This is a genomic window from Allorhizobium paknamense, from assembly GCF_030815125.1.
In the GTDB taxonomy this organism is placed as follows: Bacteria; Pseudomonadota; Alphaproteobacteria; order Rhizobiales; family Rhizobiaceae; genus Allorhizobium; species Allorhizobium paknamense.
Map to the genome: position 1 here is coordinate 115344 of NZ_JAUSWH010000007.1, position 56021 is coordinate 171364.

The window sequence follows — 56021 nt, forward strand, 5'->3', positions numbered from 1 at the left end:
GCCAGACGCTGATCGAACGCCGCCCGGACGAGGGGGACCGGCGGGTAAACCGCATCTTCCTCACCCCCTCCGGCCTTGCCGTGGTCAAGGATATTCACGCCCGTGTCCTGCCGGTTGAAGAGGCCTTGCTGTCCGGGTGCAAGCCGGATGACCTGCAGATCGCGCTGAAGGTGTTCGAGCAGATTCAGGGCAGGTTGAAGGAAGGCGTCGACCTGCCGTCATCGGCGAAGTGATCGATCTCGAAATATGTTGGCTTGCTGCATAATGTCATTCTGAAGTGCTACCGGTTTCTGGCCAAGCCGGTTAGAGAGGGGTGACGGTATCAATAAGCCTCCTGCTCCGATCGTATTTGCCCCATGAAATCCACGCCGCTCGGTTACCTCTTCGCCATTATCGCCTATACCGTGTTTTCCTGTCAGGATGGCATTTCCAAGCATCTGGGCGATAGCTATTCGCCGGTGGTGGTCGCGACCATTCGCTACTGGGCCTTTGCGGGATTTGCGCTCGTTCTGGCCTCCCGTGCCCCCGGCGGCCTGCGCGCGGCGGTAAGAAGCCAAAGGCCTGTGCTACAGGTGCTGCGGGGCGTGCTTCTGGGTGCTCAGATCGTGGTGTCCATCTGGGCCTTTCGCTATGTCGGGCTGGCCCAGTCCCAGGCGGTCTTTGCATCCGGGCCGATTTTTGTGGCGCTGCTTTCCGTACCGCTGTTGGGCGAAAAGGTGGGCTGGCGGCGCTGGAGCGCCATTTCCGTCGGTCTGGTGGGCGTACTGCTCATTCTGTCGCCAAAAGCCGATGGGTTCACGCCGCTGGTGGTGCTGCCGCTGGCCTGCGCGCTGTGTGGCGCGCTTTACGGCATCCTGACCCGTCTTGTCAGCCGGGTGGATCTGCCGGAAACCAGCTTTTTCTATATGTGCATGGTCGGTTTTGCCGGGTCCAACCTCATCGCCCCTTTCGTCTTCGAGGGAATAGCCCAGAAGGACTGGTTCTGGATGCTGGCGTTGTGCTGCACCGGGATTGTCGGCCATTTCTGCCTGATCAAGGCCTATGACAATCTCAGCGCCGTGCAAGTGCAGCCCATTGCCTATTGGCAACTGGTTCTGGCCTCGCTGATTGCCGTGGTGGTTTTTGGTGAAAGCCTGAAGGTGAATATGGTGCTCGGATCGCTGATCGTCGTCGCGGCCGGACTGTTTACAGTCTGGCGGGAGCATGTCGTGGCGGCGCGGAATGCCAAATTGGTAAGCTCACAATGAAATTATTCACCCGCCGTTAACCGTGCGGACGAAACCAGCCCTCTCCCCCTGTCCGGTAAGCCTCACATTAAATATTCCGCAACAAGCCAGCCCTAAAATACAAGGGATAAGTGTGGTGTGGGTGCTGCATCGGGGTGTGACGGGCTTGTCCGGTCGCCCAGGTGCATCAGAGTGATATATGCGTTTCCGAAGGAAGGCCTGTCCCGGCGTTCCGGAACCGCTCCGGTGCGGGGAGCCTGTTGAGATGAAGGGACTTTTGGGCAAGTTCCAGCCTTCCCGCAAGATTCTGCTGATCTTCGGAGGCGTGATCGTGCTGTGTGGCGCCACGGGTTCAGCGGCGGTCTTTATCGGCCGCGATACGCTGATCGGTCCCTCCTATGCCAGCATCAACGGCCTTGCCTGCACGGACGTTCAAACCGTGAAGACACAGCGCAAGAATCATGTCTGGCTGCGCAAATATATCGTCACTGAACCTGCCGACGGCATGGCGCGCATCAAGACGGCGCTGCGCGTGGCAAAGGCGGTTCAGGAAAGCAGCAAGGCCGATCTGGTGCAGGTGGTGGTTCTGGACAAGAACGGCCCGAAAGACCGCGCCGATATCCGAGGCCGTGTCGTCGGGGCCGATGTCATCTATGTGCCGAACCCGGCCATCATGACCGACGAGACAGATCTTGCGCCGTTGACGGCCCGCTATGTCGAGCGTCCCGCCAGCGCCGATGGCGAGTTTTATGGCGAGCGCATCGATATGCCCATGGCAGATGCCTCCGCCCTGATGGCCAGCCTCACCGACAAGGCCGATTGTCTGGCTCCGGTTGTGCCCGAGGCCGAGCATGGCAGCGGCAAGAAGGAATCAGGTGGAAAATCCAAAGGCGGCGGTCATGGAGACGCCAAGGCCAAGGGCGGCGATGCGCACGGTAGCGATGCCCATGGTGGGGATGCTCAGGGCGGGGATGCCCATGGGGGTGAGGCAAAAAGCGGCGAGGGCGAGGCCAAGCCTGCGGATGGTCATGAGGCTGAGAAGCCTGCCGGTGATGAAAAGCCCGGTCTGATTGCATCGCTGACCGGAAAGGTGAAAGGCCTGATCTTCGGGGCAGAGAAGCCTGCCGAACATCCGGCCGAGCCCCAGGACGCCCATGCCGCAGTTGAAGCCAGCCCGCCCGGCGCTGAGGCTGCCGTCAGCGATGCCGCAAAGGACGCGCCTAAGGCTGAGACACCTGCTGCTGCACCGGGCCATGAACCTGCCGCAACCGCCGCCACGCCGGAGGTCGCAAAGACCGAGGCCGCGAAAGGTGAACCCGCCCAGGCGGCGGAGCAAGCCGGCTGGTTCTCGTCGCTGAAAGCAAAAGTTCTCGGCAATGGCGATGAAAAGCCTGCCGAGCAGAAAGCGGACGCCGCCGCCGATGCGGCAAAGCCTCTCGTTTCCAAGGAGAGCGAGGGGAGCGATAACGTCCTGCCGCGCGGTATTTCCCTGAGATGAAAAGAAAGGCCCGGTCAACGAAATTGACCGGGCCTTTGTCTTGAATGTCAGTGGAACTTGTGGCCGGAAAACCGGTCACCACTTTTCCTGGAAATGCTTTAACTCTTTGTTTTTACGCATTTCCGGACGGAAAACCGGCTACCACTTTTCCTGGAAATGCTTCAGTCCGCCTTGGCGCGCCGCGCCGGGAAGAGGATGATGTCGCGGATCGACGGGGCGTTGGTCAAAAGCATGATCAGACGGTCCACGCCGATGCCAAGGCCACCTGCGGGCGGCATGCCCTGGTCCATGGCATCCAGGAATTCGTCGTCCAGCTGCTTGTCCTTTTCGCCCCGGGCATGGGCCTGTTCCAACTGTTCCACCATGCGGCGGCGCTGTTCTTCCGGATCGTTGAGTTCCGAAAAGGCATTGCCGATTTCCCAGGCGTTGCAATAGGTCTCGAAACGCTCGACCAGACGCGGCTCGCCCGGCACCTCCTTGGCAAAAGGCGAAATATCCTTCGGGAAATGCGTGACATGGGCGGGCTGGATCAGCGTGCCTTCCACCTTTTCTTCAAAGATGAAGGCAAGGCATTCGCCCCAGGTCCAGTCTTTCTCGACGGCAAAGCCGGCGGCCTTGGCGGCGGCGCGGGCTTCCTCGTCGGTCTTGATGCTCATGAAGTCAATGCCGGTCGCTTCCTTCACGGCCTCGGGCATCGGCACGCGGCGGAACGGACCCTTGAAGGAGAGTTCCTTGTCGCCGAAGGCAAACTCGGTGGAGCCATGGATGCGGGTGGCGAGATCGGCAAACAGCCGCTCCACGAGATCCATCATGTCCTCGTAATCGGCATAGGCCCAGTAGCACTCCATCATCGTGAATTCGGGATTGTGCCGGGTGGACACGCCTTCATTGCGGAAGTTGCGGTTCACTTCGAAGATTTTGTCGGCAAGGCCGGAGACCAGCGTGCGCTTCAGGAAGAGTTCCGGCGCAATGCGCAGATACATGTCCTGCTTCAGCGTGTTGTGGTGCGTCTTGAAAGGGTCCGCCGATGCGCCGCCATAGATGGATTGCAGCATGGGCGTTTCCACTTCCATGAAGCCGTCGGCCTCCATGAAGCGGCGCACGCCGGAAATGATCTTCGAGCGCTGCAGGAAGCGCAGCTTCGATTCCTCGTTGGTCATGATGTCGAGGTGACGCTTGCGGTAGCGCACCTCGATGTCGGTCACGCCATGCCACTTTTCCGGCATGGGCAGCAGCGTCTTGGTGAGCATGGTGATCTCATGCGCATTGATGGTCAGCTCACCGCGCTTGGTGCGTCGTACCTGTCCCTTCACGCCGATAATGTCGCCCAGATCGATCATCGGCAAAAGGGCGCGCGCCTCTTCCGGCGTCGTGTCCTTGTGGGAGAAGATCTGGATCTTGCCGGTCGCGTCATGCAGGTCCATGAACATGCCGGAATTGCGCGAGGAATAGACGCGGCCGGCCACCGTCACCACATCGTCCGACTCGGTGTCGGGCTCAAGGCTGGCATATTTTTCCGAAAGCTCCGCATTGGTGATGGAGCGGTGGAAATGCGCCGGATAGACATCCCCCACCTTCTCGCGCAGCATGGCGAGTTTCTGGCGGCGCACTTCAGACGCGTCGGAGGAGAGGGCGGTTTCGGTCTTGGTCTCGGTCATTTTGTTATCCTGTCTCTCGCTCGCTCGGCCTTACTTCGCGCCCACCATGGAGGTGAGAACCTGGGTTGCTACCTTCAGGCGCTGACGCACCACGGAACGGCCCAGAAGCGCCATGGAATCAAACAGCGGCAGCGAGCGCTGGTTGCCGGACACGGCGACGAAGAGCGGCGGGGTGACAACGCGCAGCTTCTTGCCCAGCCGATCGGAAATGGCGCGCAATTCCGCTTCGATCGTCTCGACATTCCATTCCAGGATCTTTTCGAGATCGGCCTGCACGGTGGAAACGATTTCCAGTGTCTCCTCCGGGCTGGTCTTCAGCCCGGCAAAGGAGGCGGGCGTCAGGCCGACATCGGAAGCCAGCATGAAGCCTGCAAGCTGCGGCAGTTCGCCAAGCTTGGAAATGCGGCTCTGGGCGAGCTTCAGCCCTTCCGTCAGGCGGCCGTTTTCCGAGGCCCAGGTGAGGATGCGGTCGAGGAATTCTTCCGAGGTGAGCTTTTCGCGCAGCCAGCGGCCATTCAGCCAGTCCAGCTTCTGCACGTCGAAGATGGCGCCTGCCTTGGAAAGGTTTTCCGGGTCGAATTTTTCCGCCAGCTCTTCCATGGTCAGCAGTTCTTCGCCTTCGGCAATCTGGATGAAGAACAGGCCAAGGAAGTTCATCAACGCTTCCGGCAGATAGCCAAGCGCGGAGTAATAGGAGATCGAGGTTGGGTTCTTGCGCTTTGAAAGCTTGGACTTGTCGTGATTGCGCATCAGCGACAGGTGCATGAATTTCGGCGGCTCTAGGCCCAGATATTTATAGATGAGAATGTGCTTCGGCACGGAGGCCAGCCATTCCTCGCCGCGTGCGACATGGGTGATTTTCATCAGGTGGTCGTCCACCACATTTGCCATGTGGTAGGTGGGCATCCCGTCCGCCTTCAGCAGAACCTGCATGTCGACGCTTTCCCACGGGATCGAGACATCGCCATAGACGCCATCGTGGAATTCGCAGGCACCTTCAGTCGGGATCTTCATGCGCACGACATGCGGCTCACCGGCGGCAACGCGGGCTTCAACTTCCTCGGCCTTCAGATGCAGGCAAAGCCCGTCATAGCCCGGCGGCTTGCCCGCCGCGCGCTGCGCCTCGCGCATCTGCTCCAGCCGTTCCGGCGTGCAGAAACAGCGGAAGGCATTGCCTTCATTGACCATCTTGTCCACGAAGGGACGGTAGGTTTCCTTGCGTTCCGACTGGCGATAGGGGCCATAGGGGCCACCGATGTCCGGGCCTTCCGACCATTCAAGGCCGCACCATTTCAGCGCGTCCAGCACCTTCTGCTCGAATTCCGCGGTGGAGCGCGTGGCATCGGTGTCTTCGATACGCAAAATGAACTCGCCGCCATGTTTCTTGGCGAAGAGATAGTTGAACAGCGCGATATAGGCCGTGCCGACATGCGGCTCGCCGGTGGGAGAGGGGGCTATGCGGACGCGAACGCCGGAAGTGGTCATGATCTTGCTCGTGAGTGCGTGCAAAGGGCCGCTGAAAAACAGCCAGTGACATCTGGTTTCGAACTCGATGGCGATAAACCGGTTTCCCGCCATCAATTCGTTGCTGGCCTTAGGCCATATTCAACGGCAAGCGTCAAGAAAAACCCCGAGCAGAGGGCTCTTTCGACCCCGCGAAATCTTTTTTGAAAAAATGCGCGCAAAGCGGGAACCAAACATGGCGAGCACCGTTAGGCACACCAGAACAAGGGTCGTGCCAACCGGACGCGACGGAGCTGGGGAATACGGGGATTTTTCCGGTTTCTCTCCGTAGCCAACGAAATGGCAGACGAGCCCCTTACCCGTACGCTCCTTGTTCTAGCAACCCCCGTCCCCCGCCCGAAAGCCTGCGTCCCGCCGACGCAGGCTTTCTCCTTTTGGGCTTCAGGTGCCGTTATGGAGAAAGGGGGCCGACATCACCGCACCGGCCAGACCAGCATCAGCATCGGCACGGAAACCAGGATGATCAGAATGGAAAGCGGCAAGCCGAGCCTTGGGTAATCGCTGAAGCGATAACCGCCCGGGCCCATCACCAGCGTATTGCACTGGTGGCCGATGGGGGTGAGGAAGTCGGACCCCGCGCCGATGGCAACCGCCATCAGGAAGGCATCCGGCCGGTAGCCGAGATTATGGGCGAAGCTTGCAGCAATGGGCGCCATCACCAGCACCGTTGCGGCATTGTTGAGAAAGGGCGTTACCGCCATGGCGGCGATCAGGATCAGGCCCAGCGCCCCGTAGGCGGGAAGGCCGTGGGCGATGTTTCCCAGCCAGCCCGCAATGATTTCGCTGCCGCCGGTGGTGCGCAGACTGTCGCTCACCGGGATCAGTGCCGCCAGCATGACGAGGATCGGACCGTCCACGGCCCTGTAAAGATCGTTGAGCGGAATGACGCGGAAGATCACCATGGCAAGCGCCGCCGCAAAAAAGGCCACCGGCACAGGGGCAAGCCCGAGCGCCGTCGAGCCCATGGCGAGGATGAGAATGATCACCGGAACAAGGGCGTTGCGGCTGGTGCCGAGGAGAATTTCCCGCTCCGCCAGCGGCAGGCAGCCAAGATCGCGCAGCGCATCGGGCAGGGCCTGACGCTGCCCTTGCAGCACCACCACATCGCCGGTGCGCAGGCGAAGCTCCGAGAGCCGTTCGCGCAGCCGCTTTCCCTGCCGGCTGACGGCAAGAAGATTGATGCCATAGGTGTTGAAGAGCGAAATATCCCGGGCCGAGAGGCCGGTCAGTTCCGACTCCGGCCCGATCACCGCCTCGATGGCAGTCATTTCGCCGCCCTCAGCAATGTCTCCGCCCGACAGCTTCAACTCGCTCTGTGAGACCAGGCGGTCCAGCGCATCGGAAGGGCCTTCGAGCAGAACCGTGTCGCCCGCCTTCAACTGCATGTCCGGAAAGGGCGAGATCCGGCGATGGCCCCGCAGGATCGCGGTGGCGATGACCTCGCCCGAAGCCGACCGCAGCAGGTCGCTGAGGGACTTGCCCGCGAGCGCCGAGTCTTCCGGCAGGGTGGCTTCCGTCGAAAAATGCGAATTGCTCAGGGCTTCCTGCAGGCTGGCATTCTGGTTTTCCCGCTTCGGCACCAGCCAATAGAACCCCATGAGAAAAAGAACGCCGACGGCAGCCAGCGTTGCACCGACGGGGGTGAAATCGAACATGGTGAACGGTGTGCCGGTCAGTTCACCCCTGATCCGCGAAACGACGATATTGGGCGAGGTGCCGATCTGCGTCATCAGCCCGCCGAGCAGCGCGCCGAAGGCCATGGGCATCAGGAAGGCCGAGGCCGAGGTGCCGGAGCGGCGGGCAAACTGGAAGGCGACCGGCATCATGATCGCCAGGGCGCCGATATTCTTGATGAAGGCCGACATGATGGTGACGGAGGCCACCAGCAGCAGCATCTGGCCGCGCAGAGAGGAAAGATTGGGAAAGAAGCGCTTGATGGCCGCATCCACCAGGCCGGAGCGCGCCACGCCGGCGCTGACCACCAGCGCACTGCCGACAATGATGACGATATCGTCGCTGAAGCCGGAAAAGGCCTTGTCGGCCGGGACGATGCCAAGCACAACCGCCACCATCAGCGTGACGCCTGCCACGATGTCATAGCGAATGCGATCGATGATGAAGACGAGCATCATGCCGCCTATAACGGCGAAGGACAGGATCTGATCGGTAGACATGCGGCTCCCGGTAGCATGTCCGGATACATCAATCCGCTTCTCCGGACATGCTCAAAACAAATGATGACGCCAGGCGTCACTCCAGAATGCCGATGGAGCGGCGCTTGTTCCCGCCGATCAATGCCGGGTGTGCTTTTCCGCAGCCTGCCGGTCCAGCCGCTTCTTGCGCCGCGCCATCATGTTGAGCCCTTCCACCAGGGCCGAGAAAGCCATGGCGGCGTAGATATAGCCCTTGGGTACGTGGAAGCCCATGCCGTCGGCAATCAGCGTCATACCAATCATCAGCAGGAAGCCCAGCGCCAGCATGACGACGGTGGGGTTCTTCTCGATGAAACGGCCCAGCGGATTGGCCGCGAGCAGCATGACACTGACGGCAACGATGACGGCAATCACCATGATCGTCACATGCTCGGTCATGCCGACCGCGGTGATGATGCTGTCTACGGAAAAGACGAGGTCCAGCAGCAGGATCTGGCCAATGGCCGCGCCCATGGTCGTGGTGGCGGAAGAGGCGATGAAGTCACCATCCTTGTCTTCCGGATCGACGCTGTGATGGATTTCCTTGGTTGCCTTCCAGACGAGGAAGAGGCCGCCGGCGATCAGGATCATGTCCTTCCAGGAAAAACCATGGCCGAACAAGGTGAAAACGGGATTGGTGAGTTGCACGATCCAGGCGACGGTGCCAAGCAGGCCAAGCCGCATGACGAGCGCCAGCCCGATACCAATGCGGCGCGCCTTTTCCCGCTGCGATTCCGGCAGTTTGTTGGTGAGAATGGAGATGAACACCAGGTTGTCGATGCCCAGCACCACTTCCATGGCAATCAGGGTGACAAGGGCTATCCAGGCGGCTGGATCCTGGAGAAGAAGCGCGATGTCCTGCATGAAGCGACCTTATTGTTGCGTCCGGGATCGTTTCAGTGCCTGAAATTTGATCCCGGCACAAGCATCATCGGGTCTTGTCGGTGCCGTATCCAGCCAGGAAGAGGTGGATGGCGCTGTCCACCACCCGTTCCACTTCCGATTCAGGCGGGCGCGTCTTCATCTCGCCGAACAGCTTGAACTTGAAGAAATTGCCTGTAGCAAGCTCGATGAACTGGCGGGCGGCAAGCTCGGTGTCATCGATCTTCAGCGCGCCGATCCGGCATTGGTGGTCGATAAACTCCGCCAGCACCGCCCGGGCATTGGCAGGAGAATTGATCAGGAAGCTCTGACAGAGATTGGGCATGCGGTCGACCACACCGAGCGCTGCCCTCAGCGCCTGGATGAAATCCGTATCGCAGATCTGGTGAACGAAGGCGATGCCGTAATCGCGCAGAGCCTGGCGGGTGTCGGTGCGCCCGGCCATGATATGGCGCAGCGACTCGGTGAAGCGGCCCTTTTCCCGCTCGATCAGCGCCGAGAACAGATCTTCCTTATTTTGAAAATAGACATAGATCGTCCCCTTGGAGACACCCGCCTCGCGCGTTATGTCGTTCATGCTCGCGGCGTCGAAGCCATATTTCATGAAGGCGCGCTTGGCGCCGTCCAGAATCTGCTCGCGCTTGGCCGGGTCTTCGCCCGCGGCGAAGCGGCCGCCGGTTGCGCGGTCGGTTCCTTCCTTCGCGCCATCCTCGGTTGAAGGGACCTCATGCATGATTGTGCTCATGTGCGTTCCGAAAATTAACTCTCAGCAAGCCAACACCTGATTTGAGACTTGATATGCGACAAGAAAAGGCTTATGTCAAATCGAACCGAACGGTTCCGTTCGATTTCTTTCAATCGTTAGGTCTTATGGGGACTGGGAATGTCTGTCTCGTCACGCAAGGGCGCGGTGCGCGCCGTCGATACCACGGAGGATGCCGTCGTGGCCGATGATGCCAAGGTTTCTGCCGATGCCGCCCGCGCCGAAGCGCCCGAGGCACGCCGGGAGCAGGCATCGGTTGCCGCCCCGCCCTCCGAGGCACCCGCCAAGCCTGCCCGCAAGCGCCGCAGCCCTGTTCTGCCGATCCTGGGCATCGCCCTGCTCGCAGCGGGGGGCTTCTACGGTTACAACTGGTGGACGGAAGGCCGCTTCCTGGTCTCCACCGATGACGCCTATGTGCAGGGTGATATCGCTATCATCACGCCGAAGGTCAGCGGTTATGTGCAGAGCGTCGAGTTTACCGAGAACCAGCATGTGAAGGCGGGCGATGTGCTTGTGCGCCTCGATGATGGCGATTACCGCATCGCGCTCGACCAGGCCAAAAGTGAGCTGGATACTCAGAAGCTGACGGTGAGCCGCATCGAAGCCCAGATCAAGGGTGGCGAAGCCTCGCTCGAACAGGCCAAGGCGCAGAAGCTGGCCTATGACGCCACCCTGCAGACCGCGGAGATCAACTTCCGCCGCGTGACCGACCTGCAGGCCCAGTCCGTTGTCTCGAAATCGGAACTCGACACCGCCACCTCGACACTGGCCACGGCCCGCGCCAATGTGGCCGCATCGGTGGCTTCCATCGCCTATGCCCAGGCCAGCCTCGACGTGTTGAAGGGTCAGCGCGACGAGGCGGTTGCCACGGTTCGCACCGATGAACTGGCCGTGGTGAAGGCGCAGCGCGATCTCGATTTCACGGTTCTGCGCGCGCCCTATGACGGCGTGATCGGCAATCGCGGCGTGCAGGTGGGCGATTACGTCTCCAGCAGCAAGCGGCTGGCGGCCCTCGTGCCGGTATCGCAGCTCTTTATCGAAGCCAACTTCAAGGAAACGCAGCTCGCCCATATCGAGCCCGGCTCGAAGGTGCGCGTCCATGTCGATGCCTGGGATGAACACCCCTTCGAGGGTACGGTGGTGTCGCTGGCGCCGGGCTCCGGTTCGGTCTTCTCGGTGCTGCCGCCGGAAAATGCCACGGGGAACTTTACCAAGGTCATCCAGCGCGTGCCAGTTCGCATCGCCATTCCTGACGATGTGCTGGCCAAGGGTCACATGCGCGCCGGCCTGAGTGTCGTCGTCGATGTGGATACCCGCACGGCCCCGAGCGCCAACAAGTAATCGAAGATGAGTGGTGGGGCGCTTCCCGCGTCCCGCTACTCCCGCGATGACAAGACGGTCGGACACGGTCCGGATGACACGTCCTGAGCGCGGCATGTCGCTGGCAGCATCTGACACCCCACAAGCGCAACGTCGGGGCATGGTTCCCTGAACGGCGAAACGCTTTCATACACCCATCACAAGGCGGAGCAGGCACATGGCAGCAACGGCAAATCCGACCGTTTCAGCCGATTTTCCGGAGAAAGTCAGCACAGGCCGCATGATCGGCTTTCTGGCCATGGTCTTCGGCATGTTCATGGCGATCCTCGATATCCAGATCGTCTCGGCCTCGCTCTCCGAAATTCAGGCGGGTCTCGGCGCGGGCTCCGAAGAGGTGTCCTGGGTGCAGACGGCCTATCTGATCGCGGAAGTGATCATGATCCCGCTTTCGGGCATTCTGGCGCGCATCATGTCGACCCGCGTGCTGTTTGCCATGGCGGCTGCGGGTTTCACCCTCTCCAGCGCGCTTGCGGCCACGGCCACCAATATCGAGCAGATGATCATCTACCGCGCCATTCAGGGCTTTATTGGCGGCGGCATGATCCCGTCTGTGTTTGCGGCGGCCTTCACCATCTTCCCGCCTTCCCAGCGCAGTATCGTCTCACCGATCATCGGCCTTGTGGCAACGCTTGCGCCGACCATCGGCCCGACGGTGGGCGGCTATATCAGCCATGCCATGTCCTGGCACTGGCTGTTCCTGATCAACGTCATCCCCGGCATCATCGTCACGCTGGTCACCTGGAGCTTCGTGGATTTCGACAAGCCGGATCGGTCTCTGATGGCCAAGTTCGACTGGACGGGCCTGTTTGCCATGGCGCTCTTCCTGGGGGCTATGGAATATGTGCTGGAAGAGGGCAATAGCAAGGACTGGTTCAACGACGAGCGTATCGTCTGGGGTGCCATTGCCATGACCTTCGGCGGCGTTCTGTTCTTCTATCGGGCTTTTACGGCCGAGCAGCCGGTGGTGGATCTCAAGGCCTTCGCCAACCGAAACTTTGCCTTCGGCTCGCTGTTTTCCTTCACCATGGGCATGGGGCTTTATGGCCTGACCTATCTCTATCCGCTCTATCTGGCGCGGGTGCGGGGCTATGACAGTCTGATGATCGGCGAGACCATGTTCGTCTCCGGCCTGTGCATGTTCCTCACGGCGCCGATTGCCGGCATGCTGTCCGCCAAGATGGATCTGCGTCTGATGATGGCGGTGGGCTTCATCGCCTTTGGTGGCGGCACCTACATGATTTCCGGCATGACCAAGGACTGGGATTTCTACGAGCTGCTCTGGCCGCAGATCCTGCGCGGCTGCGCCCTGATGACCTGCATGGTGCCGATCAACAACATCGCCCTTGGCACCTTGCCGCCGGAGCGCATCAAGAACGCCTCGGGGCTTTATAACCTGACGCGAAATCTCGGGGGTGCTGTGGGGCTGGCGGTGATCAATACGCTTCTCACCCGGCGCACCGATTTTCATACCAGCCGCATTGCCGAAAGCGTGACCTGGAGCAATCCCGCCGCAATGAACTGGCTGGACACGATGAGTGCAAACTATTCCACCTTCGGGCTGGACGGCGATCTTGCGGCCTTGAAGCGGATGTCGAGCATGGTGAACCAGCAGGCCTGGATCATGGCTTTCATCGATGTCTTCATGGGATTGACCGTTCTCTTCGTGATCCTCGCAATCATGACCGTTCTGGTGAAAAAGCCGGAATCCGCGCCGCCGCCGGACGCCCATTAGAGCGCCGATCTGATTGAATCAGATCGGCGCTCTAACGGTTTATTTTTGAAGCATAATCTTGTCGATCCTCGTTTCACTCCGGTCGGATTATGCTCTACAGCGCCGTGCGCCATATATGGCGCACAAAGGTTCGCTGTAACGCTTTAAATCTGCTGCATAATTTTATCCTTAAATCGATTCCGATTTAAGGAATTATGCAGTAGGGCCTTTTCAAGAAAGCCGGTTTCCGCTTCTCCTGGAAGCAGACGGCGAAGACGCCCATACCCCGCCCCCTTTCCCCGGCACGACCTCCGCCGGGCGCTGGCCGCCTTCTTCGGAAGGCGGCTTTTTTGCCTTTTGTTTTTCCAGATTTCCGGACCGAACACCGCAACTCCGCTTTTCCCGGAACAATGCGCTGATCTTGAGGTACGTACATCAAATTTTGATTTACCCGGCTGGAAAGATGGTCTACAGCTTGCGCCGAAGGCTGCTGCGGGAGGTTGTGTGACGAAGCCGACGGTGCATGATATTGCCGCCCATGCCGGGGTCAGCCTGGCAACGGTGGACCGCGTGCTGAACCGCCGTCCCGGCGTTCGCTCCGAGACCCGTATCCGGGTCGAGGAGGCGATTGCGGCGCTTGGCTATGTGCGGGACGTGTTTGCCGCCAACCTTGCCAAGGGGCGGATCTATCGCTTCGTTTTTCTTTTGCCCGGCAATGACAACAGCTTCATGCGGGCGCTGCGCGGCGAAGTCGAGGCAGCCGCCCTCAGGGCCAGCGGCGACCGCATGCGCATCGAAACCGTGGAACTGCCGCCCTTCGATGCGGCTGCCCAGGCTGTAGCCCTTTACGGGCTTCTCACGGAAAAGCCGGATGGTGTGGCGTTGGTGGCGGTGGATGCGCCTGAGGTGCGGACGGCGCTCGATGCGCTGGTGGAGGCGGGCTTGCCGGTGGTGACGCTGGTTTCCGATCTGCCCGGTTCGCGCCGCGATCATTTCGCCGGGATCGACAACCACGCCGCCGGGCGCACCGCAGCCAGCCTGCTGGGCCGCTTTCTGGGTCACACTCCGGCAAAGGTGGCCATCATGGCCGGTTCCCTGCTGGTGCGTGACCATCGCGAACGGGCGGAAGGCTTTCAATCGGTGATGCAGACGGATTTTCCGCATCTGGCGCTGTTGCCGGTTCTGGAGGGGCGCGATGAACCGCAGCAGGTGGAAGCGCTGCTCGGCGCTTTGCTGGCGGAGCACCCTGATCTTGCCGGGATCTACAGTCTTGGCGCCGGCAATCGTGGCCTGATCCGGGCGCTGCGGGCGGAGAAAAGGCCTGTTGTGATTGCCCATGAACTCACCGCCACGACGCGCGATGCCCTGCGGGCCGGCCAGATCGACGCCGTGCTCAATCAGGATGCCGGGCATGAGGTGCGCAGCGCCATCCGGGTGCTGAAGGCGCTGGCCGATGGATCGAGCGTCGTGGACGCGCAGGAACGCATCCGCATCGATATCTTCTTGAAAGACAACCTGCCCTGAAGAGGCATGGAGGAGGCATAATGTATCTCGGGATTGATCTTGGCACATCCGGCGTAAAGGCCATGCTGATCGATGACGATCAGCGGGTGATCGGCTCCGCCAATGGCGCACTCACCGTGCAGCGCCCGCATTCCGGCTGGTCGGAGCAGAACCCCGCCGACTGGATTGCGGCGACCAGGGCGGCGGTGACGGGCCTGAAGGGGGAATTTTCCCGCGAGCTTGCGGCGGTCAGGGGCATCGGCCTTTCCGGCCATATGCATGGCGCGACCCTGATCGATGACCGCGATCAGGTGCTGCGGCCCTGTATTTTGTGGAACGATACCCGCTCGCATCAGGAGGCCGCCGAACTCGATGCTGATCCGCGTTTTCGGGCGCTCACCGGCAATATCGTCTTTCCGGGCTTTACCGCGCCGAAGCTGCTCTGGGTGAAGAACAATGAGCCAGAGGTGTTTTCCAGGGTTTCCAGTGTGCTGTTGCCCAAGGATTATTTGCGGCTCTGGCTGACGGGAGAATATCTCTCCGACATGTCGGATTCGGCAGGCACCTCCTGGCTGGATACCGGCAAGCGCGCCTGGTCTTCCGAACTTCTGGCCGCCACCCATCTCACCGAAAGCCAGATGCCGGGGCTGGTGGAAGGCACGGACCGGGCCGGAAAACTTCGCAAGGAGGTTGCGGCGGACTGGGGCATGGGCGATGTGGTCGTGGCCGGTGGCGCGGGTGACAATGCGGCGTCCGCCTGCGGCATGGGCACGGTGCGGGAAGGAGCCGCCTTCGTCTCGCTCGGGACATCGGGCGTGTTGTTCGCCGCCAATGCCGCCTATCTACCCAAGCCGGAAAGCGCCGTTCACGCCTTCTGCCATGCGCTGCCCGCCACCTGGCACCAGATGGGCGTGATCCTTTCGGCCACGGATGCGCTCAACTGGTATTCCGGCATTACCGGCAAGCCGGCGGGCGAACTGACGACGGAATTGGGCGATGATCTGAAGGCCCCGAGCGGTGTCACCTTCCTGCCCTATCTCTCCGGCGAACGCACGCCACATAATGACGCCGCCATTCGCGGTGCTTTCGTGGGCCTTGGCCATGACTCCAGCCGCGCGGTGCTGACCCAGGCCGTGCTGGAAGGCGTGGCCTTTGCCATCCGCGACAGTCTGGAAGCCTTGAAGGCAGCAGGCACGACGCTTTCGCGCGTCACGGCCATCGGCGGCGGTTCGCGCTCGCGGTATTGGCTGTCGGCGATTGCCACAGTGCTGGGCATTCCGGTGGATATTCCAGCCGACGGTGATTTTGGCGCGGCCTTCGGCGCTGCCCGTCTTGGCCTGATTGCCGCGACGGGAGCCGACCCGCTCTCGGTGCTGACCGCCCCGGAAACGGAGGCTGTCGTCGAGCCTGCCACCGCCCATGCGGCGGCGTATGAGGCGGCCTATCAAAAATACCGGGCGCTTTACCCCGCCATCAAATCCCTTTGAACAACAAGATCCCAAGGAGGAACCATCCCATGAGCACAGGCTTTTTCGGCAATATTTCCAAGATCAAGTATGAGGGCGCAGACAGCGACAATCCGCTCGCCTTCCGCCATTACAATCCCGATGAAGTGGTTCTCGGCAAGCGCATGGAAGATCATCTTCGCTTTGCCGTTGCCTATTGGCACACCTTTGTCTGGCCGGGCACGGACCCCTTCGGGGGCAACACCTTCGAGCGCCCGTGGTTCAAGGACAGCATGGAGGCCGCCAGGCTGAAGGCCGATGTGGCCTTTGAATTCTTCCAGCTTCTCGGCGTGCCATACTATTGCTTCCACGATGCCGATGCCCGCCCCGAAGGCAAGAGCTTTGCCGAAAACACGAAGAACCTCAACGAGATCGTCGATTACTTTGCCAGGAAGCAGGCCGAAACCGGCGTCAAGCTGCTCTGGGGTACGGCCAATCTCTTCTCGCATCGCCGCTACATGTCGGGTGCGGCCACCAATCCCGATCCGGATGTGTTTGCCTTTGCGGCGGCAACGGTAAAGACCTGCATCGACGCCACGCACAAGCTCGGCGGCGAGAACTACGTGCTCTGGGGTGGGCGCGAAGGCTATGAAACCCTGCTGAACACCGACCTGAAAAAGGAACTGGACCATATGGGCCGCTTCCTGAACATGGTGGTGGAATACAAGCACAAGATCGGCTTCAAGGGTGCGATCCTGATCGAGCCGAAGCCGCAGGAACCCTCCAAGCATCAGTATGATTACGATGTCGCCACCGTTTACGGCTTCCTGAAGAAATATGGTCTCGAAAAGGAAGTGAAGCTCAATATCGAGCAGGGCCATGCGATCCTGGCTGGCCATACCTTCGAGCATGAACTGGCGCTGGCCAATGCGCTCGGCATTTTCGGCTCTATCGACATGAACCGCAACGACTACCAGTCCGGCTGGGATACCGACCAGTTCCCCAACAATGTGCCGGAAATGGCGCTCGCCTATTATCAGGTTCTGGCAGGCGGTGGTTTCACCACCGGCGGCACCAATTTCGATGCCAAGCTGCGCCGCCAGTCGCTGGATCCGGAAGATCTGCTGATCGGCCATATCGGCGGCATGGATTGCTGCGCCCGCGGCCTGAAGGCCGCCGCCCGGATGATCGAGGACAAGGCGCTCTCCGGTCCGCTCGATGCCCGGTATGCCGGCTGGGAAAACGGCGCGGCAAAAGCCATGCTGACCGGCGAAACGCTGGAGAGCATTGCCGCCCGCGTCGAGAAGGAAAACATCAATCCGCAGCCGAAATCGGGCAAGCAGGAGTTGCTGGAAAATATCGTCAACAAATACGTTTGAATGAAATTCGGCGGCGGGGAGGTTTTCCCCGCCGTCTCTTTTTGCTAGATCAACTGCAACGTTTCAGTATCTTTTGGAGGAGATGGATATGAAGACGATCAAGGGTCCCGGCATTTTTCTGGGTCAGTTTGCGGGCGATGCCGCACCCTTCAATTCGTGGGATGGGATCACCCGCTGGGCGGCCGAAAAGGGCTATCTGGGCGTGCAGGTGCCGACCTGGGCCAGCCAGTTGATCGACCTGAAAAAGGCTGCCGAATCCAAGGATTATTGCGATGAACTGACCGGCATTGCCCGGCAGAACGGCGTTGAGATCACCGAGCTTTCCACCCATCTCCAGGGCCAGCTCGTGGCCGTGCATCCGGCCTATGACGAGGCCTTTGACGGTTTTGCGGCGCCGGAGGTGCGCGGCAATCCCAGGGCCCGGCAGGAATGGGCGGTCAGCCAGGTCAAATATGCCATCAAGGCGTCGCGCAATCTCGGCATCGATGCCCATGCCACCTTTTCCGGCGCACTGGCCTGGCCCTTCATCTATCCCTGGCCGCAGCGCCCGGCGGGCCTCATCGAAACCGCCTTTGACGAACTGGCGCGGCGCTGGCAACCCATTCTCGACTATGCGGGAGAGCATGGCGTGGACGTCTGCTATGAAATCCATCCCGGCGAAGACCTGCATGACGGCGTGACCTTCGAGATGTTCCTGGAGCGGGTGAAGAACCATCCCCGCGCCAACATGCTCTACGATCCCTCGCATTACGTGCTGCAATGCCTGGATTATCTCGATCACATCGACATCTACCGCGAGCGCATCAAGATGTTCCACGTCAAGGATGCTGAGTTCAACCCCACGGGCAGGCAGGGCGTCTACAGCGGCTATCAGAGCTGGGTGAACCGCGCGGGCCGCTTCCGCTCGCCGGGGGATGGCCAGGTGGATTTCGGCGCGATCTTCTCCAAGCTCGCGGCTTATGATTTCGAAGGCTGGGCCGTGGTCGAGTGGGAATGCGCGCTGAAAAATTCCGAGGATGGCGCCCGCGAAGGGGCGGAATTCGTCAAGGCCCATATCATCCGCGTCACCGATCACGCCTTTGACGATTTTGCCGCCAGCGGCACGGATGAGGCGGCCAACCGGCGCATGCTGGGTCTTTGAGCAAACACGAGATTTGAGGAGGATTTCCCATGGCAATTGAAGCCAGCAAGGAAGGCGCGCGCGCGGCAAAGATCCGGCTCGGCATGGTCGGCGGCGGGCAGGGCGCCTTTATCGGCGCCGTGCACCGCATGGCTGCACGGCTGGATGATCATTATGACCTGGTGGCGGGGGCACTTTCCTCGACGCCGGAGAAGTCTAAGGCGTCCGGCGTGGCGCTGGGCCTCGATCCCGGCCGCTGCTACGGCTCCTTCGAGGAGATGGCGGAAAAGGAAGCGGCCCGGCCTGACGGGATTGAAGCCGTTTCCATCGTCACGCCCAACCATGTCCACTATCCGGCAGCGAAAGCGTTTCTGGAACGCGGCATCCACGTGATCTGCGACAAGCCGCTGACCTCGAACCTCGACGATGCGAAAAAGCTGAAAGAGGCGGCGGACAAGGCCAAGGCGCTTTTCATTCTCACCCATAATTATTCCGGCTATCCCATGGTACGCCATGCGCGTGAACTGGTGGCCAGCGGCGAACTGGGCGAGATCCGGCTGGTGCAGATGGAATATCCGCAGGACTGGCTGGCCGAACCGGTAGAGCAATCCGGGGCCAAGCAGGCTGTATGGCGTACCGATCCGGCGCAATCCGGCGTCGGCGGCTCCACGGGAGATATTGGCACCCATGCCTTCCATCTCGGCAGTTTCATCTCCGGCCTCGAACTGGAAGAACTGGCGGCGGATGTGCACACCTTCGTGGAGGGACGCCGGCTGGACGACAATGCCCATGTGATGCTGCGCTTCAAGGGGGGCGCCAAGGGTCTGCTCTGGTGCAGCCAGGTGGCGACGGGTCATGAAAACGGCCTGAAGGTCCGCGTGTATGGCACCAGGGCCGGGATCGAGTGGACGCAGGCCGATCCCAATTATCTCTGGTTTACCCGGCTGGGCGAACCAAAGCAGTTGATCACCCGCGGCGGTGCAGGGGCGGGCGCTGCCGCCTCCCGTGTCACCCGTATTCCAGGGGGGCATCCGGAAGGCTATCTCGAGGCCTTTGCGACCATTTATTCGGAGGCGGCGCTTGCCATTCACGCCGCGCGTGGCGGTGTTTCGCTGGACCCCGCCGTGCTCTATCCGACCGTGGATGACGGGGTGAAGGGCGTGGCTTTCGTCACCGCCTGCATCGAATCCTCCCGGCAGAACGGGGCCTGGATAAAGCTGTGATGTTCCCGCAGGGACGAGAGAGGCGGTCCGGTGGCTCGCCTTTCTCATTTCACGCTTTTACCTGTCATGATTGTGGTTTAAGTCAGAACTGCGCTTAAATATCACGTCGCGTTCTCTTGCCGTTGGGGGAGTTTTTCATGGCCGATCCCGTTCAACTCGCAGCCCGTTTCCCGGGTGATTTCCTCTTCGGTGTCGCCACGGCTTCCTATCAGATCGAAGGGGCAACCAAGGCAGATGGCCGCAAGGCCTGCATCTGGGATGCCTTTTCCAACATGCCGGGCCGGGTGTTCGAGCGTCATAATGGCGACGTCGCCTGCGACCATTACAACCGCTGGGAAGAGGATCTCGACCTGATGAAGGAGATGGGTGTTTCCGCCTATCGCTTTTCCATTGCCTGGCCGCGCATCCTTCCCGACGGTGTAGGGCGGGTCAATGAAAAGGGGCTGGACTTCTATGACCGGCTGCTGGACGGCCTGAAAGACCGGGGTATCAAGGCTTATGCGACGCTCTATCACTGGGATCTGCCGCTGGCATTGATGGGCGATGGCGGCTGGACGGCACGCTCCACGGCCTATGCCTTCCACCGTTATGCGAAGGTGGTGATGGCGCGGCTGGCCGACCGGCTGGATGCGGTGGCGACCTTCAATGAGCCCTGGTGTTCCGTCTGGCTGTCGCATCTCTACGGCGTGCACGCGCCGGGCGAGCGTAACATGGATGCGGCTCTGCATGCCCTGCATTACACCAATCTCGCCCATGGGCTGGGCGTCGATGCCGTACGGCAGGTGGCGGCCAATGTGCCGGTGGGGCTGGTCTTGAACGCCCATTCGGTCATCCCCGGCTCCGGGAGCGAGGCGGACAAGGCCGCTGCCGAGCGGGCGCATCAGTTCCACAATGGTGTCTTCTTCGATCCGGTCTTCAAGGGCGAGTATCCCGATCAATTCCTGGCGGCCCTGGGCAACCGTATGCCGAAGGTTGAGGATGGCGATCTGGAGATCATCTCGCAAAAGCTCGACTGGTGGGGCCTCAATTACTACACGCCCATGCGCGTTGCCGATGATCCTTCCGAAAGGGGCGAATTCCCGGCCACCGTCAGCGCGCCGCCGGACTCGGACATCAAGACGGATATCGGCTGGGAGGTCTATTCTCCGGCATTGGCATCGCTGGTGAAAGATCTTTACGCCCGCTACGAGCTACCTGCGTGCTTCATCACCGAAAACGGCGCCTGCTACAATATGGAGCCGGTGTCCGGAGAGGTGGATGACCAGCCACGGCTGGATTATTACGCCGATCACCTTGGCGTGGTGGCCGATCTGGCAGCGGAAGGCCTGCCGATGAAAGGCTATTTCGCCTGGAGCCTGATGGATAATTTCGAATGGGCGGAAGGCTACCGCATGCGCTTCGGTCTCGTGCATGTGAATTACGATACCCAGATGCGGACGCTGAAAAAGAGCGGCAAGTGGTATCGTGATCTGATGTGCGCCTATTCAAGCCAATTTGCGCCGAAAGTTTAAATCTTTGGTGGCAGTTCTCGCCTATTCTGTCTTTCTTTGACAGATATCGAGGAGTGACATCTATCCATGGCGTGCAGGGATTGCCGAAACGGGCGGGGTTTGGAGTTTGGCTTTTCCATGGCCTTCCAGCCCATCGTCAACCTGCAGAGCGGCAAGGTTTTCGCCTATGAGGCGCTGGTGCGCGGTCTTGAAGGCGAGGGGGCCGCACATGTCCTCGGCAAGGTCACCTCTGACAATCGCTATGCTTTTGACCAGCAATGCCGGGTCAGGGCGCTGGAACTCGCCTCCGATCTCCGGGTCCAGGTGCCGGAGGCGCTGCTGTCGATCAACTTCATGCCCAATGCCGTTTACGAGCCGCGTGCCTGCATCAAGCTGACGCTGGCAACGGCGGCGCGGGTTGGTTTTCCGCTTGAGAATATCATCTTCGAATTCACCGAAAGCGAACAGATCGATACGGTGCATCTCCTGAACATCCTGCGTACCTACAAGGATATCGGCTTCAAGACGGCGATCGACGATTTCGGCGCCGGTCATTCCGGGCTGAACCTTCTGGCGCGTTTTCAGCCGGATATCGTCAAGCTGGACATGGATCTGATCCGGGGGATAGACCGGGACAGCGTGCGCCAGACAGTGGTGCGCCATACGGTTGCGATGTTGAAGGATCTGGGTGTTCTCTCTGTCTGCGAGGGTGTCGAGACCCTTGCTGAGATCGAAACGCTGAAGCATCTGGGCGTCGATCACGTCCAGGGCTACGCCCTCGGCCGCCCCGCCTTCGAGGCGTTCGAATTGCCATCGATCTCTCTGGCTGAATGCTGAGGCAGCAGGGTAGTTCGCGAGCAGCCGTTTTCCCTTTTCCTCGGCAGGTTCCTAGTGGAATGAATTTGACATTTGATACCCATTTGCCGCGCCCTTGAGGATCAAATGTCAAATTCATTCCACTCGCCTTTCCAGAATACCCAAAAATGGTTTCTCCGAGGCTAAATGAACGGTACTTTTCCAAATTTTCCTTTTGAAACAATGAATAACGGTTTTCGTCCTTCCGGGGGCAATCACCGGAGAAAAGAGCGTCGTTCCTGTTCTCGAAAGGGTCTCTTTCCGGCTTGTAAACATGACCCCTTTGGGGAGGTGGGGCGGCGTACGGACTGCATGCCAGGCTCAACGAGAAAAATCTTTCGTGAAAACAGAGGCTTAGTTTTGCCTGTCTCTACCTGTAGGCGGTGCTGGCTTTTTTTGCCCCAGGGCGGAATTGGGGTTGTGGTGCGCGTCGCTGCAGTCTCATGCATGCGGGTTCGATCCGAAGACCAGACGACTTCGATTAAAAATTGAAAATTAAGAATAAGCCTGTAGCAAAAGTTACAGAAATTTCAGCAAGACCTAATTACAACGTAGATATCTTAACAAACAAAGTTAACGAAATATAAATTCTCGGGGCTGGTGTCGATGTCTGGACCGCAAACGCAGAATGGAACCTCTCAAGTTGTCAGTGAGGCGCCTAATGTTGCCGTAAGCATGTTTTATCAGGCGGCTGGTCATGCTTATTCATTATCAATGCAGAATGCTGCATCCAATCAGCAGAATATAAATTCACTGGCGCCATCCGTTATTGCGAACGCCTTGGCTTTGCTGAACAAGTAATGGATGTCGTGGCGTAGCAGCCGGGGCTTTGTGCCCTGTCCATCCGAAATGAAGGATGAGGGCTCATCTGCTTGTGCTTCCTGACTGTCTCAAGGATCTGAATGTGAGATGTTCTGAAGTCAGTCATGGAAGTCGCCATTGGTGATTGTGTGCATGGATGGGCTCGTTTCTGAAGAGTTTGGGTGAAATATCATGGGGACACTCTTGAATAAGTTGAGAGATGCGTTGAGGAGCAAGGATTCAAAGGCTTCGGAAGAGGCCGCCGTCACGCCGGCGCCGTCAACTGATGAACAGCCTGTTGCCGACGATGCTGCTTCGACCTCGTCCACGGCTGCGCTGATGGATGTTGTAGACCCCACGGTGGAGAAATTCACGTCCGCCGCGCTTGGCCAGGTGGTGTCCATGCTGGGGGAAGATGCACGCACCTATCTTCAGGGGATGGAGCAGATCTATACCGCCGCCGCCGGTAAAGCGCTGGGCATGATTGCCAGCCAGGATCCCGACCAGCAAAAGGCCGGACTGTCCCTCCTGAACCACATCAGAATGTCGCAAAAGAATACAAGTGACTTCGCAAAGGATATTGCGACGGTTGCCAAGAATTTCGTCAGCATAAAGGGCTAGTTTGATGGAAAATGGTCAGATTCTCGATCTTAAGGCAAATCCTCCGGAGACGGTCGAGGATAAGCCCGATCAATCGGCTGCCACGCCCGCGGTGATTGATTCCGCATTGACGAAGGCGATCACCGACGAGGTCTTGAAGAAAATCGAACCTCTTCTGCTTGAACTGCAAAAGATTGCGGACAAGGGCAATGTGGGTGGCGCCGCGCCGCCGCCGGGTCTTGGGGCGCTGGGCGCGAAGGGGCTGACGGATACACACGTCCTTTCGGCGATGAAGAACCGCAAAATTCAGGTGGAGCAGGCTCTTGCGAAGATCAAGAGTCATATCGAAACGGTCAGTCAGCGCTGACGCGCTGTTCGAACCGAAGCATGTCATTCGTCTTCAATAGGGAAACTATCTCTGCCTTGCAGGGGCTGGTGTTCCATAAGCCATTATAACAACACAGGGGTTCGGGAGGAGGCTGTCATGATTGGAGAACAACAGGATCAGTCCATGGATGCGGCAAATGGCGGCGATCTGGGCGTCGATAACACGGTGGTTGCGCATGCTGCTGCCATGGCCACTGGCCAGAGTTTCATAACGGCTGCCCACGCCACGGCAAGGGCTTTCGAGCAGGCTGCGAATATCCACGGCCAACTCGCGACCCTGTCCCTTGCCAACATGGCCGAGGGCGTTTGCCAGGTCGATCGGATCGATACGATCTCTGACGCGGTGGCGCTTGCAACCCGGATGCTTGGTGAAACAAGGCTTTTAGGCCGAACCCGGCTCGAGCGACCGAGAGTGCACGTCAAAATCTGATCGGCACGACGGTCTCAGACAGGCCCCGGAAGTCCTTTCAGACCGCACCAATATTTCATTCATTCCGCAGCTTCAACGGTGAAGCCTGCTTCAAATCAGGTTCCTTCAAGGGCCTTCACAGTTCGTGCTGCTGCAACAGCACGGAAACCCTGGTTCATAACCAGTATCTTAACCTAACCAAGGAGATATCTAATGTCTGCACCCACGACTGTCAATTCCGTTATCACCGATGCCGTCACCCAGGCCAACGTCAAGGTTGTCGGCGAAGCACCGGCCATGGCCATGGGCTCGCTTTATCAGGCTGCTTCGCATTCGACCGGCCTGATGTTCGAAAACTCGGTGACGGCGCAGAACAACCAGAACATTCTGGCTCAGGCTGCCACCACCCAGGGCGTCATGCAGATCTACAGCGTCGATACCATTTCCGACGCCATCGCTATTGCAAAGATGCTGTCCGCCAGCTGATCGGCCTTATCGCCGGGAGGTTTCAGCCTCCCGGCGAATTCTGTCGTCCCAAATCCACAGCATGCTCCCTTCGCCCGCCATCTGCGGCATCTCATTCGCCAATGGTTGCGCCCTTTGCGGTTTCGCGACGACACCCGGTATTCCGTCCCGGCTGCCAAGGCTCGTCGCGAAAAGCCCGTGCCAGATTTTCGCGTCCATGCTCAAAGCCCTACACGCTTTCGGCTGGCATTCGGCGCGCCCTTGTTGCCTTTTCGGAAGGCAATGGATTTTTGATCTTCTCAAGCTTCCATTGCGTAAAATGGGTTTAATTCAGAAGATGAAACAGAATAATTCGCGTCACGAAAAATTTAACGGCCATGATACAGGCTCCTCCACGGACAACATCGATGTATTCATTGCCGCCTCTCCTCTTTTCAGAAAGCTTGATCTGCAAACGGCGCGGGCCATTATCAGCCGTGGGACATTCAGGGACTATGACAAGAATGAAATCGTCATAACGGAGGGAAGTGAAAAGCGGCTGGTGGGCTTTGCCGTGAAAGGTCTTTTCGTTTGCCGGAGATGCTCTCCCAACGGTCTTGTGCTGGCACTGCAAAATATTCGCCCCGGCAATGTCTTCTGCGAGATGTCGCTGATCGATGTCTCGGCCAATAATATCGAGGTGGCCTCCGGCGCCGATAAATCCTGCGCGCTGCTTTTTCCGGTCAAGGTCTTCCGGGAGTTGATGCTGCAACATCCGGCCCTGAGCGGCAGCATGATCGAGGAAATGGCGGGCCGGATCAATTCACTGGCAGAACTAAGCTTTGAACTGGCTACGATGAAGACGGATGATCGTCTGCGCCGCGCCATTTCAAAGCTGGCTCTGGAGACGGATCAACTGCATGACGGCGGCATGATCTATCCCGCGCCCACCCATGCCGAATTGGCCTCTATGCTTGGCACGACGCGGGAAGTCGTCAGCCGTTCGATCATCGCCCTTTGCCGGGAGGGACTGATCGAAACCAGCCGGCAATCGATCACCATCCGCTCCGCCCATGCCTTGATGTAATAGGCTACTGCATCATTCCTTAAATCGGAATCGATTTAAGGAGAAAATTATGCAGCAAGCTTTTGTTTTTACGCATTTCCGGGCGGAAAACCGCAGCTACCCTTTTCTCGGGGCAACGCCCTAACTTCCCAGGTGCCGCTCGCCGCGTTTCCTGGCCAGCGCAATCTGGCGCTGGCGCTGGCGGTAGCGTTCGCGGTCTTCCTCGCTGCGGCTGCCATGGCAATGCGGACAGGAAACGCCTTCCTCGTAAAGCGGGGACCTGATCTCCTCCGCCGTCAGCGGGTAGCGGCAGGCGTGGCACAGGCGATGCTCGCCTTCCTTCAATCCGTGTGTAACGGAAACGCGCTCATCGAACACGAAGCAGGCGCCGTCCCAAAGGCTTTCCTGCTCGGGCACGTGCTCCAGATATTTCAGGATACCGCCCTTGAGGTGGTACACCTCCTCGAAGCCCTGCTGCTTCATGAAGGCGGTGGCCTTTTCGCAGCGAATGCCGCCGGTGCAATACATGGCGATCTTCGGCTTGTTGTGCAGGCCGGGATTGTTCTTCACCCATTCGGGAAATTCACGGAAGGTCTTGGTATTGGGGTCCACTGCGCCGCGAAAAATGCCGATCGCCGTCTCGTAATCATTGCGGGTGTCGATGACGATAGTGTCGGGATCGGAGATCAGCGCGTTCCAGTCCTTCGGATCGACATAGGTGCCGACGATCTGGTTGGGGTCGATATCCTCGACGCCCATGGTGACGATTTCCTTTTTCAGCCGCACCTTCATGCGCAGGAACGGCATGCGCGATGCGCGGCTTTCCTTGTGCTCCAGCCCGGCAAACTCCGGCTGGGCACGCAGAAAAGCAAGGAGCGTGGCAATCGCCTCATCCGTGCCGGCCACCGTGCCGTTGATGCCTTCATGGGCGAGAAGCAGCGTGCCCTTGATGCCATTGTCCTTGCAGAGCGCGAAAAGTGGCGCACGAAAGCTTTCAAAGCGCGGAAAGGCTGCAAAATGATAGAGGGCAGCCACGCAGAACGCGCCGCCTTCTTCATGGGCCGGAATGGAGAGATCGTCTGTCATGGCTTGCGAGATAATCCCTCCGAAGCCCGGAATCAACGGCTTTTGCGCATCCGGCGATGCTTTGCCTTTCGTCAAGAAACGGATTCAATCCGTGGCGGCTCGCAACCACAAAGCCGCGATAATCGAGGCTTCCGGTTCTGGACCGTCGGCGAAAAGCGTTTCCGCCCGCGTCAGCGCGTCCTCGCGCAGCGCCTGCTGCTGCCGGATGATCAGGCCGAACAGGTGAGAGAGCGTTTCCGCATCGGCGAACAGCCCGGCCTCGGCGTCCAGCACACCGGCAAGAACCGAAAGATCATGCTCGTGGCCCAGACAATCCGCCAGTTGCTTGGCGGTTTGTCGCTTGGCCGAGAGCGCGCTCGGCCAGAGATCGCGCAGCAGCGAAAGCTGCATCCAATAGGTCTGGGTGGCCTTGCGCAGGTCATGAAAGGCTTCGGAATGCGGCGCTTCGCGGCACTGTACAAGCGCGTTTGCAGCGCGCTTCATCGTCTTTTTCCAGCCCTTGGCGATAATGCGCGCCGATTTTGCTGGTCTTTGCGGCAAATCCGCTTCCGCCTCGAAGGCGGCAAGCGCTTCGCGGCATCCCTGCGCGGCCCGTTTTGCGGCGTCGGCAAGATCCCCCGTTGCCTCGGCAATCCGTTCGCGCCGGGCGGTGAAGGCTGTCTTCGCCTCGCTCAGCGCCTGCCGTTCGCCCTCGCTTTCGGCATGGGTTTCGAGAAAGCCCAGCGTTTCCACGAGAGCTGCGGCATCGCGCACGGTGGAAAGCCTGCGGGCGATATCCCGCAATCTGGCATTTTCCTGCTGCCTGAGGTCCGGGATCGCGGCGGCGATCAACCGATAGAGGGCACGGCTGCGTTTCAGGCGCTTGCGGGCGGCGTGAATGGCGTCATGAAGACCGTTCGGCGCCGTCTCGAGAAGGTGTTCAGCCTGCTGCAACTGCTCCGCCAGGACGGACTGCACCGTATCGCGAAAATCTGCTTCAGGCTTTAAGCGATACGCCATTGCGTCGCTCCGCCGCTGCTCCGCAGGTGGCAAGCCACTGATTGGAAAATCGTTTGTCGCCGGTCACCTCGCGTCCGACCCATGGCGGCAGCGGCGGGTCGTCTTCAGGATTATCGAGTTCCACCTCGGCCACCACCAGGCCCTGATGGGCGCCGTCGAACACGTCGACCTCCCAGAGATAGCCGCCATATTCCACATTGTACCGGGTTTTGGAAATGACGCTGCCCGTTGCCTTGTCGATCATCTCGAGGCCGTCTTCGAGCGGAATGTCATATTCGAATTCATCGCGCGACAGGCCGACATGACCGATCTTGAGGGTCAGCGTGGCGCATTTCATGTCCTTGATGCGCACGCGCACGGAGCGATCCGTATCCGTGATGATATAACCTTGAAGAAATTTCGATGACTTGCAAAGATGCTGTCGCCAGGCATCGCTGCGGACGAGAAACTTGCGTTCGATTTCCTTGGCCATCTCGGCTACTCCGTCCCTACACCGCGAAAAGACAATGCGAGAATGTCGAACCTTTGGCAAGAGTTCCGGGTTGGCGCTGTGCGCATTTGTCTCGACAGACCGCCATCGGGGCGGTAATCAGGCTTTATTCAATCGTTTGAAAGGTGACCGCCTCATGGGTTCCAAAACAGATAAACTGCTCGCCGTCCTGAAGCTTCAGCCCGTCGTGCCGGTGTTGATCGTCGAGGATGCCAAGGATGCCGTGCCGCTTGCCCGGGCGCTGGTTGCCGGTGGTCTGAAGGCCATCGAAATCACCATGCGCACACCCGCCGCACTGGAAGCCGTCAAGCGCGTTGCCGGTGAGGTGGACGGTGCCGTGGCCGGCGCGGGCACCATCCTCAATCCCGCGCATTTCGAGGCCGCCGTGGCCGCCGGTTCGCAATTCATCGTCAGCCCCGGCACCACGCCGGCGCTCTTGTCCGCCGCTGCCGGTTCGGACATCCCGCTTCTGCCGGGTGCCGCCACCGCCAGCGAGGTCATGACGCTGCGCCAGGAAGGCTATGAGGTGCTGAAATTCTTCCCCGCCGAGCAGGCGGGCGGGGCGGCCTATTTGAAATCGCTGTCCTCGCCGCTGGCCGGAACGCTCTTCTGCCCCACCGGCGGCATCTCGCTGAAGAATGCCCGCGACTATCTCTCGCTTCCGAATGTCGTCTGCGTCGGCGGTTCCTGGGTGGCGCCGAAGGAACTGGTGGCGGCGGGCGATTGGGCCGGGATTACCAAGCTTGCCTCCGAGGCTTTTGAACTGAGAGCATGATCCGGACTGAGTGAAGCGAGGATCGACAGGAAAGAGTAAGATCTTTCTGATCTGCCCTTGGGCTTGTCGCTTTCAGTTCCTATCTCCCGGTGGTGACAGACCGGGAGATGACGATGTTCGATGCAAAAAAGCTGCTGGAGCAATTTCTGGGAAGCCAGGTGCCCGGCATGGGGGGCTCGATGCGGGGCCGCGGGGAAGACGCGCTCAAACTCGCCAAGGCCAACCCCTTGAAGACCGGAGCGCTGGTCTCGCTGCTGCTCGGCACCAAGAAGGGCCGGTCGCTGGCAGGCGGAGCGCTGAAGATCGGTGGATTGGCGCTGATTGCCGGGCTTGGCTACACCGCCTACCGCAATTACAAATCCGGCAAGGCTGCCGAAGAGATTCCCGCCCTCCCAGAACTCGCGCCGGTGCCGGAGCAATCGCCCTTCAGCCCGCAACACGCCTTGAGCAATGATTTCGCCCTGACGCTGGTGAAGGCCATGATTGCTGCCGCCAAGGCGGACGGTCATATCGATGACGCCGAGCGTAGCGCCATCCTCGAGCGCATCCATGCCGTCGATCTGGGCAGCGAGGCGGAAGCCTTCATCGCCGCCGAGCTTGCCAATCCGACCGATCTTGACGGTCTCGTCGCCGCCGCGCGGTCGGAAGAGGAGAAGGTGGAGCTTTATACGGCATCGCGCCTGACCATCGAGCCGGATACCCGGGCCGAACGGGGCTATCTCGATCTTCTGGCCGGACGGCTGGGTCTGCCCGATGCGCTGGTCGAGCATATCGAGGTCACGGTGTCTGCGGCCAAGCAAAGCGCCCTGATCGAGCAGGGCTGATCTTTGCGCATGCCGCGCCGCTCCTTATTGCCTGATGAAGTTCCTGCAAACGTGCCTGAATTCGATTCCGATTCTGGATATTATGCAGTAGAGAAGACGAAACGATGCGGAGGGCGGGTGCGTGCAGGATCTGAAGACATACAAGGTAGAGCCGCCCGGCCCCGTGCGGCTTGAAGGCCGGTTCGTGACCGTCGAGCCCTTTCGGGCGGAAGACCATGTTCAGGCCCTGTGGGAGGCTTTCGGCGGCCTTGAGATCAACCCGACGCTCGAATATTTCACCCAGCCCTATTTCTCCGGCATCGAGGATTTTGCCGCCTGGCTGCAATCGGTGATCAAAGGCGGCTGGATTCCGCATGTGTTTCGCGACAGGAGCAGCCGTCAGGTGGTGGGCATGGCAAGCTATATGCGTGCAGACCCTGCCAACGGCGTCGTGGAGGTGGGCGGCGTGGCCCATTCTCCCGCCATGAAGCGCTCGCCGCTATCGACCGAGGCGCATTATCTGATGGCCCGGCATGTGTTCGAAACGCTCGGCTATCGCCGCTATGAGTGGAAATGCGACAATCGCAATGCGCCGAGCAAGGCCACAGCCCTGCGCTATGGCTTTGCCTTCGAGGGCATTTTCCGGCAGCACATGATTTCCAAGGGCACCAATCGCGACACCGCCTGGTTTTCGATCATCGACAGCGAGTGGCCGCTGGTCCGCGCCGGGTTCGACGCCTGGCTGTCGCCGGAGAATTTCGATGCGGACGGCCAGCAGAAACGGCGTCTGGAAGACCTTCGCGCTGAACTGACTGCTGACGCAGGAGTGCAGGCATGACGGGCCGTGACAAGCAGGCGGCGCTGGCCGCCGGACTTATCCTGGTCCTGTTCGGCCTCGGTGTGTTTCTGATGCCGAAGCTGGTTCTGTGGATCGGCGATTATTCCCCCGCCTTGGCCGCGGCTGCCGGCGCACTGGTGCTTCTGTCCTTCTTTATCGTGCTCTGGCTTCGGGCGCGCTATCAGCGCCGCCATCCTGAAAAGTGACGGTCTGCGTAACCGTCTTCACGCGCCGCCAGTATAGCCGCCCTGTAGCGAGGCGGCGAGCAGCAGGCTGCCGACCAGGATGATGAAGAGGGCGCCGCCGATTTCGATGGCGGTTCCCACCCGGCGGCTGAGGGTGGAGCCCGGGCCGCTGAGCCGGACTGCCAGTCCCTTGGCGCCCACGGCGATCATCGCCAGAAGCGAAACCGTGATCGCCGTGCCCAGCGCCATGGCGAGAACAGAGAGCACGCCCCCCAGGTAAAGCCCGTTCAGCAGCGAAAAGCTCATCACCAGCAGCGCGCCGGAACAGGGACGAAGGCCCACCGCCAGCACCGCCGACCAGGCCTCCTTCAGGGAAAAGTGGTCGGCGCGTACGAGGCTCGGGTCAGGCAGATGACTGCGGCCGCAATCCTCGCAGATCTCGCCCGGTCGCAGGGCGGTATGGTCATGGTCCAGCGCTTCCGCGCGGAAAGCGAGGCCGGTCGAGGGGCGCATCTGCCCCTTGAGCATCATTTTTCCTGGCGCCACTGAGGAGGGTGCCTCATCGAAGAGCGAGGACATTGCAACCGGGGCAACCGTGCCGCTGGCGGCCAACCGGACCGGACGCCAGCTTGAGGCGATGTGCTGCAGCTTCTTCACCAGCAGCCAGACCCCGAAACCGATCACCAGTCCGAAACTGGCGATCTCCATCGTATTGGTGGCTTCCGTCATGGTAATGCCGGTGCCGCGCAGCGCCAGATAGGTGACGCCCACCACACCGATGGCGACGGCCCCCTGCAACAGCGAGGAAATCAGCGCAATCACCATGCCCCGCTTCAGTTCCAACTCGTTGGCGACCATGTAGGAGGAAATCACCGCCTTGCCGTGGCCGGGACCGGCGGCATGGAAAACCCCATAGGCGAAGGACAGGCCGACCAGCATCCACAGTGCCTGCCAGTTGTCCCGCATGGCGATCAGGCTTTGCGTCAGTGCCCGGTAGAAGGCCTGCTGATGGGTGTTGATCCACAGCATCACGCCCGCAAACGGTCCCGTCATCTGAAAGGAGGGTTCCGCCGTGCCGATGCCGAGCGGCGAGGCCGCATGCGCCATGACCGGCAGCAGAAGGGCGGTGGTGAGGCCAATCAGCACCGTCTTGCTGGTGTGCCTGCAAAGAGAGGTTCGTGTCAAATGGGGGATGGTGAGGCTCAGTTTCCGCATGCGAGATCGAGCCTCACGGCAAACAGCTTGCCATAATCGGTTCCGGTGGGATCGTTGAAAAACGCTTCTGTCAGCATGCCCTGGTTTTGCTTGATCACCTCATCCGGATTGGGGCGGATGACGGTGCGCTTGCATTTCTGCCAGCCATTGCCCACCTCGACCAGATCGCTGTCGCTCTTGAAATCGATGGAGGTGTAAAGCGTCGGATCATGGACGCCGAAGCTCAGATTGCCCTTGAGCGGAATGGGCTTTTCCGGCTTGACGATGAAGAACACCAGCAGCTTGTTGTCCTTGAAATCGGCGTTGAACACCTCCGGCTTGTTCACCTTGATAGTCGCGCCGCTGGCGGTGATGAAGGTGAAATAGCCATAATCGGCCAGCGAACTGCGGATGGTGTTGGCAATGTCCTGCAATTCGCTGTGATCCAGCTTCAGGTCGCCATTCTTGTCGAAATCCATCAGCACGCTGGAGGAAAAGACCTCGTCGAAGCGCCAGACATTCCTGAGTTCGGTAACCGTGTTGTTGGCGCCCGCCACCACTTCCAGCCGGGCTTCTGCAAACACATGCGGATGGGCATGGGCCGGAGCGCTTGGCAGAGCGAGAATTGCGGCCAGCGTCAGGAGGGAGAAGTGTTTTTTCATCGCATCCGCTTCATCGGTCTTGAATGTTCTTTTGGCCCGCGATTCGGACGGAAATGCGGCCTGTTTCCCCTTTTCATGGCGCCGCCTTGCGGAACCAGCCATGCAGGAAATCCACGAAGACCCGCACCTTGGCGGGAAGATAGCGCCGATGCGGGTAAACGGCATAGATACCGCGGTCGGAGGGCAGATAGCTGTCGAGCACCGAGACCAGCAACCCCTGTTCCAGATGCCGCTCGGCAATGAAATCCGGCAGCATGGCAAGGCCCAGCCCCTTGACGGCGGCTCTTAGCGTTGCCTGCGGGCTGTTCACTTCGATCGGGCCTGAGACATTGACGTTCAGAAGCTGGCCCGACGGTTTTTTGAAGCGGATATTGCTGTGGGTGCGGTTGTTGGTGTCGATCAGCACGGGCAGGTTTGCCAGATCCTGCGGATTTTCGATCGGCCCGTATTTCTCCAGGAAGGCGGGGCTCACGCAGGCGAAAATGCGGAAATCCGCAAGCTTTCTGGCAATCAGGCCGGAATCGTCGAGTTTCGTCACCCGAAGGGCAAGATCGAAACCCTCCTCGATCAGATCGACGAATCGGTCTTCCGCCACGATTTCGAGGGAAAGATCGGGATGTTCGGCGGCAAAATCGATGAGCGACTGGCCGACTTCGGCATCGATGAAGCTGCGCGGCACCGAAACCCTGAGCCGCCCGCGCAGATCGGCATTGTTCTCCCGCACCAGATCGGCAAGGTTGTCGATTTCCTTCAGAATGTCGGCGGCGCTGCGGTAATAGGTGTGGCCAGCTTCGGTGAGCGAGAATTGCCGTGTCGTGCGGTTGAGCAGCAGTGCGCCAAGCTCATCCTCCAACTCTCTGACATATTTGGATAAAAGTGCCTTGGAGCGCCCCGTGCGGCGGGCGGCGGCTGAAAAGCCTTCTGCTTCCACCACGTCGATAAAGGCACGAATGCGGGTCAGCGTATCCATCATTGTCTCCGTTCAATAGACAACAGGTGACGAATTGTTCCGCAAGGTGCAACCGCCTTGCTAAAAAAATCGGCGCGCATGCAAAAACCACTTGATTATGACAGGGAGTTTTCTTATTTCCCCTCTTGCCCAAAGTCGCACGTGCCTGTGGGTGTCCGCCGACCCTCGATGTGGTGAGGAAATCGGTAAGGTACCTGGAACTAACCCCTCCAGTCGTATTTCCGGCCAACCGGACATGCGAGGACATCTTGAAGCAACGACGGTGCGGGCCTTTCTGGTCTCTGCCGGCTTTCCATCAGCCGGGGTCACTGAAGAGGCACACCATCATTGCCGGACGTGCGGTGGGTTATCCCTCCAATCCATGGCAGACAAAGCGGACCCATGCCGGTGCTTGTGCGTTGGCCTAGGTCCACCGTATTGCGGACCGAGCGTTTTTACGTGCCAGGGTTTCCATCACTTGGCGTCGTCGAGGCATTCGCCGCCCTTTGTCCTTCCGGAATCTGCAAGGATTCCGGGACCTTTGGCTTATGGAAGGGATCCAACGATGACCACCGCCCGCATCCTCGACTTCATCAATACCCGTCGTCCGGAAGGTCCCTGCCTTGTGGTGGATCTGGACGTGGTTCGCGGCAATTACAATGCTTTCCGCCGCGCTCTGCCGGACAGCGCCATCTACTATGCCGTCAAGGCCAATCCCGCGCCGGAAATCCTGTCGCTGCTGGCGTCGCTCGGTTCCAACTTCGATTGCGCTTCCGTGGCTGAAATCCAGATGGCGCTCGATGCCGGCGCCTCGGCCGAGCGCATCTCCTTCGGCAACACCATCAAGAAGGAGCGCGACATTGCCCGCGCCCACGCGCTCGGTGTCGATCTCTTCGCTGTGGACAGCCACGAGGAAGTGGAAAAGATTTCCCGTGCGGCCCCCGGTGCGCGCGTGTTCTGCCGCGTGCTGACCGATGGCGAAGGCGCTGAATGGCCGCTCAGCCGCAAGTTCGGCTGCGTGCCGCAGATGGCTGTGGACGTTCTGGTCTATGCCCACCAGCTGGGCCTGGAATCCTATGGCGTGTCCTTCCATGTCGGTTCGCAGATGACCAAGGTCGATGCCTGGGATTCGGCGCTGGCCGATGCCAAGCGCGTCTTCGCACAGCTTTCCAAGCAGGGCATTCACCTGCAGATGGTCAACATGGGCGGTGGTTTCCCCACCCGCTACCTGCGGGATATCCCGACGGCGGAAGCCTATGGCCAGGCCATTTCGGCATCCCTGAAGAAGCATTTCGGCAACAACATTCCGCGCACCATCATCGAGCCCGGTCGCGGCATGGTGGGCAATGCCGGTGTGATCAAGGCCGAAGTGGTGCTGATCTCCAAGAAGTCGGACAATGACGGTCATCGCTGGGTCTTCCTCGATATCGGCAAGTTCGGCGGTCTGGCCGAGACCATGGACGAGGCGATCCGCTACCCGATCCGCACGCCGCGGGACGGTGACGAGCTGGAGCCCTGCGTGCTCGCCGGTCCGACCTGCGACAGCGCCGATGTGCTCTACGAAAAGAACATGTACCCGCTGCCGATCTCACTGACGATCGGCGACGAGGTGCTGATCGAAGGAACGGGCGCCTATACGACGACCTATTCCGCCGTGGCCTTCAACGGTTTCGAACCGCTGAAGTCCTACGTGATCTGACAGTCTGTTCAAGAATTGCTGCTGGCCTGGCGAAAATGGTGATTTCGAGAACCGGAACGGAGCGTACTTAACGTACGTGAGTACCGGAAGCGCAGAAATCGCCATTTGCAGACGGCCAGCAGCGATTATTGGACGGACTGTGAGGTCTTGCTCCTCCGTGCCGGCCTCCCAGAGGGATTGACCGGCGCGGCCCTTCACAATTTCCTTGTCTTTCCAGGATGGGAGGCCGCCATGGCCGCTGTTCTCGATCATCTTTACGCGCGCCCTGATACCAAGGCGCTTTCCAGCCTGCCGGGCCGTGCGCTGAAGCTGGTGCGCGCTTTCTTTGCGCAGCCGGCCTTCACCATCGGCACCGAAACGCCGGCGGATGTCGTGGCACGTGAAGCCCTGCTGGATCGTGCCATGGGCGCGGATCGTCAGAAGAAATCCTCGGAAAAGATCCGTCGTGGCCGCTTGCCTGCCGAAGGTCTGGCGCTGGTGGCCCGGGACCGTCAGGGGCATCTGATCGGCACGGTGCGTCTGTGGAACATCGAGGCAGGCGTCAACAGTGCCGGTCAGCCGGTCGAGGCTCTGCTGCTGGGCCCGCTCGCGGTCTCTTCCTCCGAAGAGGGCAAAGGCATCGGCTCGCGCCTGATGCGCGCGGCCATCGAAGAGGCAACGAAGCGTGGCCACGGGGCGATCCTGCTGGTGGGCGATGCGCCCTATTACGAGCGCTTCGGCTTCTCGGCGAGCAAGACCATGCATCTGCTCATGCCCGGCCCCTTTGCGCGCGACCGCTTCCTTGGCCTGGAGTTGAAGGCAGGCTGGCTGAAAGAGGCTGCCGGCATGGTGGTGCCCTCCGGGCGTCTGCTGGCGCGTCCCGGCCTCGTGCGCGTGCGCTGAACTTTCTGAGAGTGATCGATAGGAGGGAGCGAAGCAGTCTTCGCTCCCTTTTTGTGTCTCTGGAGGGCTTTTGATAATCGTCAAACATAGTTGTGTTTTTTGCGCAACAATTGTTAATTGCAGCCTTTCCGACCGTTAGGCTTTTCTGAAATATTGATGCGGATCAATAGCTTTCTCTCCGGCCCATGCTCTTTCTGATGGCACGAACTGCCGGGCAATGCTCGCGGCGTGACTGCAAGGAGAGAGACTATGTTGAAATTTCAGATGCTGGGCCTGATGGCCGGTGTGGCTTTGACGCTTGGTGCTGCAAGCGCGTTGCAGGCGGCGGATCTGACGCAGCCGGCCCCGGCCGCGCCGGAAGCGGAATCGCCGCTCACCCCCCACAGCCCCTGGCAGGTGCGCGCCCGCGCGCTCGGCGTCATCCCCACGGATTCCGGCTCCGTCAGCGGTATTGCCGGTTCTGACCTGTCCTACAGCAACAGCATCACCCCGGAAGTGGATTTCAGCTACTTCTTCACCAAGAACATTGCCGCTGAACTCATTCTCGGCACCACCTCGGCCAATGTGAACGGCGCTGGCTCGATTGGCAGCCTTGGCAAGCTCGGCAAGATCTGGATCCTGCCGCCGACGGTCACGCTGCAATATCACTTCACCGATTTCGGCGCCTTCCAGCCCTATGTTGGCGCGGGCGTCAACTACACCATGTTCTACGATCAGAAGGCCACGGGTGCGGCCACAAATCTTGATGTCAAGAACACCTTCGGTGCAGCCCTCCAGGTCGGTTTCGACTACATGATCAACGAGCATTGGGGTGTGAACGTCGACGTCAAGAAATACTATCTGCGTCCGGATTTCGACGCCACGGTCGGCGGTTCCAAGGTCAAGGGCACCGCCAAGCTCGATCCCTGGCTGGTGGGCGCTGGCGTGACCTACCGCTTCTGAGCGCAGAAAACAAAAAATGGCGGCCTTCTGGCCGCCATTTTGGTGTTGGGATACTGGCTTGTCAGGGAGATTTGGTCTTATGCCGCCTGACGGCGCCGATGTTGAGCTCCTCCGCCCGCAGCACCCGGCTCGCGGATCGTTGCGCGGCGGTTGAGCTGGAAGCGCTCCACAAGGCCGGACAGGGTCATTGCTCCGTTGGCAATCGTCTGGCTGATGGCGTTGGTTTCCTCCACCATCGCAGCATTCTGCTGGGTCATCTGGTCGAGCGCGTTGACGGCGCTGGAAATCTCCTGAAGGCCAAGGGCCTGTTCATCGGTGGCAGTGGCGATCACGTCGATATTCGTTTCGATACGAGCCACATATTCCTGGATCTGGGTGAGCGCCGTGCCGGTGGCTTCCACCAGGTCCACGCCGCTGGCCACCTCCGTGCCGGAGCGGTCGATCAGGGTGCGGATCTCGCGGGCCGCCTTGGCGGAACGTTGCGCCAGTTCACGCACTTCCTGGGCAACCACGGCAAAGCCCTTGCCGGCTTCGCCTGCGCGTGCGGCTTCCACGCCCGCATTCAACGCCAGCAGATTGGTCTGGAAGGCGATTTCATCAATGACACCGATGATCGTGCCGATCTCGCTGGAGGCGGTTTCGATCCGCTGCATGGCGGCAATGGTGTTGGTGACGACCCCGGATGAGGCCGCTGCCGATTGAATGGCGTCCTTGACCAGTTGCCGCGTATCGCGGGCGCGTCCGGCGGACGCCTTGACGGTGGAGGCGACTTCTTCCAGGGCGGCGGCCGTTTCTTCCAGCGAGGATGCCTGCTGCTCGGTACGCCTGGACAGGTTGTCGGCGGCCTCCCGCATTTCCGCGCCTTGTTCGGTAAGCTGCCGCGTTTCGTTCAAGACGTTTTCGAGAGTCTTCTGGAACGTGCCGATTGCGTTGTTGAAGTCCTGGCGCAGGCTTTCAAAGCGTGGGTCGAAAGGCTTGTCCAGCGTGATGCGGATATTGCAATCTGCAAGCCGGTTGAGACCGGCGCCCAACTCTTCCAGCACGAAACGCAGCGCCTCGGCTTCCTGCAGCCGCTGCGCCTCACGCGCGGCGCGTTGCGCTTCGGAGAGAGTGCGGGCTTCTTCCGTTTCGCCCTCAAGGCGTATCTTTTCCAGCCCTGCCTCGCGAAACACCGCCAATGCCCGGGCCATGTCGCCGATTTCATCCTGCCGGGCGGTGTGCATGGGCGGGGTGTTCAAATTGCCTGCCGCCATTTCTCCCATCACGGCGGTGATCTCGCGCAGCGGCTTCAAGGCGCGCCGGCGCAGGAAGACAATGGAGGAAAGACAAAGGATCAAGAGCCCGCCACCCAGGGTGAAGCTGACCGCATCCAGCAGCGCTGCCTCTTCAGCGGCGGCGGTTTCGCGCTCCTTGCCATAGGTATTGCCGAGGTCGACCAGTTCGTTGACGGCGGCTTCGTGGGTATGGAAGCGCTGTTTGAGGGTAGCGAGCGTTGCCTGCAGGCGCCCGTCGTCATTGCCGCTCAGGGCGGGTACGGTATTGGTCTGTAATTCGCTCCAGAACTGGTCGCCCTTCACCAGCACGTCATTCTGCAATTTCTGTTTCAGGCTGTCCGGCAGCGTGGTGCCTTTCCAGTAGTCGCGGCGCTCCTGATACTGCCCCTTCAAAAGGTTTATGCGCTGCAGATTGGCCTCGCGCATGTCGGGATGAAGCACAGCCTCATTGACCAGCGAATAGGTCTCGACCACGTAAAGCGGTGGCGGCAGGATATCGGCAATCAGATCCTTGCTGTCGACGATCTGCTGATAGATCGGCCCGTTGACCTTCAGCCGGCTGAGCGTTTCAAGGCCTGTTCCAAGCGTCAGCATGACCCCGAGGGCCAGGGCGATGCCTGTCGCCGTCACGGTGGAGGAAATAGTGAGTCGCATCGAGCCGTCAGTTCCTCGTATCGCGCCCGATATAGGTGATATCGGATCTGCTTCATTCGGGAACATTTTGCTGTTGGATAATTTCGAAAATCTTAAAAAGACTTGATTTTTTTAGGAAATTATGAAGCCGGAAATTGCATCCCGGCTTCAGGGCGGGACAGGGGATTGAACTTGTCAACCCTTGATGTCAACAACGCCGCAATCGCCCGCAGCAGAGGCAAATGCCAGAAGATGGCCGCTGGCGCTCCAGCCCATGCAGGTAATCGCTCCCTTGCCCGGACGGCGCAGCAGGGCCTCCTTGCCATCGGCCAGCCGTACGGCGAGGATCATGCCATCGATGAAGCCGATGGCGAGCACCTCTTCCGCCGGATGAAAGGCCACCTGCGTGACCATGATATTGGCGCGCGTGCCCAGTTCCTGCGGGGCCTTGCCCATCGGGCCGTCCTTGGAGGCAAAGGGCCAGACGATGGCCGCAGGGGCACCGGAAGAGGCAAGCCACTTGCCCTTGGCTGACCAGGAAATGGATTTCACCTTGGCGGGATAGCCGGTCATGCGCATGTGGCGCGTGTCCGCGCCGCCGTCCAGCTTCCATCCATGCAGGGCATTTTCCTGCATGGTGGTCACGAGAAAGCGGCCATCCGGCGAGAAGCTGACGCCGTTATGCGCGCCCTTCCATTCCAGATCCACCGGCTTGCCTTCGGCTGCGGCAAAGCGCAGCGTGACCCCATTATAGCGGGCAATGGCGATCCTGAGGCCCTTGGGGGCAAAGGCCAGACCCTCGACGCTGCGTTCCTCGGCATAGTCGTAGGTCTTGCCGTCTGCCATTCGCACAAAGGCTTGCTTGCCCACGGCATAGGCCACCGCGCCCTGCGGACCGGCAGCCACGGCGGAGATCCATTTGCGCGGCACGGAGGCCAGTTCGGTGACGCTGCCGTCATGGGCAATGCGCAGCACCTTGCCGTCCTCGCCGCCGGTCAGCAGCGTCTGGTTCTGCTCATCCTTCACCACGGTCAGCAGGCCCTGATGGGCCTCGGTCGCCTTCTCGCCGCCATCGAGGCGGTGGATCGTCCCGGCGGAGGTGGCGAAAACCGGAATATCGCCCAGAAAGGCCGCGCTGAGTACGTGGCCTTCCAGATCAAGCGGTGCAACAGTCGGCATCAGGCTGCGGCCTCACAGGCCTTGAAGCTGGCTTCCAGCTTTTCGCGGTCCAGTTCGCGGCCAATGAAGACGAGGCGCGTCTCGTGCTTTTCATTGTCCTTCCAGGGACGCTGGTGGTCGCCTTCGATGATCATGTGCACGCCCTGCACCACGTAACGCTCCGGATCGCCCTTGAAGGCGATGATGCCCTTCAGGCGCAGGATGTTCGGCCCCTGCGTCTGTGTCACCTTCTGGATCCAGGGGAAGAAACGGTCCGGGTTCATCTCGCCGCCGCGCAGCGAAATCGAGGTCACCGTCACGTCATGGATCGGCGAGGGGGCGTGATGGTGATGGCCATGGTCGTGATGGTCATGGTCGTGATCATGGTGATGGTGGTCATGATCGTGATGGTGGCCATGATGATCATGATGGTGATGGTCGTGATCGCAATCCGGCCCGCAGACATGGTCGGGATCGTCATGATCGAGGAAGTGCGGATCGTTTTCCAGCGCCCGTTCCAGATTGAAGGCGCCCTGGTTCAGCACCTTGGTCAGATCGACGCCGGAGCGGGTGGTGGTATAGATGCGCGCCGACGGATTGATGGCGCGGACGATGTCCTCGATCTGGTGCAGTTCCGCATGGCTGACGAGGTCGGTCTTGTTGATGACCACCACATCGGCAAAGGCGATCTGGTCCTCGGCTTCGCGGCTGTCCTTCAGGCGCAGCGGCAGGTGCTTGGCGTCGACCAGCGCCACCACGGCATCCAGCTCCGTCTTGGTACGCACGTCGTCATCCATGAAGAAGGTCTGGGCCACCGGTACCGGATCGGCCAACCCGGTGGTTTCAACGATGATGCCGTCGAAACGGTCCGGGCGGCGCATCAACCCCTCCACCACGCGGATCAGGTCGCCGCGCACCGTGCAGCAGACGCAGCCATTGTTCATCTCGTAGATTTCTTCGTCCGATTCGACGATCAGGTCGTTGTCGATGCCGATTTCGCCGAATTCATTGACGATGACCGCATATTTCTTGCCGTGGTTTTCCGAGAGGATACGGTTGAGCAGCGTTGTCTTGCCGGCGCCGAGATAGCCGGTGAGCACGGTGACGGGTGTGGGTTTTGCAGCGGCTTCACTCATGGGGAACCTCAGTTGTTGATGGCCGGCGGGGATGGCGGCCTGTAATGTTGTTACTCATATAGGCGCGGCTTCGCGGCGATTCAAAGGTTTTTCAAGCGTCGGGCGTTTCGAAAATTTGAAGATCGAAACGGTGCACGTCCTCGATGAGGGCGGTAAGGCCGGAAATGGCGTGGGCAAGCAGCCGCTCGCCCTTCTCCGCCGTTGCCGCACCGGCATTGCCGGCCACGCCTGCGGGGTTCAGGTCGCGCATCATCCAGCCGAAGGCATGCGGACCATAGGCGCGCAAATGGTTAAAGTCGCGGGCAAAATCGCTCTGGCGGGAGGTGAAGTCCTGCGCCTTGTCCATCTTGACCAGATCGGGCCTCAGCGCCAGCATCACGGAGGTTTCGATCAGGCCGCCATGGATGTCGATGGCCTTGTCCTGCGGCGCGATCACGCCCTCCGGCACGCCGAAACGCGTCCAGCTCGTCGCTACTGCCAGCATGGAAAACCGCACCCGCGCCTCGGTCGCCACCAGCGTCATCAGCGGTGAATTGCCGCCATGGGCGTTCAGCAGCACCAGTTTGCGAATGCCGAGGCCGTTCAGCGCGCGGGCGATGTCCAGCCAGCGATGCAGCGCCTCCTCGGCGGTCAGGCTTTCGGTTCCCGCCACATCCATATGCTCCACGGAATAGCCGACCCGTTCCACCGGCAGGAAGGTGACGGGCAGATGCTCCGGCAGGGCAGTTTTCAGCCGCTCCACGATCCCTTCGGCAATCAGGCTGTCGGTCTCGAAGGGCAGGTGCGGCCCGTGCTGCTCATGAGCGCCGAGCGGCAGCACCGCGATCCAGTCACGGCGGCTTTCGGTATCCAGGGTCAGGGCATTTTCGCTGAACTGACGGTGTGGTTTCGGCATCTGGTATCACCGGTCTTGCTGGGTCAGAGTGCTTCCCTGTTTACCGGAAACACTTTGGCTCTCTGTTTTATTACCAAGGCTCGAAGATGCGTCAGCCTCCTCGCCTTGAAGGGATTTCGAATATCTCAAATGCATCAAGGGCTTGAGATATTTGAAAGGGAAATACGAACTGCCATTTTCAATGACTCTTCGTATTACGCATGTCCGAACGGAAAACCGGTTTCCCCTTTTTCCGGAAATGCTCTAATGATCCCGGCATATCCTAAGAGCATGATCGTGGAAAAGGAAAATTGGTTTTCCTTCCGCCCATGCAGGAAGACAACAGGCTGTCGCCGTTCCGCGAGGGGATCGCGGTGAAGGCTGCGGCGGAGGCGCCATGTCCAAGAAGGCCAAGTCCGAGAAGAAGAAAAAATCCGGCAAGTCGAAGGCGCTGCGGCTTCAGCAGCAGGCTGACGGCACGGTGCTTGCTGGCGGTGATGGGGTGGAGGCCGCAACACGGCCACGGCTGGCCGCCGCTCTGGTGCAGGCGGCCCGCAGCGTGCGCACGCTGCAAAGCCGGCATCTGGCCGATTGCGGTCTTTACGCCGGGCAGGACGGCGTGATCCTGCTTCTGGCTGCCGAGGATGGATTGACCGCCGGTCAATTGGCGCAAAGGCTGGGTGTGAAGGCGCCTACCATGACCCGCACCATCGGCCGGATGGAGGCGCAGGGCTTTGTGGAGCGGCGCGGCTCCGACAAGGATGCACGGCTGACCCGGGTCTTCCTCAGCGAGACCGGGCGCGCAACCCTTGCCCGGATCGAGGCGGCGGGGGCGGCGCTGGAGCAGCAGGCCACGCGCGGCATGAGCGGCAAGGACATCAAGACCTTGTTGAAAATGCTCGATCTTCTCCACCGCAATCTGCATCGCGATGGCGCCGATGCTGTTGTGGAGGAGAGCGACGAGATTTAAATTACCCTTGCATTTATAGGTATTCTGCTTAAATTTTTTAAAATTACAGATCGTTTCGAGGGCGGGCGAAGCGTTCGGTGCGGGACGGCTTGATCGCTGGGGAGGATGCATGGCGCAGAAGGTAAAGCTTTCCACCATTGCCGAAAGCCTTGGGCTTTCCACGGCAACCATTTCGCTGGCGCTGCGCGACAGCCCGCTGGTGGCGGTGGATACGCGGGAAAAAATCAAGGAGCAGGCACGGCTCCTCGGTTATATCTATAACCGCCGTGCCGCCAGCCTGCGCACCTCGCGCTCAGGCATTATCGGGGTGGTGGTGCATGACATCATGAACCCGTTTTACGGCGAAATCCTCAAGGCGATCGAAAGCGAGCTGGACCGCAGCCGTCAGACCTTCATTCTCTCCAACCATTACGATTCGGTGGAAAAACAGCGCAGCTTCGTCGAGACCCTGCTGCAGCTGGGCGGCGATGGCGTGATCATGTCGCCCGCCATTGGCTCGCCGCCGGAAGATATCATGCTGGCGGAAGAAAATGGCATGCCCGCCATTCTGGTGGCCCGTTCCATGGAGGGGCTGGACCTGCCCACCTATCGCGGCGATGACAGCTATGGCATTTCGCTGGCCACCAACCATTTGATCGGCCTTGGCCATCGCACCATTGCGATGATCGGCGGCACGGACCAGACATCCACCGGGCGTGACCGTTATCAGGGGTATGTCAATGCGTTGCGCAAGGCAGGCATCGAGGTGGACCCGGAGCTGCGCATTCCCGGCCCCCGCACCAAGCAGGGCGGTTTCGAGGCGGCGGTGAATTTCCTGTCCCTGCCGCAAAAGCCCACCGCCGCCGTGTGCTGGAACGATCTTGTCGCCATCGGCCTGATGAACGGCATCTCCCGCGCCGGGCTGACGCCGGGCCGCGATATTTCCGTGACCGGCTATGACGATCTGGAAGAGGCATCCATCGCCACCCCCTCGCTGACGACGGTGTGGAACGGTCAGGCGGAAGTGGGCAGGCTTGCCGCCCGTGCGCTTCTGGACAAACTGGCAGGCAGCCATGAGCCGGACGGCATTCACCTGATCAAGCCGGAAATGCGCATTCGCCAGTCCACCGGGCCGATCAATACGAAGGGTCATTGAAAATGGCGGTTCGTATTTCCTTTTCGAATATCTCAAGCCCTTGAAGCCTTTGAGATATTTGAAATTCTTTCAAGGCGGGGAGGCTGACGCAGCCTCGCGCCTTGGTACAAGAAGCGCGACTGATCATTTCACAAGGACTTTTCATGACTCAGGACACTCCGCTCGTTCTCATTCCCGGCAAGATCCACCCCCGCGTCGTCGAGCGCCTGAAGGCCGCGCATACGGTTTTGCAGGTGCCCGTCGAGGAGGTCGCGTCACTGGACGAGGCGACCCGCCGCCGCATCCGCGCCATGGCCTTTTCCTATGGCGGCGGCAAATCGGGAGAACTGATCGCGGCACTTCCGGCGCTGGAAATCATCGCCAATTTTGGGGTGGGCTATGACGGCGTCGACGTGAAGGCTGCGGCGGAACGCGGCATTATTGTCACCAATACGCCTGATGTGCTGGATGACGAGGTGGCCGATACCACCATTGCCCTGCTGCTGAACACCGCCCGGCAATTCTATCAGGCGGAAAGCTGGCTTCGGGCTGGACACTGGCAGGCGGAAGGGCCTTTTGCGCTGTCGCCTTTGTCGCTGCGGGGCCGCCATGTCGGGCTCTATGGCCTGGGCCGCATCGGGCGTGAAATCGCCAGCCGTCTGGAACCCTTCAAGGTGAAGATCAGCTATCACACCCGCACGCCGCGCCAGGATGTGTCCTATGGCTATGCGCCGAGCCTGCTGGAGCTGGCAAGGACCGTGGACACGCTGATCTGCATCGTGCCGAAGACACCGGAAACCCATAAGGCGATCAATGCCGAGGTGCTGCAGGCGCTCGGGCCGAAAGGCATTTTCATCAGCGTCGGGCGCGGCTGGAGCGTGGATGAGGAAGCGCTGATCTCAGCGCTGAAGACCGGGACGATCGCCGGGGCCGGGCTCGATGTGTTCTACAGCGAACCGCATGTTCCCGCCGAACTCCTGACCTTCCCGAACGTCTCGCTTCTGCCGCATGTGGCATCGGCGTCAGTGGACACGCGCAACGCCATGGCCGATCTGGTGGTGGACAATATTCTCGGCTGGCTGGAAAACCGCAAGGCGCTGACCCCCGTGCCGGAAACGCCAGCGCGTTAAGCGTCTTGTCCGTCGGCCGATATTATGCCGTCACCTGCTTGGCGGCGGCATAATCGCGAAGGGCCTGACCATAGGCTTCGAACAGGGCGCGGGAGGGATTATCCGTCTCGGCCCAATATTCCGGATGCCATTGCACACCGACGGCAAAGCCCTTGGCGTCGATGACCGAGACGGCCTCGATGGTGCCGTCATCGGCCAGCGCTTCGACCTGCAGGCGGGGAGCGATCTTCGAAATCGCCTGCCGATGCAGCGAGTTGACCTGTACCGTGCCGGCATGGCCCAGAAAGCGCGCCATGCAGGAGCCTTCCTTGATATTGATCGTCTGGCGAATGGAATAGGCCTCGTCCGCGTCGTTGGTCTCGGGCTTGCGGTGATCCCAGATGCCTGGCTCCTCCTGGATTTCCGAGGCAAGCGTTCCTCCCAGCGCCACGTTCAGTTCCTGAATGCCGCGGCAGATGGCGAGAAGCGGAATGCCGCGCTCGATGGCGCGGCGAATGAGCGGCAGCGACACCGCATCGCGGCCCGGATCGAAGGGGCCGTCCTTGTCGGTCGCATCACGTCCATAAAGCAGCGGATGCACATTGCTGGGGGAGCCGGAAATCAGCACGCCATCCACCCGGTCCAGCACGGCCTCGACATCGGCATGCTCTTCCAGCGCCGGCACCAGAAGCGGCATGGCCTTCGCCACCTTCAGCGTGGCATTGACATATTGCCCCTTCACCGCATGCCACACGGCTCCCTCCAGAATCCGGGTATCGGCGGGAATGGCAACGATGGGGAGGGGCATGGCAGGCTCCAGACAACTTCAAATTTGCCTTTTTCTTGCGCTCTTCCGCGATCAAGTCAACCTGCAAAAGCATTGTCTGAATAAGCCAAGAGTTCAGCTTGAAAGCGTGCGGGCAACATGGTTTCCTTCATGCGTTGCGCCGGAAGAGGGGAGCTCAAGCATTTCCAGGAAAAGTGGACGCCACTGTTTCCTCCGGAAATGCTCAGACAAAGTTTCCGGCGGATTATACGAAGAGTCATTGAAAATGGCTCTTCGTATTCCCTTTTCGAATATCTCAAGCCTCTGACGCAGTTGAGATATTCGAAATTTCTTCAAGGCGAGGATGCGTTAGCATCTTCGAGCCTTGGTATTATTCGTGGGTTTCAATGCGTCTTGATCCGGTTTGACCGGGGGCGCTTCAGAGGGAGGACATGCATGGATCGCCGTCAATTTTTCAGGAAAGCCGGAAGTGCGGGGCTGGGCGCTGCCGCCGCAACCGCCCTTGCCGCACCGGCGCTGGCCCAGCAGGCGCCGAAGATCACCTGGCGCCTGACCTCTTCCTTCCCGAAATCGCTGGATACGATCTTTGGCGGCGCGGAGGACATTGCCGCGCGCGTTTCTGCCGCGACCGACGGCAATTTCAACATCCAGGTCTTTGCCGCCGGTGAGGTGGTGCCCGGCCTGCAGGCTGCCGATGCGGTAAGCGCCGGTACCGTGGAAATGTGCCATACCTGCTCCTATTACTATGTCGGCAAGGATCCGACCTTTGCCATCGGCACGGCCATTCCCTTCGGTCTCAATGCGCGGCTGACCAATGCCTGGTTCTATCAGGGCAATGGCAACAAGCTGCTCAATGAATTTTATGCCAAGCACAATCTCTACGGCATGATCGCCGGCAATACCGGCGCGCAGATGGGCGGCTGGTTCCGCAAGGAAATCAATACCGTCGATGACCTGAAGGGCGTGAAGATGCGTATTGCCGGGCTTGCCGGCAAGGTCATCGAAAAGCTCGGCGGCGTGCCGCAGCAGATCGCTGGCGGCGATATCTATCCGGCGCTGGAAAAGGGCACCATCGATGCCGCCGAATGGATCGGCCCTTATGACGATCACAAGCTCGGCTTCTACAAGGTAGCGAAATATTATTACTATCCGGCCTTCTGGGAAGGCGGACCTTCGATCCACGCCTTCGTGAACCTCGCCAAATGGAATGAACTGCCCAAGGCCTATCAGACAGCGCTGCAGGATGCCTGCGCCTTTGCCAACACCAATATGATGGCGAAATACGATCTGAAAAACCCGGTGGCGATCAAACAGATCGTGTCCGAAGGCACGACGCTGCGTCCCTTCAGCCAGGATATTCTCGATGCCTGCTTCAAGGCCTCGACGGAGGTTTATGCCGGGATCACCGCCAGCAATCCGGATTTCAAGAAGATCTATGAGGATCAGGTGGCCTTCAAGAAGGAAGCCTATCTCTGGATGCAGCTATCGGAATATACCTACGATACCTTCATGATGATCCAGCAGCGCGCTGGCAAGCTGTAGCGCTTTATGTCTGCTGCATAATTTTCACCTTGAATCGACTCCGATTTAAGCAATTGCGCAGTAAACCTGAGAGAGCCCCGGAACCGCGCGGTTCCGGGGCTTTTTATGTCTACTTGAATACGGGGGGCTGGCTGAGATCGGGCGCCGCCTGTGGTGCGGGTGACCCGAAGGAAGGCGGTGCCCCGAGGTTGAGGCCGGGCGGGCCGCCAAGCTGTGGTGCGCCGCTCAATCCGCCGCCAGTGCCGAAGGCGGGCACTTCTATTTTCACATCGTTCAGATCGATTTTCTGGCTCTTGTCCAGCCAATGGGTGACCGATTCCGGCCAGAAGATCACGATGGCGACAATGATCAACTGCATGCAGACCCAGGGAATGGAGCCCAGATAGATTTCCCGTGTCTTCAGGTTCTTCGGGGCCACGCTGCGCAGATAGAAAAGTGCGAAGCCAAAGGGCGGATGCATGAAGCTGGTCTGCATGTTGACGCAGAGCAGCACGCCGAACCAGATGAGATCGATCCCCAAGGCCTGGGCCACGGGTGCCAGCATCGGCACGACGATGAAAGCGATTTCAAAGAAATCCAGGAAGAAGGCGAGCACGAAAACGAAGGCGTTGACGAACAGCAGGAAGCCGATCTGTCCCCCCGGCAGGCCGGACAGCATGTGCTCGATCCAGCGCGCACCGTCCATGCCCTGAAAAACGAGGCTGAAACAGGTAGAGCCCACCAGGATCATCACCACCATGGAGGTGATGGACATGGTGGATTGCATGGCCTGGCGGATAAGCGGCCATGTCAGGCGGCGATGGATGGCCGCCAGCACAAGCGCGCCGACCACACCCAGCGCGCCCGCCTCTGTCGGGGTGGCGAGGCCGAGAAAGATCGTGCCGAGCACCAGGAAGATGAGCACAATGGAAGGCAGCATGCCTGCCAGCACCTGAAGCAGAAGCCGGAGATTGCGCTCACCCCGCACGTCCTTCGGCAAGGGCGGGACCATGCCGGGCCGGAAGATGGAAACGGCCAGGATGAACAGGCTGAACAGCATGATTTGCAGCGCCGCCGGACCGATGGCGCCCAGATACATATCCCCTACCGACTTGCCAAGCTGATCGGCCAGGATCACCAGCACCAGCGAGGGCGGAATCAATTGCGCCATGGTTCCTGACGCAGCGATGACGCCGGTGGCGATCTTTGGATTATAGCCATAGCGCAGCATGACCGGCAGCGAAATCATGCCCATGGTGATGACTGAGGCTGCGACCGTGCCGGTGATGGCGCCGAGAATCGCCCCGACAAAGATCACCGCATAGGCGATGCCGCCGGGCACTGCGCCGAACAGCTTGCCGGTGCCCTCCAGCAGGTCTTCCGCAAGACCGCATCGCTCCAGGATGGAGCCCATCATGGTGAAGAAGGGAATAGCCAGCAGCAGGTCGTTGGAGACGATGCCGAAGAAGCGCAGCGGCAGGGCCTGCAGGAAAACCTCGTTGAAATGGCCGGTGGCGATGCCGATCAGCCCGAAGAACAAGCCAACCGCCGCCAGCGAAAAGGCGACGGGAAAACCGAAGAGCATGAACACGACCATGCCCATGAACATGGCGGGCGGAATGATGCCGAAATCAAACATGTTGTGTCTCCCGGCCCGTTATTGCAGCGGCTTTTCATAGGCGGTGTCGAGGCTGATGCGCCCCGATATCGCCGCCAGCCGCTTGATCACCTCGGAAAGGCCCTGGAGAAACATCAGACAAAAGCCCGAGACGAGAATGAGCTTCACCGGCCAGCGGATCAGGCCACCGGCATTGGCCGAAACCTCTGCCTGCTGGTAGGACAGCAGGAAGAATGGCCAGCAGAGCCAGGCGAGATAGGCCGTGACCGGAAGCAGAAAGAGGAGCAGGCCAATCAGGTCGATCCACAGGCGCATGCGTTCTGACACGCCGCCATAGAGAAGATCCACCCGCACATGCCCGTTATTCTTGAGAGTCATGGCGGCGCCCATCAGCACCACATAGGCGAAGAGATACCACTGGATTTCCAGCCAGCCGTTGGAACTCTGATTGAAAAGATAACGGATGATGGCATTGCCGGCGCTGATGAGGCAGCACAGCATCACCAGATATTCGGCGATACGACCGATGAAAACGCCAAGGGCGTCTATGGCTCTGCTGCATGAGAGCAAAAACGTCATGAAGGTCCCCCTGCTTGTCCGGCTGATCCCTTGCCGCCTGCCGCATCCGGGGCCAGTCCTCCTTGGCGTGCCGGTTGCTTGATGGCAGATGGTATGGATGCGTCGAGCTTATATGTCTGCAAATCGCAACATCGAAAGAGTAGTAGAAATTTCATGCCCTCGGTAGTGGCATTGCGTCATCTTCGACTTTGTATGCAGATGCTTGCGCTGTGACCCTTGAAAAACCATCGCGCGTGTCGGGTGCAAGGTTGACTATTGAGAGTGCTCGGTCATTATTCTTTTTGTTTATGGGAAGGACAGGCTGGTTCGGGCTTTGCGTGCCCGCCAGATGCAAGGGAGAGGCTGATGAGCGAACATCATGGCGGTCCGGTCGAGACGGGCGCGAAGATGGATTATGTCGAGCATGAAAAGACCTATGAGAGCTTCATCGCCGCCTCGAAATACGGCACCGCGATCCTCGTGGCGCTGGTCGTGGCCATGGCCGCAGGCTTTTTTACCTCCGGCGGCTTTCTGGGCGGTGTGCTGACCTTCATCATTCTCTCGGTGGCCGGCGTCTTTCTGATGCGCGGCTGAGAATGTCTGAAGCATAATCCGACCGGAGTGAAACGAGGATCGGCAAGATTATGCTGCCAAAATAGAGAGTTAGATTGCCTTTCGATCTGATCCAATCAGATCGAAAGGCAATCTGGATGATGGGAGCGGGCTTTTGCCCGCTGCTTATTTTCCTTGCCTTGAAAAGGAAAGACGGACAAATCTGTTAAGGCTCGGGCCTGTCGGGGCATGAGCTTGTGTTTCCGCGTTTTCAGAGAGTGTCCATGCCCGCTGAGATTTCCCTTTCCGATGTCATGGGCCTTGTCGGCCAGGAAACCGGTCTTTCCCGCTGGATCACGGTCGATCAGGCCATGATCGACGCCTTTGCCGGGGCGACCGACGACCACCAGTTCATCCACACGGATCCGGTGCGGGCGGCGGCGGAAACCCCCTATGGCGGCACCATTGCCCATGGATTTCTGACGCTTTCGCTGCTCTCCGCCATGAATTTCGATTGCGTGCCGGTGATCCGCGAGCGGATCATGGGCATGAATTACGGGTTCGAAAAGGTTCGCTTCATGTCGCCGGTCAAAAGCGGCAAGCGCGTACGCGGGCGTTTCGTGCTGGCGGAGGCGCGATTTCGCGGCGCTGCCATGCTCACCACCACGCATGAGGTAACCGTGGAGATCGAAGGGGAAAAGAAACCCGCTCTCACCGCCACCTGGATCACCATCACCCAGTTCGATCCCAAGGATCGCCCGGAAGGGGTTTGAAGATTAGGGCAGCAGGAAAGGGCCCATTCAGAGGGCTGATTGGCTGCCTGACGATGCCGAATTTGCAGGGGTCCGAAGAAAAACGGGCCGCCCCATTGCATAATTTCAAATTGAGCCTATATTAACCTCATCGACCATTGCTTGTGACGTCGGTTCAGAGCTTTTGCTCCCGCCCGGTTTTCCTCTCAAATAATCGATCTAATCCCGCAAGGTATCGCGGGAACCAACACGATTACTGCGAAAGGAAATCGTTATGAATACAGGTACAGTCAAGTGGTTTAACGCCACCAAGGGTTTTGGTTTCATTCAGCCGGACAATGGCGGCACGGACGTTTTCGTGCACATTTCTGCTGTTGAGCGCGCAGGTCTGCGTGCACTGACCGACGGCCAGAAGATCAGCTACGACATCGTGCAGGACCGCCGCTCTGGCAAGAGCTCTGCCGATAATCTTCGGGCAGCCTAATTCGTCATTCGCATTGCTGACCACGGATGTACTGGCAGCAAAGCTGAGTGACTGTGAGAGGTCGGGTTAGCGCCCGGCCTTTTGTTTTTGCGCCTTCGCATGAAGCGCCACCCCGTTACAGCGCCGTGCGTTTTATCAAACGCACAAAGGACGCTGTAACAGTTTAAATCTGCTGCATAATTTTATCCTTAAATCGATTCCGATTTAAGGAATTATGCAGTAGCACCCATGCTGTCGCACTCTGTCTGGAGGCTATCATGGCCCGCATCCGCTACAGTCCCGGTGACACCATTCTGTTGAAACCAAACCTTTTGCGCAACAACCGCCTCGGCGGCGCGGCGCGTGTGGTTGCTGTCCTGCCAGAAAACCAGGGGGCAGCCCATTACCGGGTGCGGTTTCAAAACGAAAATTTCGACAGAAATGTCAGCCAGGAAGATATCGATAGCACTGCCACGCCCCGATCCGGTTCCGGCAGTCCGCATCCCGGTGCGTCCGGGTCGAGCTGGATCAATCAGAACTCCATCCGAACCAAGAAATAGCGGCCCTTGCCGCGTCAGGAGATGTTTTGCAGGTTATTGTCAGGGAAAATAATGTTGATCAGGCGCTCCGCGTCCTGAAAAAGAAAATGCAGCGTGAAGGCTTGTTCCGCGAAATGCGCGCCAGAACCGCCTATGAAAAGCCCTCGGAAAAGCGCAATCGCGAGGAAGCGGAAGCCATTCGCCGTCACCGCAAGCTGGCGCGCAAGAAAATGCAGCGCGAAGGCCTTCTGCCCTCTCCGAAGAAAGTCGCACGTCCGCGCTAATGGACAATTCGAAGACCGGTTTTGCGTCCGGACATACGCAAAGCCCAGACAAGAGCGGTTGAGTGTTTCACACTCCCATCATGCCGCTCTTGCTTTTTAAAAAAAGGAGATCGCATGAGCATCTCGAAAGACGAGTTTTTCAAGCCGGGCAAGGTTTCCAGTGCCGCCAAGGCTGAAACCACCAATTCCATCGCCCGCCAGATCATCGCCACCGAAGACGCTCAGCGATCTTCGAAAACAGAGCGCTTGCGGCTGCTGCGTGAACAGCGTGAGACGGAAACCGTTCCTGCTCCGCCAGCCCGCAGGGGCAAGCGTGCCTCCTAAAGCAGGTTGCGGCTTATCAGCCTCATGCAACATGCTTTAAGTTCTTGTTTTTAACATGTCGTTATCGCAAAACCGCTCCACACTTTGGCGCGGCATGCTTTAGCGGGCTTCCATCTGAAATACGCAAACACGAATAACGAGAGCATTTCAGTGTTTCCATTGGAATACTGAAATGCTCTATTGCCCCGCGTCTGCCGCACCTTCCTCCAGCATCCCAAAGGCATAGTCCGCAAACGAGCGCCAGCACTCCACCCGGAAGGCGTCTTCGGCCTCGCGGTAGACCACGATCTCGATCTTGCCGAACACGGTGCGGGCGCATGCTCCCACCGGGAAGCTCTTGATTGACAGATCAAGCGGGCAGGCGGCATTGAGTGCGGCGGCCGCATCGGCACCCGTGATCAGAATGCCGATATTGCGGTGGGAGACGTCGGTGGCGGCGTGAACCGCGCCTGACCTGGCGCAATCCCCCATCAGATCGGCGCCATCGACATCGATGAGCAGCCATTCGTCCGGCCCGAGCCACAATGCTAGCCGTGTGCCGTTTCTGGCTGAGGTTTTCGGTTGTCGCGGAAGCTCGAGGCCCAGCGCTGCCGAAAGGGCAGGAACAGCCTCCTCACCGGCTCTCAAGTTTACCCGGGCAGCTGGAGCAGCCACGGTGATCCGTGCCCTGGCAGTGCCGCCTTCCTTGCCGCTCAGGGCGGGCTTGCGTTCGGCGCGTGCAATCTCAGCCATTGATGCGGGCTCCTTCCTTGTCAAAGAACACCATCTCCGTCACTTCCACGGCAATGGTCTTGCCGGCCATCGGCACATAGAGGGTTTCGCCCATGCGGCTGCGCCCGCCCGCCACCATGGCGATGGCAATCGAACGGCCGAGATTTTCCGACCAGTAGGACGAGGTGACATGGCCCAGCATGGTCATCGGCTTCGGCTGGTTGGGATCGGCCACGATCTGTGCGCCTTCCTCCAGCACTTCCTTCGGGTCCTTGGTGAAGAGGCCGACAAGCTGCTTGCGGCCCTCCCGCACCAGATCGGGCCGCTTCAGGCCGCGAATGCCGACGAAATCGGTCTTCTTCTTCGAAACGGCCCAGCCGTAATTGGCATCATAGGGCGTCAGCGTGCCATCGGTATCCTGGCCGACAATGATATAGCCCTTTTCGGCGCGCAGTACGTGCATGGTTTCCGTGCCGTAGAGGCAGGCGCCCATGCTTTCCGCCCGTTCCCAGATGGCCTTGAAAACCGCCGGACCATAATCGGCGGGCACGTTGACTTCATAGCCGATTTCACCGGTGAAGGAGACGCGGAAGAGCCGCGTCGGCACGCCGCAGAAAGTGCCTTCCGCCACGCTCATATGCGGAAAGGCCTCGTTGGAAATGTCGATGCCGTCCACGAAGGGCTGGATGATCTCCCGTGCCTTCGGACCCTGCACCGCAATCACCGCCCATTGCTCGGTGGTGGAGGTGAGCCACACCTTGAGTTCCGGGAATTCCGTTTGCAGATAGTCTTCCATATGCGCCAACACGCGCGGCGCACCGCCCGTGGTGGTGGTCACATGGAAGCGGTCTTCCGCCAGACGCCCGACCACGCCGTCATCGTAGATGAAGCCGTCTTCGCGGGTCATGATGCCATAGCGGCATTTGCCGGGCTTCAGCGTATCCCAAGGGTTAGTGTAGAGAAGGTTCAGGAATTTCGCCGCATCCGGACCGACGACTTCGATCTTGCCCAGCGTCGAGGCGTTGAAAATGCCTGCGACCTCGCGCACCGTCCGGCATTCGCGGTTGACGGCGGCGTGCATATCCTCGCCGGGTCGCGGATAGTACCAGGCGCGCTTCCAGTTGCCGACATCTTCGAAATCCGCGCCAAGTGCCGTTTCCAGATCATGCATCGGCGTCTTGCGCGTCGGGTCGAACAACTCGCCGCGCGAATGGTTGATCAGCGTACCGAAGGTGACAGGCGTATAGGGCGCGCGGAAGGTGGTGAGCCCCACCTCCGGAATGTCCTTGCCCAGCATTTCCGCCGCAATCGCCAGACCATGCATGTTGGAGAGCTTGCCCTGGTCGGAGGCCATGCCATTGGTGGTGAAGCGCTTGATATGCTCGATGGAATGCATGCCCTCACGCACCGCAAGGCGGATGTCCTTGGCACAGACATCGTGCTGGAAGTCGATGAAGGCTTTTACCGCCGTATCGCGGCCAGCCCCTTCGGCAGCGCCGATCATGCCGCCGGTCCAGGCATGGGCATTCTTGCCCGTGGGCTGGCTGCCGCTTGCACCGCCTGCACCCGCCTCTTGCGCCAGCCGTGAGCCCGCCGCATGGGCTTCGGTGAGCAGGGCTTCCATATCGTCCGTGCCGTTGCAGGCGCCGATGCAGATACCATCCTGCGCATAAATATGTGGCAGGAAGCGCTGCGTGGCGGCGTCGAATGTCAGCTTGCCGCGCGATTGCGAGAAGAGATGCACCGACGGCGTCCAGCCGGAGGACATGATCAGGGCATCCACCTCGATCTTGCGCTTGGAGCCGCTGCCGCCATTCCTTTGCACGGTGACCGACTTGACTCGCAACCGGCCTGCCGTGTCCACCACGCCATGGCCGGTCAGCACTTCGATGCCGAGTGCGCGTGCGGCGGCCAGCACGGTTTCGCCCGGCTTTTCCCGGCAATCGACAATCACGGGAATGGTGACGCCCGCCTTCTTGAGATCGATGGCCGCTTCATAGGCGCTGTCATGGGCGGTATAGACGGCAACCTTCGCGCCGACAGCCACACCATAATGGTTGAGATAGGTGCGCGCCGCAGAGGCGAGCATAATGCCGGGACGATCGTTATTGGCAAAGACCATGTGGCGCTCGATGGCGCCTGTGGCCATCACCACCTTCTTTGCCCGCACCTGCCAGAGGCGCTCACGCGGGGCCCCCTTCAGCGGCTTTGCCAGGTGGTCGGTCACCCGCTCGGCCAGCGCCACGAAGTTGTGGTTGTAATAGCCGAAGGCCGTCGTGCGGGTGAGCAGCGTCACATTGGCCATGGCCTTCAGCTTTTCAGCGGTGGCCTGCGCCCAGTCATAGCCGCTCTTGCCGTCGATGATGGCGCCCGTGTCGTAGCGGAACGCGCCGCCCACGGTCGGGTTTTCATCGACAAGGAAAACGCTGGCGCCGGTCTCCGCCGCAGCCAGTGCCGCCGTCAGTCCGGCCACGCCCGCACCCACCACCATCACATCGCAGTGGGCATAGCGGTTGGCGTAATGATCGCCATCGCTTTCATCGGGTGCAACGCCGAGACCGGCGGCCCGGCGGATCATCGGCTC

Annotated in this window: 55 protein-coding genes (2 of these 55 cut by a window edge); 35 read left to right on the forward strand and 20 right to left on the reverse strand. The window is 60.0% G+C overall.

Annotation, left to right across the window (positions count from 1 at the left end):
- From QO005_RS12605 to QO005_RS12615, 3 genes are all read left to right on the forward strand, one after another.
- Positions 1-233 carry the 3' end of a MarR family winged helix-turn-helix transcriptional regulator gene (locus QO005_RS12605; protein ID WP_307158393.1) on the forward strand. Its footprint begins 244 nt before the window's first position, so the window shows 233 of its 477 coding nt (coding positions 245-477); the start codon falls outside the window, past its left edge; it ends in the stop codon at positions 231-233.
- 123 nt (positions 234-356) lie between these two features.
- Positions 357-1247, forward strand: a complete 891-nt coding sequence (locus QO005_RS12610; protein ID WP_307158394.1) for a DMT family transporter — start codon at positions 357-359, stop codon at positions 1245-1247.
- A gap of 244 nt (positions 1248-1491) precedes the next feature.
- A complete protein-coding gene (locus tag QO005_RS12615) occupies positions 1492-2724 on the forward strand; it encodes a prolipoprotein diacylglyceryl transferase (RefSeq protein WP_307158395.1) in 1233 nt (410 codons plus the stop codon).
- Between the two features lie 161 nt (positions 2725-2885).
- Here QO005_RS12615 and lysS read toward each other — a convergent pair whose 3' ends face one another.
- From lysS to QO005_RS12640, 5 genes are all read right to left on the reverse strand, one after another.
- Positions 2886-4382, reverse strand: a complete 1497-nt coding sequence (gene lysS, locus QO005_RS12620; RefSeq protein ID WP_307158396.1) for a lysine--tRNA ligase — start codon at positions 4380-4382, stop codon at positions 2886-2888.
- Positions 4383-4412: 30 nt separating this feature from the next.
- Positions 4413-5867, reverse strand: a complete 1455-nt coding sequence (gltX, locus tag QO005_RS12625; protein ID WP_307158397.1) for a glutamate--tRNA ligase — start codon at positions 5865-5867, stop codon at positions 4413-4415.
- Between the two features lie 452 nt (positions 5868-6319).
- A complete protein-coding gene (locus tag QO005_RS12630; RefSeq protein ID WP_307158398.1) occupies positions 6320-8080 on the reverse strand; it encodes an SLC13 family permease in 1761 nt (586 codons plus the stop codon).
- Positions 8081-8197: 117 nt separating this feature from the next.
- Positions 8198-8962 carry a TerC family protein gene (locus tag QO005_RS12635; RefSeq protein WP_307158399.1) on the reverse strand — a complete coding sequence of 255 codons (765 nt, stop codon included), beginning with the start codon at positions 8960-8962 and terminating at the stop codon, positions 8198-8200.
- Between the two features lie 64 nt (positions 8963-9026).
- Positions 9027-9713, reverse strand: a complete 687-nt coding sequence (locus tag QO005_RS12640) for a TetR/AcrR family transcriptional regulator (protein WP_307158505.1) — start codon at positions 9711-9713, stop codon at positions 9027-9029.
- A 150-nt stretch (positions 9714-9863) separates the two neighbouring features.
- Here QO005_RS12640 and QO005_RS12645 point away from each other — a divergent pair, with 150 nt between their 5' ends.
- The 15 genes from QO005_RS12645 (at position 9864) to QO005_RS12715 (ending at position 25577) form a co-directional block, all read left to right on the forward strand.
- On the forward strand, positions 9864-11084 hold the full coding sequence (locus tag QO005_RS12645; protein WP_307158400.1) for an HlyD family secretion protein: 1221 nt from the start codon (positions 9864-9866) through the stop codon (positions 11082-11084).
- A 196-nt stretch (positions 11085-11280) separates the two neighbouring features.
- Positions 11281-12855, forward strand: coding sequence for a DHA2 family efflux MFS transporter permease subunit (locus QO005_RS12650; protein ID WP_307158401.1), 1575 nt, complete (start codon positions 11281-11283; stop codon positions 12853-12855).
- Positions 12856-13338: 483 nt separating this feature from the next.
- Positions 13339-14358, forward strand: a complete 1020-nt coding sequence (locus QO005_RS12660; protein ID WP_307158402.1) for a LacI family DNA-binding transcriptional regulator — start codon at positions 13339-13341, stop codon at positions 14356-14358.
- A 20-nt stretch (positions 14359-14378) separates the two neighbouring features.
- Positions 14379-15824, forward strand: coding sequence for a xylulokinase (xylB, locus tag QO005_RS12665; RefSeq protein ID WP_307158403.1), 1446 nt, complete (start codon positions 14379-14381; stop codon positions 15822-15824).
- A 29-nt stretch (positions 15825-15853) separates the two neighbouring features.
- Entirely contained in the window at positions 15854-17161 is a 1308-nt protein-coding gene (gene xylA, locus QO005_RS12670; RefSeq protein ID WP_307158404.1) for a xylose isomerase, read from the forward strand.
- An 88-nt stretch (positions 17162-17249) separates the two neighbouring features.
- On the forward strand, positions 17250-18302 hold the full coding sequence (locus QO005_RS12675; RefSeq protein ID WP_307158405.1) for a sugar phosphate isomerase/epimerase family protein: 1053 nt from the start codon (positions 17250-17252) through the stop codon (positions 18300-18302).
- A 29-nt stretch (positions 18303-18331) separates the two neighbouring features.
- Entirely contained in the window at positions 18332-19504 is a 1173-nt protein-coding gene (locus tag QO005_RS12680; RefSeq protein ID WP_307158406.1) for a Gfo/Idh/MocA family protein, read from the forward strand.
- Positions 19505-19641: 137 nt separating this feature from the next.
- Positions 19642-21015, forward strand: a complete 1374-nt coding sequence (locus tag QO005_RS12685; RefSeq protein ID WP_307158407.1) for a GH1 family beta-glucosidase — start codon at positions 19642-19644, stop codon at positions 21013-21015.
- 117 nt (positions 21016-21132) lie between these two features.
- Positions 21133-21831, forward strand: a complete 699-nt coding sequence (locus tag QO005_RS12690) for an EAL domain-containing protein (protein WP_307158408.1) — start codon at positions 21133-21135, stop codon at positions 21829-21831.
- Positions 21832-22455: 624 nt separating this feature from the next.
- Entirely contained in the window at positions 22456-22650 is a 195-nt protein-coding gene (locus QO005_RS24215; protein WP_370878061.1) for a RebB family R body protein, read from the forward strand.
- Between the two features lie 192 nt (positions 22651-22842).
- Positions 22843-23271: a hypothetical protein gene (locus QO005_RS12695; protein WP_307158409.1), complete on the forward strand. Its 429-nt coding sequence runs from the start codon at positions 22843-22845 to the stop codon at positions 23269-23271.
- Between the two features lie 4 nt (positions 23272-23275).
- The gene (locus tag QO005_RS12700; protein WP_307158410.1) at positions 23276-23617 is read left to right on the forward strand and encodes a hypothetical protein; all 342 of its coding nucleotides are present in this window, start codon (positions 23276-23278) and stop codon (positions 23615-23617) included.
- A 117-nt stretch (positions 23618-23734) separates the two neighbouring features.
- Positions 23735-24067, forward strand: a complete 333-nt coding sequence (locus QO005_RS12705; protein ID WP_307158411.1) for a hypothetical protein — start codon at positions 23735-23737, stop codon at positions 24065-24067.
- A gap of 192 nt (positions 24068-24259) precedes the next feature.
- Complete coding sequence (locus QO005_RS12710) at positions 24260-24532, forward strand: RebB family R body protein (RefSeq protein WP_307158412.1); 273 nt, start codon at positions 24260-24262, stop codon at positions 24530-24532.
- A gap of 316 nt (positions 24533-24848) precedes the next feature.
- Positions 24849-25577: a Crp/Fnr family transcriptional regulator gene (locus tag QO005_RS12715; RefSeq protein ID WP_307158413.1), complete on the forward strand. Its 729-nt coding sequence runs from the start codon at positions 24849-24851 to the stop codon at positions 25575-25577.
- Between the two features lie 120 nt (positions 25578-25697).
- Here the strand turns inward: QO005_RS12715 and trhO are convergent, their stop codons facing one another.
- The 3 genes from trhO to QO005_RS12730 form a co-directional block, all read right to left on the reverse strand.
- Entirely contained in the window at positions 25698-26642 is a 945-nt protein-coding gene (gene trhO / locus QO005_RS12720) for an oxygen-dependent tRNA uridine(34) hydroxylase TrhO (RefSeq protein WP_307158414.1), read from the reverse strand.
- 84 nt (positions 26643-26726) lie between these two features.
- Positions 26727-27641, reverse strand: coding sequence for a CHAD domain-containing protein (locus QO005_RS12725; RefSeq protein ID WP_307158415.1), 915 nt, complete (start codon positions 27639-27641; stop codon positions 26727-26729).
- On the reverse strand, positions 27619-28113 hold the full coding sequence (locus QO005_RS12730) for a CYTH domain-containing protein (RefSeq protein ID WP_307158416.1): 495 nt from the start codon (positions 28111-28113) through the stop codon (positions 27619-27621). Before QO005_RS12730 ends, QO005_RS12725 begins: the two co-directional genes overlap by 23 nt.
- A 154-nt stretch (positions 28114-28267) precedes the next feature.
- On the opposite strand from QO005_RS12730, the gene QO005_RS12735 reads away from it, so the two are divergent.
- The 4 genes from QO005_RS12735 to QO005_RS12750 all read left to right on the forward strand — a co-directional run bounded on the left by QO005_RS12735 (position 28268) and on the right by QO005_RS12750 (position 30753).
- On the forward strand, positions 28268-28906 hold the full coding sequence (locus QO005_RS12735) for a 2-dehydro-3-deoxy-phosphogluconate aldolase (protein WP_307158417.1): 639 nt from the start codon (positions 28268-28270) through the stop codon (positions 28904-28906).
- A 113-nt stretch (positions 28907-29019) separates the two neighbouring features.
- A complete protein-coding gene (locus tag QO005_RS12740) occupies positions 29020-29730 on the forward strand; it encodes a tellurite resistance TerB family protein (RefSeq protein WP_307158418.1) in 711 nt (236 codons plus the stop codon).
- Between the two features lie 121 nt (positions 29731-29851).
- A complete protein-coding gene (locus tag QO005_RS12745) occupies positions 29852-30547 on the forward strand; it encodes a GNAT family N-acetyltransferase (protein WP_307158419.1) in 696 nt (231 codons plus the stop codon).
- The gene (locus QO005_RS12750; protein WP_307158420.1) at positions 30544-30753 is read left to right on the forward strand and encodes a hypothetical protein; all 210 of its coding nucleotides are present in this window, start codon (positions 30544-30546) and stop codon (positions 30751-30753) included. The genes QO005_RS12745 and QO005_RS12750 overlap by 4 nt, the downstream gene beginning before the upstream one ends.
- Before the next feature lie 18 nt (positions 30754-30771).
- Here the strand turns inward: QO005_RS12750 and QO005_RS12755 are convergent, their stop codons facing one another.
- From QO005_RS12755 to QO005_RS12765, 3 genes are all read right to left on the reverse strand, one after another.
- A complete protein-coding gene (locus QO005_RS12755) occupies positions 30772-31947 on the reverse strand; it encodes a nickel/cobalt transporter (RefSeq protein ID WP_370878062.1) in 1176 nt (391 codons plus the stop codon).
- Entirely contained in the window at positions 31935-32588 is a 654-nt protein-coding gene (locus QO005_RS12760) for a DUF1007 family protein (RefSeq protein ID WP_307158421.1), read from the reverse strand. Before QO005_RS12760 ends, QO005_RS12755 begins: the two co-directional genes overlap by 13 nt.
- Positions 32589-32661: 73 nt before the next feature.
- Entirely contained in the window at positions 32662-33558 is an 897-nt protein-coding gene (locus tag QO005_RS12765; protein WP_307158507.1) for a LysR family transcriptional regulator, read from the reverse strand.
- A gap of 544 nt (positions 33559-34102) precedes the next feature.
- Here QO005_RS12765 and odc2 point away from each other — a divergent pair.
- From odc2 to QO005_RS12780, 3 genes are all read left to right on the forward strand, one after another.
- Complete coding sequence (gene odc2, locus QO005_RS12770) at positions 34103-35236, forward strand: ornithine/lysine decarboxylase (protein WP_307158422.1); 1134 nt, start codon at positions 34103-34105, stop codon at positions 35234-35236.
- Positions 35237-35467: 231 nt separating this feature from the next.
- On the forward strand, positions 35468-36118 hold the full coding sequence (locus QO005_RS12775) for a GNAT family N-acetyltransferase (protein WP_307158423.1): 651 nt from the start codon (positions 35468-35470) through the stop codon (positions 36116-36118).
- 264 nt (positions 36119-36382) lie between these two features.
- Complete coding sequence (locus QO005_RS12780; RefSeq protein WP_370878066.1) at positions 36383-37060, forward strand: OmpW/AlkL family protein; 678 nt, start codon at positions 36383-36385, stop codon at positions 37058-37060.
- 77 nt (positions 37061-37137) lie between these two features.
- Here the strand turns inward: QO005_RS12780 and QO005_RS12785 are convergent, their stop codons facing one another.
- The 4 genes from QO005_RS12785 to QO005_RS12800 all read right to left on the reverse strand — a co-directional run bounded on the left by QO005_RS12785 (position 37138) and on the right by QO005_RS12800 (position 42156).
- Complete coding sequence (locus QO005_RS12785) at positions 37138-38988, reverse strand: methyl-accepting chemotaxis protein (protein ID WP_307158425.1); 1851 nt, start codon at positions 38986-38988, stop codon at positions 37138-37140.
- Between the two features lie 174 nt (positions 38989-39162).
- Positions 39163-40146: a WD40 repeat domain-containing protein gene (locus QO005_RS12790; protein ID WP_307158426.1), complete on the reverse strand. Its 984-nt coding sequence runs from the start codon at positions 40144-40146 to the stop codon at positions 39163-39165.
- Complete coding sequence (locus QO005_RS12795) at positions 40146-41261, reverse strand: CobW family GTP-binding protein (protein ID WP_307158427.1); 1116 nt, start codon at positions 41259-41261, stop codon at positions 40146-40148. The genes QO005_RS12790 and QO005_RS12795 overlap by 1 nt, the downstream gene beginning before the upstream one ends.
- Before the next feature lie 91 nt (positions 41262-41352).
- Positions 41353-42156: a creatininase family protein gene (locus tag QO005_RS12800; RefSeq protein WP_307158428.1), complete on the reverse strand. Its 804-nt coding sequence runs from the start codon at positions 42154-42156 to the stop codon at positions 41353-41355.
- Positions 42157-42532: 376 nt separating this feature from the next.
- Between QO005_RS12800 and QO005_RS12805 the strand changes: the two genes are divergently transcribed.
- The 3 genes from QO005_RS12805 (at position 42533) to QO005_RS12815 (ending at position 45349) form a co-directional block, all read left to right on the forward strand.
- Positions 42533-43105 (forward strand): MarR family winged helix-turn-helix transcriptional regulator, encoded by a 573-nt coding sequence (locus tag QO005_RS12805; RefSeq protein WP_307158429.1) that lies wholly within the window; start codon positions 42533-42535, stop codon positions 43103-43105.
- A 109-nt stretch (positions 43106-43214) separates the two neighbouring features.
- Entirely contained in the window at positions 43215-44240 is a 1026-nt protein-coding gene (locus tag QO005_RS12810) for a LacI family DNA-binding transcriptional regulator (RefSeq protein WP_307158430.1), read from the forward strand.
- A gap of 143 nt (positions 44241-44383) precedes the next feature.
- The gene (locus QO005_RS12815; RefSeq protein ID WP_307158431.1) at positions 44384-45349 is read left to right on the forward strand and encodes a 2-hydroxyacid dehydrogenase; all 966 of its coding nucleotides are present in this window, start codon (positions 44384-44386) and stop codon (positions 45347-45349) included.
- A 22-nt stretch (positions 45350-45371) separates the two neighbouring features.
- On the opposite strand, the gene QO005_RS12820 is transcribed toward QO005_RS12815, so the two are convergent.
- Complete coding sequence (locus tag QO005_RS12820; protein WP_307158432.1) at positions 45372-46136, reverse strand: gamma-glutamyl-gamma-aminobutyrate hydrolase family protein; 765 nt, start codon at positions 46134-46136, stop codon at positions 45372-45374.
- A 414-nt stretch (positions 46137-46550) separates the two neighbouring features.
- On the opposite strand from QO005_RS12820, the gene QO005_RS12825 reads away from it, so the two are divergent.
- On the forward strand, positions 46551-47657 hold the full coding sequence (locus QO005_RS12825; protein WP_307158433.1) for a TRAP transporter substrate-binding protein: 1107 nt from the start codon (positions 46551-46553) through the stop codon (positions 47655-47657).
- 109 nt (positions 47658-47766) lie between these two features.
- On the opposite strand, the gene QO005_RS12830 is transcribed toward QO005_RS12825, so the two are convergent.
- Positions 47767-49275, reverse strand: coding sequence for a TRAP transporter large permease (locus QO005_RS12830; RefSeq protein ID WP_307158434.1), 1509 nt, complete (start codon positions 49273-49275; stop codon positions 47767-47769).
- A gap of 18 nt (positions 49276-49293) precedes the next feature.
- Positions 49294-49833, reverse strand: a complete 540-nt coding sequence (locus tag QO005_RS12835; protein ID WP_307158435.1) for a TRAP transporter small permease subunit — start codon at positions 49831-49833, stop codon at positions 49294-49296.
- A gap of 345 nt (positions 49834-50178) precedes the next feature.
- Between QO005_RS12835 and QO005_RS12840 the strand changes: the two genes are divergently transcribed.
- The 6 genes from QO005_RS12840 (at position 50179) to QO005_RS12865 (ending at position 52726) form a co-directional block, all read left to right on the forward strand.
- Positions 50179-50406, forward strand: coding sequence for an aa3-type cytochrome c oxidase subunit IV (locus QO005_RS12840; protein WP_307158436.1), 228 nt, complete (start codon positions 50179-50181; stop codon positions 50404-50406).
- A gap of 242 nt (positions 50407-50648) precedes the next feature.
- Entirely contained in the window at positions 50649-51137 is a 489-nt protein-coding gene (locus tag QO005_RS12845; protein ID WP_307158437.1) for a MaoC family dehydratase, read from the forward strand.
- A gap of 253 nt (positions 51138-51390) precedes the next feature.
- Positions 51391-51600: a cold-shock protein gene (locus tag QO005_RS12850; protein ID WP_307158438.1), complete on the forward strand. Its 210-nt coding sequence runs from the start codon at positions 51391-51393 to the stop codon at positions 51598-51600.
- A gap of 257 nt (positions 51601-51857) precedes the next feature.
- Complete coding sequence (locus QO005_RS12855; RefSeq protein ID WP_307158439.1) at positions 51858-52139, forward strand: cold-shock protein; 282 nt, start codon at positions 51858-51860, stop codon at positions 52137-52139.
- A 26-nt stretch (positions 52140-52165) separates the two neighbouring features.
- Positions 52166-52402, forward strand: coding sequence for a 30S ribosomal protein S21 (gene rpsU / locus QO005_RS12860; protein ID WP_307158440.1), 237 nt, complete (start codon positions 52166-52168; stop codon positions 52400-52402).
- 114 nt (positions 52403-52516) lie between these two features.
- Entirely contained in the window at positions 52517-52726 is a 210-nt protein-coding gene (locus QO005_RS12865; protein WP_307158441.1) for a hypothetical protein, read from the forward strand.
- Positions 52727-52903: 177 nt separating this feature from the next.
- Here QO005_RS12865 and QO005_RS12870 read toward each other — a convergent pair whose 3' ends face one another.
- A complete protein-coding gene (locus QO005_RS12870; protein ID WP_307158442.1) occupies positions 52904-53458 on the reverse strand; it encodes a sarcosine oxidase subunit gamma in 555 nt (184 codons plus the stop codon).
- A protein-coding gene (locus QO005_RS12875) for a sarcosine oxidase subunit alpha (protein WP_307158443.1) crosses the window boundary here: on the reverse strand, positions 53451-56021 show its 3' portion. 426 nt of this gene lie beyond the right edge of the window; the window shows 2571 of its 2997 coding nt (coding positions 427-2997); its start codon lies beyond the right edge, outside the window — the gene reads right to left on this strand; its stop codon occupies positions 53451-53453. The genes QO005_RS12870 and QO005_RS12875 overlap by 8 nt, the downstream gene beginning before the upstream one ends.

Bases quoted from the DNA above. Each gene is read 5' to 3' on its own strand.
- QO005_RS12680 (WP_307158406.1), top strand. From the start codon at position 18,332: ATGGCAATTGAAGCCAGCAAGGAAGGCGCGCGCGCGGCAAAGATCCGG.
- trhO (WP_307158414.1), bottom strand. From the start codon at position 26,642: ATGACAGACGATCTCTCCATTCCGGCCCATGAAGAAGGCGGCGCGTTC.
- QO005_RS12870 (WP_307158442.1), bottom strand. From the start codon at position 53,458: ATGGCTGAGATTGCACGCGCCGAACGCAAGCCCGCCCTGAGCGGCAAG.
- QO005_RS12735 (WP_307158417.1), top strand. From the start codon at position 28,268: ATGGGTTCCAAAACAGATAAACTGCTCGCCGTCCTGAAGCTTCAGCCC.
- QO005_RS24215 (WP_370878061.1), top strand. From the start codon at position 22,456: ATGTCTGGACCGCAAACGCAGAATGGAACCTCTCAAGTTGTCAGTGAG.
- QO005_RS12725 (WP_307158415.1), bottom strand. From the start codon at position 27,641: ATGGCGTATCGCTTAAAGCCTGAAGCAGATTTTCGCGATACGGTGCAG.
- QO005_RS12675 (WP_307158405.1), top strand. From the start codon at position 17,250: ATGAAGACGATCAAGGGTCCCGGCATTTTTCTGGGTCAGTTTGCGGGC.
- QO005_RS12750 (WP_307158420.1), top strand. From the start codon at position 30,544: ATGACGGGCCGTGACAAGCAGGCGGCGCTGGCCGCCGGACTTATCCTG.
- QO005_RS12805 (WP_307158429.1), top strand. From the start codon at position 42,533: ATGTCCAAGAAGGCCAAGTCCGAGAAGAAGAAAAAATCCGGCAAGTCG.
- QO005_RS12820 (WP_307158432.1), bottom strand. From the start codon at position 46,136: ATGCCCCTCCCCATCGTTGCCATTCCCGCCGATACCCGGATTCTGGAG.
- QO005_RS12610 (WP_307158394.1), top strand. From the start codon at position 357: ATGAAATCCACGCCGCTCGGTTACCTCTTCGCCATTATCGCCTATACC.
- QO005_RS12615 (WP_307158395.1), top strand. From the start codon at position 1,492: ATGAAGGGACTTTTGGGCAAGTTCCAGCCTTCCCGCAAGATTCTGCTG.
- QO005_RS12685 (WP_307158407.1), top strand. From the start codon at position 19,642: ATGGCCGATCCCGTTCAACTCGCAGCCCGTTTCCCGGGTGATTTCCTC.
- QO005_RS12700 (WP_307158410.1), top strand. From the start codon at position 23,276: ATGGAAAATGGTCAGATTCTCGATCTTAAGGCAAATCCTCCGGAGACG.
- gltX (WP_307158397.1), bottom strand. From the start codon at position 5,867: ATGACCACTTCCGGCGTTCGCGTCCGCATAGCCCCCTCTCCCACCGGC.
- QO005_RS12790 (WP_307158426.1), bottom strand. From the start codon at position 40,146: ATGCCGACTGTTGCACCGCTTGATCTGGAAGGCCACGTACTCAGCGCG.
- QO005_RS12740 (WP_307158418.1), top strand. From the start codon at position 29,020: ATGTTCGATGCAAAAAAGCTGCTGGAGCAATTTCTGGGAAGCCAGGTG.
- QO005_RS12850 (WP_307158438.1), top strand. From the start codon at position 51,391: ATGAATACAGGTACAGTCAAGTGGTTTAACGCCACCAAGGGTTTTGGT.
- QO005_RS12755 (WP_370878062.1), bottom strand. From the start codon at position 31,947: ATGCGGAAACTGAGCCTCACCATCCCCCATTTGACACGAACCTCTCTT.
- QO005_RS12800 (WP_307158428.1), bottom strand. From the start codon at position 42,156: ATGCCGAAACCACACCGTCAGTTCAGCGAAAATGCCCTGACCCTGGAT.
- QO005_RS12855 (WP_307158439.1), top strand. From the start codon at position 51,858: ATGGCCCGCATCCGCTACAGTCCCGGTGACACCATTCTGTTGAAACCA.
- odc2 (WP_307158422.1), top strand. From the start codon at position 34,103: ATGACCACCGCCCGCATCCTCGACTTCATCAATACCCGTCGTCCGGAA.
- QO005_RS12650 (WP_307158401.1), top strand. From the start codon at position 11,281: ATGGCAGCAACGGCAAATCCGACCGTTTCAGCCGATTTTCCGGAGAAA.
- QO005_RS12730 (WP_307158416.1), bottom strand. From the start codon at position 28,113: ATGGCCAAGGAAATCGAACGCAAGTTTCTCGTCCGCAGCGATGCCTGG.
- QO005_RS12760 (WP_307158421.1), bottom strand. From the start codon at position 32,588: ATGAAAAAACACTTCTCCCTCCTGACGCTGGCCGCAATTCTCGCTCTG.
- QO005_RS12845 (WP_307158437.1), top strand. From the start codon at position 50,649: ATGCCCGCTGAGATTTCCCTTTCCGATGTCATGGGCCTTGTCGGCCAG.
- QO005_RS12840 (WP_307158436.1), top strand. From the start codon at position 50,179: ATGAGCGAACATCATGGCGGTCCGGTCGAGACGGGCGCGAAGATGGAT.
- QO005_RS12810 (WP_307158430.1), top strand. From the start codon at position 43,215: ATGGCGCAGAAGGTAAAGCTTTCCACCATTGCCGAAAGCCTTGGGCTT.
- QO005_RS12645 (WP_307158400.1), top strand. From the start codon at position 9,864: ATGTCTGTCTCGTCACGCAAGGGCGCGGTGCGCGCCGTCGATACCACG.
- QO005_RS12630 (WP_307158398.1), bottom strand. From the start codon at position 8,080: ATGTCTACCGATCAGATCCTGTCCTTCGCCGTTATAGGCGGCATGATG.
- QO005_RS12640 (WP_307158505.1), bottom strand. From the start codon at position 9,713: ATGCATGAGGTCCCTTCAACCGAGGATGGCGCGAAGGAAGGAACCGAC.
- QO005_RS12705 (WP_307158411.1), top strand. From the start codon at position 23,735: ATGATTGGAGAACAACAGGATCAGTCCATGGATGCGGCAAATGGCGGC.
- xylB (WP_307158403.1), top strand. From the start codon at position 14,379: ATGTATCTCGGGATTGATCTTGGCACATCCGGCGTAAAGGCCATGCTG.
- QO005_RS12795 (WP_307158427.1), bottom strand. From the start codon at position 41,261: ATGAGTGAAGCCGCTGCAAAACCCACACCCGTCACCGTGCTCACCGGC.
- QO005_RS12780 (WP_370878066.1), top strand. From the start codon at position 36,383: ATGCTGGGCCTGATGGCCGGTGTGGCTTTGACGCTTGGTGCTGCAAGC.
- QO005_RS12830 (WP_307158434.1), bottom strand. From the start codon at position 49,275: ATGTTTGATTTCGGCATCATTCCGCCCGCCATGTTCATGGGCATGGTC.
- QO005_RS12690 (WP_307158408.1), top strand. From the start codon at position 21,133: ATGGCCTTCCAGCCCATCGTCAACCTGCAGAGCGGCAAGGTTTTCGCC.
- QO005_RS12815 (WP_307158431.1), top strand. From the start codon at position 44,384: ATGACTCAGGACACTCCGCTCGTTCTCATTCCCGGCAAGATCCACCCC.
- QO005_RS12865 (WP_307158441.1), top strand. From the start codon at position 52,517: ATGAGCATCTCGAAAGACGAGTTTTTCAAGCCGGGCAAGGTTTCCAGT.
- QO005_RS12695 (WP_307158409.1), top strand. From the start codon at position 22,843: ATGGGGACACTCTTGAATAAGTTGAGAGATGCGTTGAGGAGCAAGGAT.
- QO005_RS12765 (WP_307158507.1), bottom strand. From the start codon at position 33,558: ATGGATACGCTGACCCGCATTCGTGCCTTTATCGACGTGGTGGAAGCA.
- lysS (WP_307158396.1), bottom strand. From the start codon at position 4,382: ATGACCGAGACCAAGACCGAAACCGCCCTCTCCTCCGACGCGTCTGAA.
- QO005_RS12835 (WP_307158435.1), bottom strand. From the start codon at position 49,833: ATGACGTTTTTGCTCTCATGCAGCAGAGCCATAGACGCCCTTGGCGTT.
- QO005_RS12710 (WP_307158412.1), top strand. From the start codon at position 24,260: ATGTCTGCACCCACGACTGTCAATTCCGTTATCACCGATGCCGTCACC.
- QO005_RS12715 (WP_307158413.1), top strand. From the start codon at position 24,849: ATGAAACAGAATAATTCGCGTCACGAAAAATTTAACGGCCATGATACA.
- QO005_RS12785 (WP_307158425.1), bottom strand. From the start codon at position 38,988: ATGCGACTCACTATTTCCTCCACCGTGACGGCGACAGGCATCGCCCTG.
- xylA (WP_307158404.1), top strand. From the start codon at position 15,854: ATGAGCACAGGCTTTTTCGGCAATATTTCCAAGATCAAGTATGAGGGC.
- QO005_RS12635 (WP_307158399.1), bottom strand. From the start codon at position 8,962: ATGCAGGACATCGCGCTTCTTCTCCAGGATCCAGCCGCCTGGATAGCC.
- QO005_RS12775 (WP_307158423.1), top strand. From the start codon at position 35,468: ATGGCCGCTGTTCTCGATCATCTTTACGCGCGCCCTGATACCAAGGCG.
- QO005_RS12825 (WP_307158433.1), top strand. From the start codon at position 46,551: ATGGATCGCCGTCAATTTTTCAGGAAAGCCGGAAGTGCGGGGCTGGGC.